The organism is Paenibacillus sp. DMB5, from assembly GCF_001517085.1.
Lineage (GTDB): Bacteria > Bacillota > Bacilli > Paenibacillales > Paenibacillaceae > Paenibacillus_AQ.
Genome location: NZ_LRAC01000120.1, coordinates 57,672 through 115,342, shown reverse-complemented (window position 1 = coordinate 115,342; position 57,671 = coordinate 57,672). Strand labels below are relative to the sequence as shown.

Sequence of the window (57,671 nt, the reverse complement as noted above, 5' to 3'; positions counted from 1 at the left end):
ATGCGATCGGCGGTAGAAGCAGCAAATCGTTTATGGTGGACGGCCGCCTGGATTCTATCCTGCAGCGGATCAAGCCGGGAGACTATTTCTTTATCTCCTTCGGCCATAACGATGCCAGCATTGGTATACCGGACCGGTATGCGTCGCCGGCGGATTACAAAACCTATCTGGCCCGTTACATCAATGGGGCAAGACAGCGGGGAGCCGAGCCTGTACTGCTTACTCCGGTAGGCCGCAGAGATTTTAACACTATCACTCAGGAATTTAATGTAAGCTTCCCGGAATATGTGAAGGCTGCCAAAGAGGTAGCGGAAGAGCTGAATGTGAAGCTGATTGATCTCAGTCAGTTAAGTATTGCTTATTACGATAAAATCGGCCTTACTGCTTCGGAAAAGGTCTTCCTGTATGCCAATCCTGGCGAATATCCGAAGTACCCTAACGGGGTAAACGATAACACCCATTTCAGCAGCTACGGCGCACAGGTCATTGCCGCATTGGTTGCAGGAGCGGTAAAAGAAATGGAAATAGGCATCTCTTCTTATGTGATTGACCCGGACATTACCGAACCTGAACCGGAACCGGAAATCCAAGTGTATGAGGAGAACTTTGATGGCGACCCTGCAGCCGTCCAGTATGCGATGGTCAATTCTACAGGAATTGCCGGTACAATGACGGGAACCGTTGTCGACCAGAACGGAAACAAAGTGCTGTCCATTACCGGATCAGGCTCGGGTAACCGTGCCAAGACCTTCCGGTTGTTCGATGCCGTGAACGGCGATATTGTCAACGTGAACTTTGACTGGCATTCCGGTAATGTCAGCGCTTCTCCGTCGGAAGGACATCTGTCCATCCTGGATGCGAACGAGAATATTATTCTCACACTGCTGACCAAGACCGGTACTGCAAGTCCGGGCAACAAAATCCATTATTTTGTAGGACCGTATACACCGGATTACGGAACAGGCACTACAGCGGTACCGGATGGCGGCATCGCCACCAATCTGCTGAAGAACCAGTGGGTCAATGTGGACGTAAACATCAATTTTGCCGAAAAGACAATGGCCATGACTTTGACGAGCAAGGCGGACCCGAGCCTTACGCAGACCATTGAGGATATCCCGATGAATCCAGGGGCCTATACCAATAATGTAAGGGCACTGCGTTTCCTTGGAACAAGAAAGGGCGGAGGCGGTACACTCAGCTGGACTACCCAGATTGATAACGTGAAGATTGAAGGCATGAAGCTGCCGCCGGTAGCCGGTGATCAGAAGGCGTTAATTGCCTTGCATAATGAAGTAAAAGCACTGGACCTGTCAGCTTACACCGAAGCTTCCAAAGCTGTGCTGAACAAAGCAATGGTGGCTGTTGAAGCAATCCTCGGTACGGAAGCGACACAGGCTCAGGTCGATCATGTGTTTAACATGCTGACGGTTGCCAAGGATTCATTATCTGCGGAACCGTCAGGTGTACTCAGCAGCTACTCCTTTGATTTCGGCTCCGGCACTGCCGCAGAAGGATTCATCGGTGTAAATTCCAAGAGAGCTTATATCGAAGGCAATGGCTACGGCTTTGCCGACACCGCTCTGGTTCAGAATGAAAACCGGCAGACCGGAGATCTCCTGAAGGAAGACTTCATCCGCATGAACGGCACCTCCTTCCTGGTGGAAATGGAGCCTGCCAATTACAGAGTAACCATGACCATCGGTGATGCTCAGGAATCGACCAATGCCGGCGTGGTTGTAGAGCAGATGCCGAAGCTTCCGGTTACGACTGTAGCCAAAGGCGAATTCAAAGAGGTCTCCTATGATATCGCCCTGATTGATGGTGTATTTAACTTTGAGTTCTCTGGCAGCACACCAAAGATTAATGCACTGACTATCGAACGCCTGCCTGACAACGGCGCAGGCACACAGCCGGTCATTTATCTGGCGAGCGATTCCACAGTGGCCAATTATGCAGAAAGCTATCGTCCGCAGGCCGGTTGGGGCGAACAGCTGGGCAGCTACTTTGATCTGGATAAGATCAGCATTGACAACCGGGCGGTTAGCGGTCTCAGCAGCAAAACCTTCCTGGTAGGCGGATATCTGAACAATATCCTGCTGAACATTCACGAAGGCGATTACCTGTTCATGCAGTGGTCCCACAACGATTCCACACCTTCGCGGCCGGAACGTTATCTGACACCGGAGCAGTTCAAGGTGTACCTGAAGGATTACATTAACGGCACAGTACAAAGAGGCGCAACTCCGGTTCTGGTTACACCGGTTAACCGCCGTGACTTTAGCGGAGCAGTCCTCAATAAGAGCTTCCCGGAATATGTGCAGGCCATGAAAGAAACCGCACAGGAAACCGGAACGCTGCTGATTGATCTGAACCAAGCAAGCTGGGAGTATTTCCAGGAGCTCGGTCCGGAAGGTACCAAATCCATCTTTATGTGGGTGGGGACAACCGAAGACAACACCCATCTGCAGATGAACGGTGCGATCAAGGTATCCGGCATGGTGGCTAAGCTGGTACAGGAGCTGAATATCCCTCTGTCTGAACTCGTCACACTGGAAGAGGAGCCGTCCGACCAGAAAGCGCCGCACACAACAGCGGTGGTGGAAGGAGAACAGCATAACGGCTGGTATACTTCAGCTGTAAAAGTTACTTTTACCGCAACAGATGAAGATTCGGAAGTGGAAGCAACCTACTTCAAGGTCGATGGCGGCGAGGCAGTCAGCGGAACGCAGCTGACCCTTAGTGAAGAGGGCAACCATACCGTTACTTACTGGAGCGTTGACGTTGACGGCAACAAAGAGGCGGAACAGACCCTTTCCGTGCCGGTCGATCTGGCTCCTCCGGTCATTGAAATTCAAGGACAGACCGAATACACCATTGACCAGCAGGTTGTCATTGGCTATTCCGCTGCCGATACCGTTTCTGGTGTCGAACAGCCGGCCGGAGAGGTAGTGAACACTCAGGCCTATACGCTGGAACCGGGATTGAATACAGTAACTGCAGTGGTCTATGACCGCGCAGGCCAAACAACCACTTTGGACTACAGCTTTGGTGTTACTGCTACTTTTACAAGTCTGTCAGAGCTTACCCGCACCTTCGCAGCAGGATCGGAGGACCCTGGTGCAGGAACAGTTTCCGGTCAGCTTACGGATAAGCTGCAGCAGGCAGAACAGGCAGCTGCCGCACATAATGGTGCAAAGGCCCGCCAGCTCCTTAATGCTTACAGCAATGATGTCAACGCAGCCAGAAACACAGTATTTACCGCTGAACAGGCAGATGCGCTGGTGAAGTGGTCAGCATGGCTGAGCCAGGCGACCCCGCTGGCGAGCAGTGCCCCAGGCACGCCGGTGTTGTCCGATAATAACGGTCATGACACTGGCCTGAGAGACGGAGACTATACGATTACAATGAATCTCTGGTGGGGCAATAACGGCACCAAGTTCAGACTGTATGAGGACGGCAAGCTGGTCAAAGAAGTATCACTGCCCGACCAGTCCCCGTCTGCCCAATCTGTGAAGATTGACATTACCGGCAAGCAGAACGGAACTTACGTTTATACCGGTGAACTGATCAACTCTCTGGGGACCACGAAGAGTGCACCACTGACTGTGACTGTTACCGATGCAGCTCCCGGTCAAGCGGTATTGTCTAACGACAACTGGGATGGAGACGGCAGCTTTAACGTCACGATGAACCTGTGGTGGGGTACCAACGCTACCGAATACAAGCTTTATGAGAACGGAAAGCTGGTAGACACGCAATCGCTTCAGGCCCGTACACCTGGTGCCCAATCGGCAGTAACAGCAATATCCGGCAAAGCGGCGGGCACTTACGAATACGAAGCGGTGCTGAGCAACGCCGCGGGTGAGACCCGGACCGTGAAGATGACTGTAAAGGTACGGAAATAAGTACGGAAGACAGCATGGCGGAGCTAAACTGAATTTACGTTGAACAGCCCGAGGAGACGGTTTAACCGTTTCATCGGGCTATTTTTACAGGTGCAGGTGTTAAAACAGAATTACGGGCCGTATACGTTCAGTCTACATTGAATGCTTTTTAACACTTCGGCGGGCATTTCCCTAATCTTGATATCTTCTCCCAAGAAAAGCAGCCAGTTCGTAATCCCGCTCACTTCATCAGGATTATCAGCATGGATAAAAGTCTCGTAGATCGCTGTTGTCTGATAGGGATTGGTATAGGAGAGCGATGCTTTTACAGGATGGTATTTTCTGAATTGGGCAATTGCATCCGGACCCAGTTCAAGGACGACATTGACTGCTTCTTTCTGCTTATTTAGTTTTTCTAATATCTTTTTTCGGCTTAGTCTGTGTTTTACCGGATAGGGCATGACATCTGTAAGCTGGTCGACAGGATAAATCCGCAACTTCTCTTCCTGCAGATCAAAGCCTTCAATTAACCAGACACTTTTTTCGCGGTAGAGGTGCAATAGATAAACGGGATAAGTTTCTCCATTGATAGAAATGTATAAGTAGCAGTCTGTAAGCAGAAGCTGAATCAGCTTTTCCAACATGGGGTGGGGGAGGTCAGCCAGATCGAGCAAATCCGGATTGCTCGGGTTGGTACCTTCAAACAGCAGAATCTGATTCAAAAGAAACAGGTCATCCTGCTGGTTCTCGGAGATAAGCCCGAGTAATTTTTCGGATAAAGACTGGCGGCTCTTAAGGTAAGGAAGCTGCTGATTCCGGGTGGCCATGAAAGCAATAAATAGGGCTTTGACTTCACTATCAGTAAAGCGGACAACCGGAAGGACAGAGTTACGCATGACAAAATAGCCCCCATCCCGTCCAACCTCAGCCACAAGCGGCATCCCGAACGCCTCAATTTCCCGTATATCTCTGATTGCAGTGGACCGGGAGATCTGGAACTCCCGCATAATTTCTGAAATGGTAAAGTGGGCACGGTTGTTAATATAACGCATGATGATATTGATGCGTTCAACTTTTTTCATAGGGCTCCTAAACAGTATCATATTTTGACATGATTAAAGGTTACCATAAACCTATCAGATGAAGAAGACAAATCATTTGACCAAATCCATAGAAGAGGAGTTTTTCAAACATGGCACAATTTACACTGGAACAAAAAGAAGGCTTCACCGTTATTGGTCTGGGAACTGAGCTCAAGAGCCATTATACAGACTATGCTGGCATCAATCAGGAAAAAGCGGACTTTTGGCAGCAGGTCAGCCAGGATGGAAGACTTGATTATTTAAAAGAAATTGCCTCAAATGACTACATTTTTGCCGTCAACGAAGCGGTGAACAACAAAATGATGCATTATGCCGGTGTTATTTCGGATCAGGCAGCCCCGGAAGAAGCCAGAGTAATCGAGTTCCCCGCAGGAGATTATGTAGTCATTAAAGGGGAAGCGGAGACGGCAGAGGAACTGAATCATACGCTTTCCGGTATTGCGTTTGGCCAAGCTTTGCCCGAGGCGGCAGATTACGCTTATGTCGGCGGACCCAACACTACTGTAGAGATGGGGCGGACAAACGGCCTGATTTATGGTGAAATGTGGATTCCCGTGGTGAAAAAATAAAGCTCTTGATCGCTCGCGCAGGGTATATCACGAAACAGCCTAATGGAACGGCTCAGCCGGTCTATTAGGCTGTTTTTATGTAGCCGTGAATTTGCTTGAAACCAAATAACGAACCCGGCGTTATAGTTAGAGTCAGGCTATATAAGATGGTTATGGAATGGAGATGAACATGGGAGAAATACGGAGCAATTCAGGAGCACCGGGCAAAAGAGGCGGCGGGTCAATGATGGCGATGGTTTATGATACCTATGGGACACCAGAGGTCCTCCGGATTGAACAGGTGGAGATCCCTGAACCCAAGGACCAGGAAGTGTTGATCGAGGTGCATGCAGCTTCAGTTAATTCCTGGGACTGGGATCTCCTGCGGGGTAAGCCTTATATAAACAGGATTGGCGCATTCCGTTCTCCCCGTTACCGGATACTTGGTGCAGATATCGCCGGCAAGGTAGTTAAGGTCGGGGCAGCTGCCACAAAATTCAAGCTCGGAGACGAGGTGTTCGGTGATCTGTCCGGCTGCGGCTGGGGAGGTTTTGCCGAGTATGTATGCGCGGCCGAGACTTCCCTGACCCCCAAACCCGCAACACTCAGCTTTGTGGAGGCGGCGGCTATCCCCCAGGCGGCTGTTCTGGCCTTGCAGGGCCTGCGTGACAATGGGCATTTACAGCAGGGTCAGCAGGTTCTGATCAATGGCGCCGGGGGAGGAGTCGGAACATTCGCTATCCAATATGCCAAGCTGCACGGGGCTGAAGTGACTGGAGTCGATAACGCCGGAAAGCTGGAGATGTTGCAGGCTGTCGGGGCAGATTATGTACTTGATTATACACAAGATGATTTCACCAAAACCGGGAAGAAATACGATCTGATCCTCGACGTTGTGGGGAGCCGCTCCATATTCGCCCTGAAGCGTGCGCTCAGGAATAACGGCACCTATGTGATGATCGGCGGACCGACCCCGCGCATCCTCCTGAATCTGCTATGTTCACCGCTTATTTCTCTGTTTGAAAAGAAAAAAATTGCCGTTCTGATCCATAAGCCGAACCATAACGACCAACTGCTCTGGAAGGAGTATGCTGAGGCTGGTAAGATACTCCCGGTGATAGACCGGCAGTACCCGTTAAGGGAAGCTGCCCAGGCAGTCCGTGATATTGGAGAAGGTTCGGTGAAGGGCAAAACAGTCGTCAACATGAAGCTCTAAACTTATTTATAGAAGGAAAACAAGAAAAAACCTGACCAAAGGGCCAGGTTTTTTCTTGTTGCATATGTACAGGAGCGGTGATATAATCAGCCTACCTCTATTTTTAACCACAAAGTTAGTCAAAGAAATCTCATCTTATACTCTAAATTTACCACGCTGGAATGCTCTTGTCAAATGTTTTTTTCTCAAATCAAATGTTAGGGGAGATATGGAATGCCTTCTTTGGTTCTCGGCTTTGCGGAAATGGATGTTACACAGCTTAGTCTCGTTGGCGGAAAAGCATTGAATCTGGCCCGATTATCCAGAGTTGAAGGGATACAGGTGCCCGATGGCTTCTGCGTGACTACAAACGTTTACCGCCAGGTTGTAGCAAGCAGCGGGACGTATCAGGCTTTACTTGAACAGTTAAAAACACTGTCAGCTGAAGACCGGCAACAGATCGCTGAGATCAGCGGAAAAATCCGCCGGCACATTCTGGCCGTGAACATCCCTGTGGACATTACCTCGGCTGTCACTCAAAATATCTCCATGCTGGGGGAGGAGCATACCTATGCCGTCCGCTCCAGTGCAACCGCTGAAGACCTGCCGCATGCCTCCTTTGCCGGACAGCAGGACACTTATCTGAATATTAGCGGGACGAAATCCATTCTGGAGCACATCAGCAAATGCTGGGCTTCGCTCTTTACAGAACGAGCGGTAATCTACCGGATGCAAAATGGCTTTGACCAAACTCAGGTGCTTCTGTCCGTTATCATCCAACGCATGGTTATCCCGCGGGCTTCCGGAATCATGTTCACTGCAGATCCGGTTACCGGCAGCCGGAAGGTGGTATCCATCGATGCCGGCTTTGGCCTGGGCGAAGCGCTGGTCTCCGGTCTGGTAACTCCCGACAGCTATAAAGTCCAGGACGGGGTAATCATCAGTAAGCAAATAGCCGCTAAACAGCTGGCTATGTATGGCCGCCAGGAAGGCGGGACGTTTACACGCGAGCTTGACCCGGAACAGCAGACCACACAGACGCTTGGCGATGCCCAGATTATAGCTTTGTCCTCTCTCGGAAGACAGATCGAAGCTTATTTCGGCTACCCTCAGGACATTGAATGGTGTCTGGCTGACGGCGTCTTTTATATTGTCCAGAGCCGTCCAATCACTACCTTATTTCCGGCCCCTGAAGCGGGAGACCAGGTGAACCGTGTCTATTTATCCGTCGGCCACCAGCAGATGATGACGGATGCCATGAAGCCGCTCGGCTTGTCCTTTTACCTGCTGACGACACCTGCACCTATGCGTACCGCCGGCGGAAGACTGTTTGTCGATGTGACGCCCCTTCTGGCATCACCGGACACCGGAGCAGCAGTCATTAACGCCCTCGGAAAATCGGATCCGCTAATTAAAAACGCTCTTATGTCCCTTGTAGAACGCGGAGATTTCATCCAGCCTTCACTAGAGAACCCGAAAGTTCCCTATTCGCTTAAAAACAATGAAAATGCCGATCCCGGAGTGTTCAACGCACGGATCGAATTCGACCCGGCAATTGTACCTGCATTAATCAAGCGTAATCAGGCATCCGTTGAAGAACTAAAACTGCGTATCCGTACGCAATCCGGACCAGCTCTGTTTGATTTTATTATCGAGGATATGCAGGAATTGAAGAAGCTGCTCTTTGATCCGCAGAGCTCGGCTGTCATTATGTCTGCTATGGATGCATCCTCCTGGATCAATGACCGAATGAATGAATGGTTAGGTGATAAAAATGCTGCAGATGTGCTTTCACAATCGGTAGCGGACAACATTACTTCTGAAATGGGTCTGGCGCTGCTTGATGTTGCAGATGTTATCCGGCCTTATCCTAAAGTTATCCGGTATTTGCAGCATGTCACACAGGATGACTTTCTGGATGAGCTAACGAAAATGGAAGGGGGACAGGAAGCCAGTGACGCTATCCGTTCCTATCTGGAGCAGTACGGAATGCGCTGCAGCGGAGAAATTGATCTGACCAGAACCCGCTGGAGCGAAAATCCACAAATCCTTGTCCCGATGATTCTGAACAATATCAAGCATTTCAGCCGGGGCGCCAGCAGACAGAAATTCGAGCAGGGCCGGCAGGAAGCCATAAATAAGGAGCGGGAGCTCCTGGACCGCCTGAAGCAGCTTCCTGATGGCGTGCAGAAAGCCGCAGAAACGAAACGGGTCATCGGCCTGCTCCGCGGCTTCATCGGTTACCGGGAGTATCCGAAATACGGTATGATCAGCCGCTACTATATTTATAAGCAGGCCCTGCTTCGGGAAGCCGTACTGCTCGTTGATGCAGGCATTATTGAGCATCCCGGAGACATCTACTACCTTACCTTTGAAGAGCTCCGCGAAGCTGTCAGCACATGCCGGCTGGATTACGGGATAATTGAGAAACGGAGGGAAGACTACAGGCTGTATGAAAAGCTTACTCCGCCGCGTGTTATTACCTCTGACGGTGAACGGATTAACGGTGACTACAAGCGCGATGATCTTCCGGCCGATTCCCTTGTCGGCCTCCCTGTTTCCTCCGGGGTAATTGAAGGCCGGGCACGCGTTATCTTCAATATGGAGCAGGCGGCGCTCGAAGAGGGGGATATTCTGGTCACGCTGTTCACGGACCCCAGCTGGACACCCTTATTTGTATCCATTAAAGGCCTTGTTACCGAAGTCGGCGGACTGATGACTCATGGAGCCGTAATTGCCCGTGAATACGGCTTGCCCGCCGTTGTCGGTGTAGATCAGGCTACCAAGCGGATTATAGACGGGCAGATGATCCGTATTAACGGAACAGATGGATATATTGAGTTATTGTAGTTTTTTCTTTTTGTGAATATCCTCTGTACCGCACTCAAGGGCTGTCTTATAGTAGTGGCACTTATGCTCAATAACTTCCATGGTTTTCTTCAATTCTTCCATCTGCGCTTCTACAGAAGCTTTACGTTCCAGGAACATATCATATCTTAGCTGCAGTGTTGTATCACCTTCTGAGCACCACTCTATGAAATGTTTGATTTCCTTGATCGGCATTCCGGATGCCTTCAGGCATTCAATGACCTTCATCGCCTCGAGATCGGAATCTTTAAAAATTCGTTTGCCGCCGGCAGTGCGCTCTAAATGTGGCATAAGACCTTCTTTATCATAATACCGCAGGGTATGCGGGGTCAGATTGAAATGTTTCGCTGCTTCGTTAATGGTATAGGTCTTCATATTCTGTCTCCTATGTTCAAATTACTTCTTGACTTAGAGTTAACTTTAAGTAATAACATTGGTTTTGTAAAGGCCGCACAAGCCGGAAGCTTTTTACAAACGATTATAGCCAAGGATCACAACCTAAACATTTCAGGAGGTTCACACTTATGATTCAAGTAAATGCACGCGCCACATTTAATCCGGAGGGCCCGTTCAAGCTGACAGCGATCGAGCGCCGCGAGCTTCAGCCGCATGATGTGCTGATTGAAATCAAATATGCCGGGATCTGCCACTCTGACATTCACACTGCCCGCGGGGAGTGGGGACCAGTCAAATATCCGCTCGTACCAGGTCATGAAATTGCCGGGATTGTAAGCCAGGTTGGAGCAGAAGTAACCAAATATGCAGTTGGTGACCGTGTAGGCGTAGGCTGTATGGTTGACTCCTGCGGAGAATGCAGCAGCTGCCATAAAGGGGAAGAGCAATATTGCCTGCACGGAAATACAGGCACTTATGGAGCTACTGACCGTTATGGACACTATACCCAAGGCGGATATTCCACGCATATCGTCGTAACAGAAAACTTTGTAGTCCGCATTCCGGACAGCATTCCGCTGGATGCTGCAGCACCGCTGCTGTGTGCCGGGATCACCACCTACTCCCCGCTGCGCCACTGGGAAGCAGGCCCGGACAAAAAAGTAGCCGTAGTCGGACTAGGCGGGCTTGGCCATATGGCAGTAAAGATTGCCCACGCTATGGGCGCTGAGGTTACCGTACTTTCACAATCCTTGAAGAAAAAAGAGGACGGCCTGCAGCTGGGAGCGGATCACTATTACGCTACAAGCGATGAGGAAACCTTCAAGCAGCTCGCCGGATCGTTCGACCTGATCATCAATACCGTAAGTGCACAGATTAACATTGATGCTTATCTTTCGCTTTTGGCGCTGGACGGTACACTGGTCAATGTCGGTGCGCCTGCAGATCCATTGGCTGTTAACGCATTCTCGCTGATCGGCCAACGCCGTTCGTTCGCCGGATCTATGATCGGCGGTATCCGTGAAACGCAGGAAATGCTCGATTTCTGTGCAGAACACAACATTGCCTCCGAGATTGAGGTTATTTCCGCCAGCCAGATCGATGAAGCCTGGGAGCGTGTGCTTGCTTCTGATGTCCGCTACCGTTTCGTAATTGACATCAGCACAATGAACCAGGAATAAATAATCAGCTTATCCCATAACACCTTCAATTGAAGAGGCCTTGCCGCAGAGCAGGCACCTTCTCTCTTGAAGGTGTTTTTTATTATTGACCGATTCGGTTTACAGGAATATACTGGTGGCATAAACCGATTCGGTTGACGCGAAAGGATGGAGGTGATGGTTTGGAAAAGTTCACGGGCCTGCCGGAGGAGAAGCAGAGCAAGATTATTGATGGTGCATTGGCATCCTTCAGCCTGAACGGTTATAAGAAAACATCGGTTAGTGACATTGCAGTCTCGGCCGGCATTTCTAAAGCGATGGTATTTCATTATTTTGGCACCAAAAAGGAATTGTATGTTTATCTTATCGGTTACTGCACCAGTCTGATTATGAACCAAATCGAGGAGAAATTCGACCGCAGTATCACTGACTTTTTTGACCGGATCACCATGACTGCCGGCATCAAAATATCAGCGATGGAGAAGCATCCGGCAAGCCTGTCTTTTTTGAGCGGCGTATATTTTGAACAGGACCCTGAGGTGAAGCAGGAAATCAAAGCTGCTCTGGCAACAGGAGAAAGCTTCAGAAGCAGTCTGGCTTATGACGGAATAGACTTGTATAAGTTCAAGGAGGGCGTTGATCCGAAGCTGGTCATGAAGCTGCTGCAGAGGTATACGGAAGGACATATCAATGAGCTGCCGAATCATGCTGCGGTAGACGTGGAAGCAATTAACAATGAGTTTCAAGCGTGTATCCGTCTGCTCAAAAATAATCTTTATAAAGAGGAATATCTCTGATTTGCTACCTTGGGGAGGGTGCCACTATGAGTGTCATTGAAATGAATAATCTGACTAAACAGTACGGCAATTCACGCGGCATTAAGAACATTAACTTGAGTGTGGAGGAGGGGGAGATCTTCGGGTTCATCGGACCTAACGGTGCCGGGAAATCAACAGCCATCCGCACACTGCTTGGACTGATCTATCCGACAAGCGGAAGTGCCGCTATTTTTGGCCGGAACTGCACGGAGCATCCCGAAATCCGCAAGGAGCTTGGCTATCTGCCGTCGGAGGTATTCTATTACGACAATATGAAGGTGATTGACCTGCTCAAATATTCAGCCAGCTTCTACAAAAAGGACTGTACAAAGCGGATCCGGGAGCTGGCCGAGATCATGGACCTTGACCTGAAGAAGAAAATCGACGATCTGTCCTTCGGTAACAAAAAGAAGGTGGGAATTGTGCAGGGGCTGCTCCATGAACCGAAGCTGATCATCCTGGATGAGCCTACCAGCGGGCTTGACCCGCTGATGCAGCAGAAGTTCTTTGATCTGTTGAGGGAAGAGAACCGTAAAGGCGCCACCGTCTTCTTCTCCTCACACATCCTCAGCGAGGTTCAGAAAATGTGCAGCCGGGTAGCCTTCATCAAAGAAGGTGAAATCATCAAGCTGGAAAAAATGAGCACACTGCAGGAGAATAATTACAAACGGATCAGCATCGAAGGGGTCTCAACCATCAGCAAGGAGGCTTTCGACATCAGCGGTGTGAGCAAGCTGGATGTTAATGGAACTTCGGCATCCTTCATTTTCAAAGGAAACATTAACACAATCCTGCAGAGGCTATCAGAAACAGAGCTGCGTAACATCTCCATTGAGGAACCTGATCTGGAGGAAATCTTCATGCACTATTATGTGAAGGAGGATTAGCGGCATGAATATGTATCTGCATGAGCTAAAAGCCCTCCGCAAATCAGGCGGAAGCTGGGCCTGTGCCATGATTGCACTCGCCGCGCTGTTTCTGTCCCTTTATCCCAGTATGATGAGCGAGTCGGCCGATTTCACCAGCCTGCTGGAGGGCTATCCCGCCTCCGTAAGAGCTATGCTTGGCATTAATCTGGAGTATATTTCATCCATTCTGGGCTTCTATTCAATGGTGTTCGTTTATATTGCACTATGCGGAGGTATTCAGGCCATGCATCTTGGAGCTTCTATACTTTCCAAGGAAGCTCGGGAGCGTACTGCAGATTTTCTCCTCGTCAAGCCTGTCTCACGGACAAGGATCGTCAGCGCCAAGCTGCTCGCAGCCTCAACGGCGATACTTGTCACCGATCTTGTATTCTTCTTAGTAACAGCGATTATAGCCGGTGCCGTGGCGACTGCGAATTACAGTCTTTCTCTGTTCCTCATGCTCAACCTGCCCTTGCTGTTTATTCAGCTTATTTTTCTGGCGGTGGGCCTGGTTGCTTCCGTGTTTTTCAGCAGGCTAAAAAATGTGCTGCCTCTTACGCTAGGCGTCGTTTTCGGACTATACATGACAGGTGCCCTGCTTGCTGCGGGACCAGAGGGGGATATAGTACGTTATCTCTCACCGTTTCAGTATTTTGACAGCATCTATATTATTGAGCATCACACATTTGAAGTGCAGTACCTGATTGCCGGTGCGCTTATTGTTGCAGCTGCGGTATCCGTAAGCTACCGGGTGTATATCAAAAAAGATGTCCATGCAGTGTAGTTGGGCGAAAAACGGATTCAAAGCCAAGGAGGCCAGTATATGAATATGTTCTGGAGAGAGCTTACAGCGGGCCGTAAAGCATTAATCATTTGGAGTATATGTATGCTTTTGCTGGTCGTCAGCGGTATGGGCAAATACACCGCCTATTCCTCAGGGGGAGCAGGCAGTGACATCTTTAACCAGATGCCGTCTTCCGTAAAGGCACTGCTGGGAATCGGCACACTGGATGTTACGGTCATGAGCGGATTTTATGCCATGCTGTTTCTGTATATCGAGCTGACTGCCGCTATACACGCCGTTCTGCTGGGTAGCAGCATCATCGCCAAGGAGGAGAAGGAGAAGACCGCCGAGTTCCTGATTGCCAAGCCGGTCTCCCGGTCAGCCATTGTGACAACCAAGCTTCTTGCGGCCCTGGTTCAGATTGTAGTCCTTAATCTTGTAACTTTGATATCCTCAATCGTAATGGTTTCTGCGTATAACAAGGGCAAGGACATATCAGGTGAAATTGTCCTGTTCCTGATCAGCATGTTTATCGTGCAGCTGCTCTTTCTCATGCTTGGCGCTTTGCTTGCAGCCGGAATAAGCAATCCGAAATCCTCGGGTGCTGCCGCTGCGGGTATATTGGTCGGCTCCTTTGTCATATCCAAAATAACTGATCTGGCGGAGCAGCTGTCTGTGCTGAATGTACTGTCACCCTTCAAATATTTCAGCTATAACCGGATTGTGGAGGGGGACGGGCTTAACGCCGTGATTCTGCTCCTGTCAGTCCTGCTGGCCGCAGCATTGGCGGCATCGGCTTATTTCTTGTACGGTAGGCGCGAGCTTAAGCTTTAAGATTGGTGAAGCCTTTTGGCATAAATGCTTTAATCGAACGGAAGGTGCAGTCCGGGCATGTCAGCCTGAACTGCACTTTTTTTATGTAAATCAGAGTATTAATGTTAGTATTATTGACACATAAATCCGCTTCTACTAGGATAAATATAAGTTAATTCCGGCAATATTTCAGCAAGATACAGTAAGTTTTTACAAGATTCACACAGCTTATATAAGAGGGGGCCAGCTTATGCAGCCGCGCGTTCAGAACAGTCTCAGGGAAAAGGTTGTATTTTCCCGGCAATATCCCGTCATCCTGGGCGATACGGTCGGAGTCACGTCGACTTATCAAAGACTGCACGCCCATGATGCGCTTGAGATCAATATGATTAAATCAGGGACCGGGTATTACATGATTAACGGGGAGCGGTATGATTTCCGGGAGGGGGACATTCTGCTAATTAACTCCAATGATCTGCATTGTGCTTTTGAAACCGACAATCTGATTATGCAGGTCATTACATTCGATGCCGCCTGGTTCATGGGCATGGTGCGCTGTGATCCGGATGTGCTGGCCCCCTTTAAGGACATGGGCTTACATTTCAGCAATCTGCTTGACCGGGAGAACGAGCAGATCGGCTCGCTCCGCGCGCTGCTGCTGCAGATGCAGGAGGAGCATGAGACAGAAAGCAGGTCTTACACGTCGGTTGTATATGCCCTTCTGCTGCAATTTTTTGTTTATGTGAACCGCTACTTCCGCATGGACTCCCTGCAGCCGGGCAAATCCACAGTAACTACCACCCAGCTCGAAAAAATCTGGCAGGTTACCCGCATCATGGAGGAGCATCCCGCTTACCCATGGACGCTTGAAGAGCTCGCGGCCCTGGTCTATTTGAGCCCTTCACGCTTCAGTGATATCTTCCGCCGCACAGCCGGCATGTCCCCGCTGCTGTATTTAATCCAGTTACGCCTGGAGAATGCCTATACCCTGTTACAAACTACGGACCGTAAAATCCTCGATATCGCCATGGAGTGCGGTTTCCGCACCCTGTCCAATTTCAACCGGCTGTTCAAACGGCATATTGGAACAGAGCCGCGGAACGTCCGCACACAGAAAACTCTATTGGACAGTAAGATAGTATCAGTATTTGAGCGATTAGGCGGAGTGCCTGAAACAGAATAGGGTTATGATCAAGTCAGTAAATATAACAACATTAGTTATTAGGATTAACAAGAAGTATATGGAAAAGGAGGTTAAAATGCAGAAGATCGCCTATCACATTGAGACAAAAGAGGAGACCCGGAAGCCAAATGCCTTCAAACGCTTTGCCCGGCAGTGGGATCTTCAGCTGATGGTGCTGCCGGCCTTATTCTTTATTCTTGTATTCAGTTACATTCCGATGTACGGTGTGCTGATGGCATTTCAGGATTACAACCTGTTCAAGGGGTTTACAGGCAGTCCCTGGGTGGGGCTCAAGCATTTCGAGATGTTTTTTGCCACACCTGAATTCTGGACGGTCATGCGCAATACGATTGTAATCAGTCTGCTTAAGCTGCTGGTCGGCTTTCCGGCACCGATTCTGCTGGCGCTGATGCTGAATGAGGTTCGCAGCAGAGTGTTCAAAAGAACCGTGCAGACCATCAGCTATCTGCCGCATTTTCTGTCCTGGGTCATTGTCTCCGGCTTCGTAATGTCCATGCTCTCCACAGAGAACGGAAGCGTGAATATGCTGCTTCAGCAGCTCAACCTGATCAAAGACCCGATTAACTTCCTGTCGCTGCCGGAATATTTCTGGACCATCCTTGTCACAACCGGAGTGTGGAAGGAAATTGGCTTTTCCTCCATCGTCTACCTTGCAGCGATTGCCGGAATTGACCCGCATATGCACGAGGCGGCTTCAATAGACGGTGCAGGCAAGCTGAGACAGATGTTTTCCATTACACTGCCGTCCATATTACCGGTTATTATTGTCTTTCTGATTCTTGCAATCGGCAATCTGCTCAGCGCAGGCTTTGAGGACATCCTGCTCCTCGGCTCTAACCCCGTGCTGCGCGACGTGGGTGATGTCCTCGACACCTATGTATACCGGATCGGTATCCAGAATAACCGTTACTCTTACGCTACTGCAGCCGGCCTGTTCAAATCGCTGATCGGCGTGTTCCTCCTGGTCGGGGCGAACTATGCTGCACGCAAATCCGGAAACAGCCTATGGTGAAGCATGAAAGGGGGCAGATATAGATGAAGCTGTCAGCCGGGGACCGGGTACTCGTAACGGTGATATACATTTTACTAGCAATACTAGCCTTTCTGTCCTTTTATCCTTTCTGGAACGCTGCTGTTATTTCATTTAACAACGGTACAGATACGATGCGCGGCGGAGTCACTTTTTGGCCGAGAAAGTTCTCTCTTGAGAATTATTCGGTGGTATTCCAGGATAGCCGTCTGATTAACGGCTTCGTGATCTCAGTATTACGGACCGTAATCGGCACCTTCGCCTCGATTGCCGCCACGGCAATTTTTGCTTACGGCATGAGTAAATCGGAGCTGATGGGGCGCAGGTTTTATATGGTTTTCTGTATCATCACGATGTATTTCAGCGGCGGACTGATTCCGAGCTTTCTTCTGATCCGCGAGCTGGGCATGTTCAACTCCTTCTGGGTTATGGTCATCCCGGGTCTGATCAGTGTGTGGAACATGATTATTTTCCGGACCTTCTTCAAAGGAATACCGGCAGGGCTGGAGGAATCCGCGAGAATCGACGGCTGCTCCAACTGGGGAGTACTGATTCGTATTGTGCTTCCGCTGTCAGGGCCGGTACTGGCTACCTTGTCGCTGTTTACCGCTGTCTATCACTGGAATGACTGGTTCACACCCAGCATCTACCTCAGCAATGTCGATTTAATGCCGATTCAGACCAAGCTGCAGCAGATCCTCAATTCTAACATCATGTCCGAACAGATGGCCCAGCTGGACGCGGCTGCACAGGGACGAATGAACAAAATGCGCGCCGTCACAACCAAATCCCTGTCCATGGCTACCATGATGGTCGCTACGATTCCGATTTTATGCGTGTATCCTTTCCTGCAAAAGTACTTCGTTAAGGGCGTTATGGTCGGTTCACTAAAAGAATAAAGGAACTCAAGGGGGAATTAACCAATGATCTCAGGCAAAACAAAGGTGTCCGCTGTGGCGGCTGTTCTTAGTCTTATGATTGGTTTAACGGGCTGTACAGGCGGCAACAATGCTCCTTCCAATTCTGCAAATTCCGCAAACAACGCTAATGCAGCAGGAAATAACAGTCCGGATGCTGCCGGAGGCGGGGGATATGTGCTTGGTGAGCAGCCGCTGGAATTCTCCTTCTACGGCCATTATGACTGGTATACAATGCCTAACTGGGGCGAGGATCTCTCCTCCAAATGGATTAAAGATAATAAAAAGGTAAATGTCTTGCCTGTCAGCTCTGGAGGCAATGCCAAGCAAAAGCTCAGCACGATGATTGTCTCAGGTGAGCTTCCCGATGTGATCTGGATGGAACGCGGTGCGGATGTCGAGCAGCTGCGGGCTGCCGGAGCATTGGTGCCGTTTGATGATTATCTCGACAAATACCCGAACCTGAAGAAATGGGCAGGCGAAGAGACCCTCGATATGCTGCGCTCCTCCGACGGCAAGCTCTATCAGTTCCCGAACTGGTATACGACTCAGCCGAACGGCAACTCCGGATATCTGGTTAACAAAAAGATCTATAACGAGCTGGGCACGCCGCCGCTGGAGACGACCGACGACCTGTATGCTTACCTGAAGCTGGTCAAGGAAAAGTATCCGGACGTGGTTCCGTTTGAGGTCGGACAGGGCGCGGAAGGCATTGATGTCCTGTCGTCCGCTTTTGCCGAGAACCGCCCTTATGTGTACAGCGCCCTCAGTATGATGGCGATTCCAAACGGCAATGAAATGACCTCCGTCTTTAAAGACGATGCGTTCCGTTCCTCGCTGGTGTATGCGAATCAGCTGTACCGGGATAAGCTGATCAGCCAGGATGCATTCACCCAGAATCTTGAACAGGTGGAGCAGAAGATCATTACCGGTAACATTGCGGTATACGCCGCTTCCAGTCCGACTGAATACGGTGCAATCGGCAATTCTCTGCTGAAGGAGCAGGATCCGGAAGCCGGCTACATTATGGTCTGGCCGATTCATAAGGCAGGCCTGGATAAGAACAAGATCTTCCCGGGTGCCTATAATCAGCTTGGCTGGAACGTGAGTGTCATTACCACCGCCGCCAAGGATCCGGAAGCTGTCTTTGCTTTCCTCGACTGGTTCACCGGACCGGAAGGCCAGCGGATTATTATGTGGGGACCTGAAGGCAAGTACTGGGAAGGAACAGATGAAGAAGGGGCTCCGCTGTTCACTGAGGCTTTCACAACGGATACAAAAGGCCGTGATGAGCTGATGAACGCTACTGTCAATCTGCAATGGAACGGCAACACGGTGTATGTGGACAAATCCAAGATGAAATTTGAATCTACGCTGCCGGAAGACAAGAAGAGCTGGGAGACTAAATGGCAGTCCGAGATTACTTGGAAAACGCAATATGATACAACCGAATTCGTAAACCTGGCTCCGGCAGGCGACTCCCAGGAAGGGATCATCTCGCAAAGCGTGGGCGAAATTTACGAAAAAGCCAGAGCGCAGGCTGTGCTCAATGCCAAAAATGAGGCTGAGGTGCTGGCCATTCTGGATAAGGCTGAAGCGGATGCCCAGCAGGTCGGATACAGTGAGCTGCTCAAATACAAGACGGAAAAATGGCAGGAGAACCGCAGCAAATTAGGAAGATAAACTGATCTACGGGAGCGGGAGACTGTGAACTATTACTTGGGCGTTGACGGCGGAGGCAGCAAAACACTGGCCGTCATATCCGATGCCGCGGGCAGGATTGCCGGACGCGGCGCAAGCGGATGCGGTAACCATCAGACAGGAGCCGCAAGGGCCGAGATCAACATCCGGGAGGCGGTGGAGGAAGCTCTCCTCCACGCGGGCCTCCGCAAAGAGCAGGTCACCTATTCAGTATTCGGACTGGCTGGTGCTGACCGGGAAGCTGACTTTAAGATTCTGCGTCCGATGATAGCGGGAATGGGCATGGAACCCCATTCTATTGTATGTGATACCGTTATCGGCCTTCGGGCCGGGACGCGGCAGTCCTACGGCGCCGTGGTGATCTGCGGGACCGGAACCAACTGCTACGGTATCAACCGCAACGGACAGGAGCTGCAGGTTGGCGGCTTCGGGTATACCTTCGGCGATTTCGGCGGAGGTTCTGATCTGGCAGTGGAAGCCTTCCGCAGCGTGATCCGCGCCTGGGAGGGACGCGGCCGGCCTACCCGGCTGGCCCAGGCGGTCTTGGGCAAGCTCGGCTACACTTCTGAAGAAGCGATGTTTCATTATTATCTCGATCACGGGCTGCGGGTACCGCATGAGGTCGCCAAGCTGATCTTCGAGGTCGCTGCAGAGGATGAAACCGCGCGTAATATTCTGCAAAAGCAAGGAGAGGAGCTGGGCCTTGCGGCCAGTGCGGTGATCCGCAGGCTCGGCATGCAGCAGGACACCTTCGATCTTGTGCTGGCCGGCAGCATTTTGACCCGCGGGGAGAGCAGGTATGTAGTCCCTTATATTGCCGAGACAGTATCCCTTATTGCTCCCGGCTGTACCCTGCAAATGCTGACACAAGAGCCGGTAGCAGGAGCGCTGCTAATGGCGATGGAGAAGACGGGGATCCAGGTGGAGGAAGCAGTCTATGAGCAGTTACAACATACCTTATCCGTAAAGGCGGCGAATGCAGTATGGCAGAACGACTGAAAGTGGCGGTAATCGGGGGAGGCTCCTCCTATACTCCGGAATTAATTGAGGGCTTCATCCTGAACTACGCTACTTTTCCGGTAACAGAAATTGTTCTCGTTGATATACAGGAGGGCTTCCACAAGCTGTCCATCGTCGGGGAGCTAGCCCGGCGGATGATTGCCAGATCCGGGCTGCCGATTGAGCTCAGTCTCACACTTGACCGGCGCTCGGCACTTACGGATGCCAGCTTTGTCACTACACAGATGCGTGTGGGCAGGCTGGAAGCCCGCGGCTGGGATGAGACCATTCCGCTGAAATACGGGATGATCGGTCAGGAAACGACCGGCCCGGGAGGGATGATGAAGGCGCTGCGCACCATTCCGGTTCTGCTGGAGGTCGCCAGGGATATGGAGGAGCTTTGCCCGGACGCGTGGCTGCTGAACTTTACAAATCCTGCAGGCATGGTGACCGAGGCTATTCACAAGCATTCCCGCATCAAATCCATCGGCCTGTGCAATTCTCCGATAGCCGCCTATAAGTGGCTGTCGGAGCTGTACCAGGTGCCGATTGAGCGGATTTACTGTGAATTTGCCGGCCTGAACCATTTGCACTGGATCAGCACGATTACTATTGACGGTGAATCCAAGCTGCCTGAGCTGCTGGCGAACCGGGACGGCTATTCTGCCCGCAATGTTCCGCAGTATGACTGGAATGCGACGCTGCTGTCAGCACTCGGAGCGATACCTTCCTATTATCTGAAGTATTTCTATCTGCACCGTGAGATTCTGGCGGAGCAGCAGGACGCAGCAGCCCGGGGAGAGACACGGGCAGAAACAGTGCAGCGCCTGGAGGATGAGCTGTTCGAGCTGTATAAGGACGTGGAACTGGCTGAAAAGCCCAAGCAGCTGGAGCTTCGCGGAGGCGCTTATTACTCTGAGGCTGCAGTAAGGCTAATGAATTCGCTTTATAATGATTCAGGTGATATTCAGACACTTAATGTTCCAAACCGGGGCATTCTTGATTTTCTGCCGGATGATGCCTGTATTGAGGTCAATTGCAAAGTGCACAAGGATGGACCTGTCGCCATGCCGGTTACTGTTGTACCGGAAGCGGCCAAAGGCCTGATTCATGCGGTCAAAACCTATGAAGGCTTGGCAATAGAAGCTGCTGTCAGCGGAAGCCGGGCCACTGCCTTGCTGGCGCTTGCCCATCATCCGCTCGTTCCTTCAGTCAATGCTGCCGAGGCGATGCTGGATGAGATGCTGGAGCAGAACAAGGCTTATCTTCCAGGGTTCAATTTATGAAGGCTGCCGGAACAGCTGCGCTGACCCTGGAACAAAAAATTGCCCGGATGTGTGTCACCGGTCTGCCTGCACGGCAAGCAGACCCGCAGTTCGAGGCAAGGCTTAAAGCCTTCCCTGCGGGCGGATTGGGGTTATTTCCGCACAACATAGAGCACGAAGACCAGCTGCGCGGTCTTATCCGGGGTGTGAAAGACACTGCCGGCAGGCTGGGGCTTAGTTCCCCCTATTATCTCTCCATAGATGAAGAGGGGGGAAGCCTGGCCAACCTCAAGGCATTTTATCCGCATGTGCCGGGCAACCGGGCAATCGGCTTGAGCGGTGATCCCGAAGCAGCCTTCCTGCAGGGCAAGCTCATCGGCAGCCAGCTGGCTGCGCTAGGCCTCCCGATGAACTGGGCGCCGGTGCTGGATGTGAATACCAACATCGCGAATCCCGTGGTCGGCGTCCGCTCCTACGGGGAAGAGCCTGCGGCTGTAGCGGAGCTGGGTGCTTCATATATCAGGGGGATGCATGAATCGGGAATCGCCGTTACCGCCAAGCATTTTCCCGGCCATGGACAGGTCGATGGCGATTCGCATATTGAGCTGCCCGTATGCGGACTGACCCTTGAGGAGCTGAGGGACGGTCCGATGCAACCGTTCACTGCCGCCATTACCGCAGGATGCGATGCCATTATGATGGCGCATATTGTCTTCCCGGATATTCCTCAGGCAGAGGGGTTGCCTGCTTCTCTTAGCCGCTATTTCGTCACACAGCTGCTGCGTAATGAGCTTGGGTTTCAGGGCGTAATCTGCACCGATGATGTTGAAATGGGAGCCATCCGGGACACATTTGAGCCGGAAATGATTGGTGAGCTTGCAGTCGCTGCCGGGAATGACCTGATTCTGATGGAGTTCCAGGACCGCGTGATCCGCGGGATTGCTGACGCGGTGCATGCAGGCCGGATAACCGAAGATAGAATAGATGAATCCCTGCAGCGGATTGCCCGGCTTGAGCAGCGCATGCTCCACTACAGCCGCCATGCTTCACCTTTGCCGCGGGGAGAGTGGGAGGACAGGACAGCAGAGCTAACCCGCAGAACCGTGAAGCTGCAGCGCGATCCCCGGCAGCTGCTGCCGCTGACAGCGGGCCTCCGTTATCTGCTGCTGCTGCCCCGGCCGGAGAAGCTGACTTTGGCGGACAACACCGACAGCGGCAGACTGGGGCTGGATGTACTTCTAAGCGGGCGGGGGATAGAGCTTACAGCCAAAACCATCCCGAACAACCCTGATTCCGGAGCCATCCAGGAAGTCACAGCCGGGCTTGAGGAATATGATGCGGTTATCATGGGCACGTGGAACGCCCACATCTTCTGCGGGCAGCTGAATCTGGCGGAAGTCATTACCAGGACCAAGCCGCTTATTGCCGCCGTACTGCGTAATCCTTATGATGCCGGACAGCTGCCGGACGCAGCGTCGGTCATACTGGTATGCGGAACCTCAGCCTATTCGCTGGAGGCACTGGCTGATATCCTGGTTACCGGAGTAACAGAGTCATAACTCAAGATCAAGGGGGTTGAAGATCACATGGAAGCAGCAACAGACCGGGGAATCCGCCTACGTCAAAAGGTCGGACAGATGTTCATGTGCGGCTTTATGGACACGGCACCCAATCACGATATTCTGACGCTGATTCAGGAATATCACATTGGCGGCATTATCTATTTCCGGCGCAATATAGGAACTGTTGAGCAGGTTTATGACTGTTCGGCCGCGCTCCAGCGGGCTGCCGCAGAGCCGCTGCTGATTGCAATTGACCAGGAAGGAGGCATGGTCGCCAGAATTGAGGAAGGCATCACCCTGATGCCGGGCAATATGGCACTCGGGGCTACCCGCAATCCTGAAGGCGTGCGGCAGGCTGCTTCAATTGCAGGGGCAGAGCTGCGTCATTTGGGCATTAACATGAATTTTGCACCGTGCGTAGATGTGAATAATAACCCGGCTAACCCCGTCATTGGAGTGCGCTCCTATGGGGAATCGCCGTTATTAGTCAGTGAGCTGGGGAGTGCGGCTGCAGCCGGTTATCAGGAAGCGGGCGTGGCGGCGACAATTAAGCATTTTCCGGGACACGGGGATACGGATACGGATTCCCATCTGGCGCTTCCTGCAATCAGCCACAACCGTGAACGCCTGGCAGCGATCGAATTGCTTCCCTTTCAGCAGATCATTGAAGCAGGTGTCGATGCAGTCATGACTGCGCATGTCGTGTTCAAGGCTTATGAAGATGAGGCTATACCAGCCACGCTTTCAGAGAATATTCTAACAGGACTCCTGCGCGGGGAGCTTAACTTCGATGGCGTTATTGTAACCGACTGTCTGGAAATGAACGCTATTTCACAGACAGTCGGAGTGGGTCCGGGAGCGGTTCAGGCGGTTAAAGCCGGAGCCGATCTGATCCTGGTCAGTCATACCTTCAACTGGCAGGTAGAAGCTATCGAAGCTGTAATTCAGGCGGTTATGCGGGGAGAGATTTCCGAGGAGAGAATCGATGCCTCAGTGCAACGGCTGGCCCGGCTCAAAGCAAAGCGGGGTATTACCAAGGCTGAGCCGAAAGCCTTTGCAGAGATACAGCCGCTTCTGGCTTCCGAAGAATCTCTGAAGACAGCGCGTTTACTCAGCGAGCAGAGCATTACCTTATTATGTGACGACGGGCAGCTTCCACTTGTTAAACATGAAGGCATCTACGTGATCTGGCCGGAGGTTCGAATCAATCATGAAGTGATCGAAGCACTGCAGGAGGAGATGACCCTCGGCAACGCGCTTAAGCCCTATTTTGGCAATGATGTCAGTGAGCGGATCATTGACGTTGACCCTTCGGCTGAGGAGATCGCGTTGGTGCTGGAGGAGACCCGCACTTTTACTCAAATTGTGGCAGCGACCTATAACGCCGATTTTTCGCCCGGTCAACGCCAGATTCTGCAGGAGCTTACTGCGCGGACAGGATGCAGGCTTATCGTTGTGGCAGTGCGTAATCCGTATGATTTAACCGCTGTACCCGGTATACGTACCTATATTGCTTCATATGAGAACAAACCACTGGCGATGCAGTCTGTAGCCAAGGTTCTGGCTGGACAAAGCTTCACCCGCGGTGCACTTCCGGTAACGGTTGGAGCTTTTGCCTATGGATCGGGTATTTTAAGCTAATTAAAATTTAATTGTATTAATTAAATATCAGTATCCCAAAAACGGATGTCTTCCTTACTCAAGGGCAGATAATCCGTTTTTTCATTTGATTAAATGAAACAGCAGGTAAAAAGATGTCTGCTGCGCCCGCAGAGTGATTCTATAATTATTTTAAAAGACCCGTATTCATTACGAGTCTTTCTGTTTAGGCACAACTGCTGGTTATGCCCAGGTTGTAATGGTATCAACCGGCAAACGGTAGGACGGATAGCCTGCTTTGGCTGCTTTACCTATTGAGATCAGCATTACCGGCTGAAAGCGGGCCTTGTCCAGGCCAAATGCTTCGGCAATCTGATCCTTGGCATAACCAGCCATTGCGTTCGTATCATAACCGTGCGCACGGGCAACAAGCATTAGCTGCATTGAGATAAGGCCAGTGTCAATGAGGTTCACATCACGCAGCTCGGCTGCAGACATATTAGCATAATAAGGCTTCACTTGCTGCAGCTGCATATCCATAACTTCCTGAGGCATATATCCAAGCTCTACGGATTTGCTGAAAATTTCTTCCATGTATTCGGTATTGTTAGCATCGTAAAATACTGCAATTACAGCTGAGGAAGTCAGTGCTTGCGTCTGGTTGAATGAGGCCAGCGGTGCAAGCTTCTCTTTACCTTCAGGTGTGTCAATGACAAGAAAACGCCATGGCTGCATGTTTATTGCGGAAGGAGCACGGGATGCTTCTGCCAGTATTTCGGTCATTTCCTCCCGGCTGATTTTCACTTCAGGATCATAGACTTTAACGGACTTGCGCTCCAGGACGATTTCATTAAAATCATTTGTCTCACGGTATTTCCCGGTAATTGTACTCATATAAACAGGCTCCTTCAGGATAGTATTTGTGAGGTGTGTAAATGTTGCTTATGCTCACTAGAAGGATTGTAAACTATGAAGTATACTTTATAGCAAGAGTTTAGTGTGAGGTGATTTTGATGAAAATCAGTGAAGTGGCAAAAAGGATGGATCTGCCTATATCCACTATCCGTTATTATGAGAAGATGGGTATTATCACGGATGAGTACATATTGCGGGAACAGAACAATTACCGAAATTATACCTCCGACATTATTGACTATCTGCAGGTTGTGAAAAATTGTTTAGCGGTCGGATTTACTATCAGTGACATTAAATCTATGATCTCTTTAAACGGAATAACAAAGGAAGAGCAAGCACGCATTATCAAAGAAAAAATAGAAGAGATAGAAGCAGCCCAGCTGAATCTGGAGAATGCCAAACAAACGCTCTACGGACTCCTTCAAACAGATATCACCTGTGAGAGCGGGTTCGGAAAGCATGATAGGACCGTGAGCTGATTCAACATGCAAAAGGAGTGCACCCATGATCTATCTGAGGAGCTTCAAGCTATCTGATCATATCAGCCGAAATCCTAACATCTACCCCGATCATGTCTTTAAGCATAAGGCCGGGGAGGTCTTATTGTTTGACCGGATAACAGTACTGTACGGTAATAACGGCAGCGGTAAATCCACTCTGCTTAACATCATTGCCAACAAGCTGGGAATTTCGGGGGCTGAGCCGATGACAGGCTACGGCTTCAGCCTGTTTGTTAAGCAGTTCCTTGATTTGAGCAGCTGTCAGCTTGGCTATGACAAGCAGGAGCGGGAATTGCAGCAGCTTCCGGAAGGAAGCCGGTATATGAAATCCGAGGATATTCTATATGAGATTAAGAAGATTCAGCAAGCCTCCGTGCTGCGCGAAGGATTAATGCATGAGCAGAAAAAGAACGGGATGAGCAAGAAGGAGGCAGAGCAATATGAAGATTCTTATGCGTTCCGGCAGAAGGTGAAGAATATCCAATTCTCCCAGGAAAAATACTCCAACGGCGAAACCTCCATGCAGTTTTTTGAGGAATATCTGCTGCCCGGCCAATTGTATCTGCTGGACGAGCCGGAAACATCCCTTTCTCCCGCCAATCAGATCAAGCTGGCCGAACAGATTAATGAGCTGGCCCGTTATTTGGACAGCCAATTTATTATTGCTACACATTCTCCTTTTGTATTGGGCACGCTGCAGGCCAAAATCTATAACCTGGATGCCAATCCGCTGCAAACGGCCGAATGGTATGAGCTGGATAATGTACGGTTTTTCCAGCAGTTTTTTAAAAAACATAATCATTTGTTTGATAACGGATAGTTGGTGAATGCCTAGAATAGCCCTGCTAGACGCTATTTGGCTTAGCACTTATTGCAAATTAATTATATTCCATTTATAATTTCATCGTATAACCTCGTAGATATGGTATGAGGGTCTCTACCAGGAACCGTAAAATCCTGATTACAAGCGGGTGTACATCGTACATTTTATTTGTAATCAGGATTTTTTGCCAATCCGGTAAACAATAATGATCGAAGGAGCTGTGTATAAATGAGTTCATCCCAATTTAAAGAAACCCCGCACATCAAGCCAAACGGAGCTGAAATTGCCGAGACGATTCTGCTGCCGGGAGATCCGCTGCGTGCAAAGTTTATTGCCGAAACTTATCTGGAGAATCCGGTACAATTCAACGAAGTACGGGGAATGCTCGGATATACCGGAACCTATAAAGGCAAGAAAATCTCTGTCATGGGTACAGGGATGGGCGTTCCGAGTATCGGTATTTATTCATGGGAGTTAATCAATGTATTCGGCGTAAAGAACCTGATCCGTATCGGCTCGGCTGGTGCGTTACAGGACAACCTGAATCTGTATGATATCGTCTTTGGCATGGGAGCATCGACCAACTCGAATTACGCTTCCCAATTCAATCTGCCGGGACAATATGCCGTTACTGCTTCCTATGAACTGCTGGAAAAGGCCAAGAAAACGGCTGATGCACAAGGGCAGAAGGTTCATATCGGCAATATTCTGACCAGTGACACTTTCTATAATGCGGACAAGTCTGCCGCAGCAAAATGGAAGGAGATGGGGGTCCTGTGTATCGAGATGGAAGCAGCAGCGCTGTATTTAAATGCTGCTCAAGCCGGCGTTAACGCCCTGTGCATCCTAACGATCAGTGACCACATTTTCCGCGCAGAGGAAACAACCTCTGAAGAACGCCAGACTTCCTTCACCAAAATGATGGAAATCGCATTAGAGCTGGCGTAAGTCCATATCCAGTCTGAAAACTGGGAGGACTTCCCGTTTGTCGTCGGCACGATTAATGGCAGCCTTGGTGCAGCATTCGCCAGATTCCTGCGGCGACGGTCTTGAAATGGTCTGTAACCAGTCAATAGCTACTGAATAGCAGACGGACAGCTTAAAGAGGCTATGCTCCCCGCCAAGGGTAAGAGCATAGCCTTATTTTAACTACAGCTTTCTTGCCTTTACCACAAACGTTACAGGCAGCACCCTAGCTTTTTTGGCAAAATCGCTGTTATCCCCCTGAGCCTCGAGCAAATGATCATCCGACTCCTCAATCATCTGCTCAATGATAAAACCTGCTTTGGCCAGCGCATTTACATAGGTGGACATTTTGCGGTCGGATAAGGCCAAAGTGTTGCCGCCTAGCTCTACGGAATACCAGGATTCGTCGAAATAATTCTTTTTGAAGATAAGCATGTCCTTCTCTGGAGCAACACATTTGTGTATCGGGTGGGACCAGCTGAAGATGAATACGCCGTCTTTATTCAGGTAAGAAGCGATCCGGGCAAAAGTTCCTTCAAGATCAGTAGTCCAGCCAATAGCATAAACCGAATATATGATGTCAAAATAATCCTCGGGCAAGCCACATTTGGCCTCCATGGGCGCACAGATCAATTCTACTGATAGACCGTGTGCTGCCAGCAGTTGCCGGGTCTTATCAATCTGGTTCTCAGAAATATCCGTACCCCACAGCTCTGCTGCCTGGCGTTCACCCAAGTATTGCAGGGATTGTCCGCTTCCGCAGCCGATCTCCAGAATTTTCTTGCCGCGGACTTTGCCAAACAGCTGATGATTCTCTTCAGAGACAAAGGCTCCATAAAAGGGAAGTGCTGTTGCTCCTAAAACCTCGTTTCCTTTTGAATCCCAGAATAAGCTGTTCGTTTGATGTATAGCTTCCTTATCCATCTCGACCGTAACCGCGACACCAGCTTCGCCGCCGCCTATAACATTGGTCCTGTAATTAGCTTGCTTGTCCATAAAAACAGCCTCCTCACAACAATTTCCTTTTACAGTATATAGATTTCTGCGCAATAAAGGCTGTGATATTATGACTCACTTCTCAGCGTATGGATGTTCCTTTCACCCCAGGCCACGATTGACTGAATAAGAGGAACTAACTCCTTGCCGGAGGAAGTAAGGGAGTATTCTACCCGGGGAGGGATTTCATTGTATTGCTGACGGTTCACAATTCCGTGATCTATAAGATCTTTGAGACAGTTGGTCAGCGTCGTGCCAGTAATCCCGTTAAGCCTTCTTTTCAGTTCGTTGTACCGGATACTTTCTTCCTCACTTAAACAAGCGAGAATGGGCAGATTCCATTTGCCGCCGATTACCTGAAAAGCAAAGGTTGCCGGACAGAGCTGGTCCATACTCATCTCATATTTCATAGGATTTCCTCCATTAGTATATATTTTATACTAGGTATTATTAATAATAGTACTTGTTAAAATATTTATACAAAATATAATCATACTATGGAAACGATAGTAAACGAAATCCTCTAAAATGTAAATGAAGGGTGTGGATGCAGGAATGACTGATTCCAATATGATGTGTGACCTGGAGACAGGAGTTTGCGGCGTTGCCGGTGAAGATCCGATGCAAGTCATTGATCTAAATAAAGTTGAGACAAAAGTGACGCTCTACTATGTGACCGATCCGATTTGTTCCCATTGCTGGGCTTTGGAGCCTGTACTCAACCGCTTTATTCAGGAATACGGCCAATATTTTGATCTGAAAATCGTAATGGGCGGCTTACTGCCGAGCTGGAAAGGTTTTTCCGATGGAGGTAACGGTATTCAGAAGCCGGCAGATGTTGCCGGGCACTGGAGAGAAGTAGGGGAGCATTCACGTATGCCTATCGACGGGTCGCTGTGGCATACCAATCCTGTTCTTTCGTCTTACCCGCCGTCAAGAGTGTTCAAGGTGATACAAAGCAAGCATGAAGGCAGGGAAGGTGATTTTCTCAGAATCGCCCGGGAGGCAGTATTCGTATCCAACCTGAACATTGGTGAAGAGCAGGTGCTGATAACCCTAGTTGACCAGTTGGGGCTGGACGGACAGCAAATCGTTGATGAAGCTGCGCTTGATTCCGCCCAAGATCTGCTGGATGAGGACTTCCGGCTGTCAGCGCGTTTAGGGGTACGGGGATTTCCAAGCATTGTTGTAGTTAATGAAGAGAATAAAGGCGTAAAAGTTGTCGGAGCCAGGCCTTTGGATACTTACGTACAGGCGCTTCAGCAAATTACACCTCATCCGGTTACACCAAGGACGACACCACGCTTGTCTCAGCTTCTAGAGGGCGGACACAAGCTTTTCTCAAAAGAGATAGAAGTGATGTATGGACTTGCCGAGGATAAAGTGGCGGCATTTATTGAGTCGGAGTTACCCGCCGGTGCATACCGTGTCCAGCACATCATGAATGAAATGTATGTAGAAAAGTTGGGTTAATAAAAAAGGATCAGTAACATACAAGGCAGCAGGGCTTATGACCTGTTGTCTTTTTTGTGCAGGGAAAAGGTGAGTTAAACGAAGGAACTTGGTGTAATTACAAAGACATCGTATAAACAGGATTGGAGAGATGAACCATGGCAGTCCGCACTCATAACAAAAGACGCTCAGTCCGCAGCTTTATCATCGAAAAGTACATTCGTCTGCTGGGTGTGAAAAAAATGTTCTCCAGTGTGGAGAATACCCGGAAGTTTGTTAAGCGGGAGGCTTCGGAAAATACCAAGCCCTATGAGATCGGGAAGATTACCGTGACCAGCGATATAAAAGAGCAGCGGTTTGAGGGAATGCAGGTGTTCACCATCAATGACCGGAATTCTGCAGCGCAAAAAGTAATTCTGTATTTACATGGCGGGGCCTGGACGAAACAGCCTTTGCCTTTCCACTGGAGGTTCATGGATAAGCTTGCCCGGTCTATGGATGCCAAAATCATTGCTCCGCTATATCCAAAAGTACCTCATTACAGCTACAAAGATGCTTATCCGAAATTATTGAACCTGTATAAAGAAATACTGGGAACTATGGATGGTCCGGAACAACTGACCCTTATGGGCGATTCATCCGGAGGAAACATTTCCCTTGCTCTGGCGCAGCTTCTAAAGCAGGAACAATTGCCCCAGCCGAAAGATATCATTTTATTATCTGCCGCGGTTGACCTGGTTTTTGATAATCCGCTGATCCCGGAGTATGAACAGGCTGACCCTATGCTGTCCTCAGGAGGGATAGGCGTAATTATAAACAGCTGGGCAGGAGATCAGCAATTATCCGCCCCCATTATCAGTCCAATTAACAGTGACTTTAGAGGACTTGCGAGAATCACGCATTTTGTCGGTACACATGAAGGCTTATATCCCGATGCAATAAAGCTTGACGAGAAACTGACCAGCCAGGGGTTTGCGATCGATACCTATGTTTATCCCAAAATGAACCACGTGTTCGTGATTATGCCGCTCCCGGAAGCAGCGGATGCATTGCAGAAGATTGCTGATATTATTGGTAATAAAAGGCCATAGCATCCTGAGCCTGTGTCCACAGGATTCGGGCTCAAATGCTGCTTACAACTGGTTCAGTAGTCATAGATTGTTTCAAAAACATCTTATAATGTTACATATTTATAGCGGTAAGCTTTGCATCCATACATAAGTTGAGAATGGAAACAAGATAAATAAGGAGGAACAGTCAATATGGATATTGCTGAAAAGAATTGTACCAGCTGCGGAGGAAGTTCATTTGTACAAGCCACGGATTACATAAATCTTCGGCCGCTGGACAAAAAAATGGCGGTAGGATCAGAGAAGGTTTATACGATTTGTTTAAACTGCGGAGAGGTTGTTTCAATTAAAGTAAAAGACCCTGAAAAGTTACTAAAATGATAGTCTAAATAAGAGTCTAATAAGTAATCAGCTCATTCTGAAATGGGTTGATTTTTTTATGGCGATTCCTTTTGCTGGAATCATTGGGGCCGGGGCGGGGCTGGCCACAGCACAAGTAATATTACTCCGGCTAATCCTGCTTCCTTCTCCAGTAGAGTCAATCTGGGAATCCACAACTATGAACTGGTCATTCAAAATGACAGCATCCTGCTATAAGTCTGTTTGGACCTATATCATTCACAGCAGCTGCTATTGGAGGAGGCGTAATTTAAGCCGTGAATGCATTGCCTAAAGTTCCATTGGGAAAAGACGCTTCCATCCGCAGATCATTGCGGGGACGTGAGCGTCTTTTTAGAGTTAGGAGATCAAGTTGCCCTTGCTCCCTGAAGAAAGAGGGCTACCAGCTTTTGACCGAAGATGAGAGGAGATTCATACCTCTGGGAGGCATTATCGCGATTACCCATCAGCATCAAGGTTGAAAAGGTCTCCGCCAGAAACAATGGGTCCTCCTCACGAAGCTGCTGCTGATTCATGCCAAGCCTGAAATAGTCTGCCAGCAAATCATGAATATCCTGCTCAGCTTCGCGGATAGCCAGAATTTGCTCCTCTTCAAGAAACTTCTCAGCTTCTCTCATCATCGTTACAATCTCGGCATGGGGATTAGCCAATCTGGCTTCTGCCAATCGCAACAAACCTTGTTCAAGATGATCAGCTTCATCCAGCAACCGGGCAGTGACTGTCCGGATATTATGAAGCATGGTTGTCATGGCAACCTTGAATAATTCGGGTTTACTCGCAAAATGATAATAGATGGTTTGTTTCGACACGCCGCATTGATTTCCGATTTGCTGCAGCGAGACCGATTCATAGCCATATTCCTTGAATAATGCGGCAGCAGCCGAAATAATTGTCTGATGAATCGTTGTATCCGTGTCCGCCTGTCTGGGTCTCCCAGGCAAGCGTTTTGCTGATTTCTCTGGCATTGCACACGCTCCTTCATGAATATATTATGACAAACACCCGCCATTAAGCAAAACCTGCTTGTAATTATACTTACCGGTAAATATAATTAATTTTATATTTAAAATGATTATGAGTAAAGGTGGTTAACTATTGAAAACGGTGAAACGCAAGAGCAGATGGAAAAAGATACTGATATGGACAAGCGTAATCGCCGTTGCCCTAGTGGCAGGAGTGCTGATCTATCTCTCATCAGTTACATACAGCCCGTCCAAACTCGCTGAAGCGGCCATGCAAAGCGACAGTCAAGTCCGTGTTACCGAAGTCAAAGAGGGGTACCGGTTTGAGCCGGAGTCGGCAGAGGCTGTGGAGCCTAATATCATATTCTATCCCGGGGGGCTGGTAGAACCTGCAAGCTACTCGCCTCTCGCCAGAGCAATGGCAGAGCGCGGCCACCGGGTATACATTGCCAAGATGCCCCTGAATTTGGCTATCTTTGGCCAGAACAGGGCTGATACCTTCATTGCAGAACATCCTGATGAAGCTTATGTGATTGGCGGCCACTCACTGGGCGGCGCTTTTGCATCCCGTTATGCATCAGAGCATACAGGGAAGCTTGAAGGAATTTTCTACTTGGCTTCTTACGCCGATGATGGGGGAAGCTTAGACGCAGCCGGCTTATCCGCATTACAAATTACTGGAACCGATGACGGCGTATTAAACTGGAAGGAATGGGAGAAGACTAAAGCCAATCTCCCGGAGGATACAACATTTGTCAATATTGAAGGAGGCAATCACGGGCAGTTCGGATCATACGGCATGCAAAAAGGCGATCATACGCCCGGGATTAGCGAAGAGGAACAGCTGCAGAGTGTCGTTCAAGCGTTGGATGACTGGTTAATGCAGTAAATAAGTTTTCTTTACTTTCTCTCATGAGGACTATATAATAAAGCCAATTGTATATCGTTTAAACCGGAGGAGCCTGCCAACAGCGGGCTCTTTTTGCGTTGTTTTCTGGAAATAATTTACTTATGGAGGGTTTCGAATGGAGATGATCAAGGAGAGTATTATGGTCTGTGTGCATTATGGCCCGCATGGACAACGTTTAATTCAGAGAGGGAGCGAACTGGCCAGGAAGCTTCAGGCTCCACTTGTTGTCCTTACTGTTGACTCCACCGGTGATAATGAATACAACCCGGAAAACCAGCTGTATCTTTCAGGCTGGGAGAAGCAGACGAAGGATGCCGGGGGACTATTCCTGTACCGCAAATGCCACGGTAAAAAGACAGCACAGGTTATCGTAGAAACCGCCCGGGAGAACAAGGTGACCCAAATTGTGCTGGGACAGTCAAGCCAAACACGGTGGCAGGAGATTACGCGCGGCAGCTTCATCAATGATTTGATGGAGCTGGTCGGCACAATTGATCTGCATATTGTTGCAGTACAGCGATATCCGGAGTTGCTCGAGCAAACGCACGAGCGTGGCTTTACTGCGTATCTGGTCAAGAATGGCGACCGTTATATTCTCATGGAAGAGCCTTCCGGCCAGGAAGCAACGAAGGGCACCTTTTTCCGCGAATTTGATACGGACTTTAATACGGGTCTTTTTAAAGTTGTGAACAACGGTGATGCTCAATACCTAAAAATCGTACAAAATGAATGGGTTAAGCCCCAGTGAGAACAATAGATGAGTAATAGAAAGGGGTACTAAGCCGTGCTGCATATTGTAATTCTGCTTCCATTTTTGCTGTCAGTATTAATGCTATTCATTAGACAAAATAGGCGGTTCCATCCGGGATGGATTGTGCTGCCTCTTCCAGTGGTCCTGTTCACGTATTTCCTGTTGAGGATTTCGGCGGTTCGTGCGGGAGAGCCAATGATAGAGACGATCGCCTGGATGCCGTCCTTTGGAGTCGATATTACCCTGATCCTGGATGGCCTCAGCCTGATATTTGTCCTGCTGATTACCGGGATGGGGGCCCTTGTGGTGCTGTACTCCATTTATTATCTGGATAAACAGACCGAGGGAATCGGGCGATTTTATGTGTACCTGCTCATGTTTATGGGTGCAATGCTGGGGGTTGTGCTCTCAGATAATCTGATCATCCTCTACGGGTTCTGGGAACTCACTAGCATATCATCATTTTTACTCATTGCCTTCTGGTACGGCCGGGAACGCTCCGGTTATGGTGCAGTGAAGTCTATGCTGATCACGGTATTCGGCGGGCTGGCCATGTTTGCCGGGTTTAATCTGCTGTATGTAATGACTGGCACTTACAGTATCCGGGAGATTATCGCACTTGCAGGGACCTTGACGGATAACGCTATGTTTATTCCTGCTATGCTGCTTATTCTGCTGGGAGCCTTTACGAAATCCGCCCAGTTTCCTTTTCATATCTGGCTGCCGGATGCGATGGAGGCTCCAACTCCGGTAAGTGCATATCTTCACTCGGCGACGATGGTTAAAGCAGGGATTTACCTGGTGGCCCGGCTTACTCCTGTCTTTGCGGGACAGTCGGAGTGGTTCTGGCTGGTGTCTGCAACAGGATTGCTTACCCTCATCTACGGGTCATTTAAAGCTATACGGCAGACCGATCTTAAAGCCTTGCTTGCATACTCCACGATCAGCCAGCTGGGGTTGATCATGTCATTGCTCGGGCTCGGCTCTGCAGCCGGCTTTTTTGCCGGGAAGCAGGATGCACTTTTTTACACAATGGCGACTACAGCCGCCCTTTTTCATCTCATCAATCATGCCGTGTTCAAAGGCAGCCTGTTTATGGTGGTAGGCATCATTGACCATGAGACGGGGACCCGCGATCTCCGCAAGCTGGGCGGACTCATGTCTCTCATGCCGGTTACCTTCTCAGTTGCCCTGATGGGGGCATTCTCGATGGCAGGATTGCCGCCGTTCAGCGGATTTCTCAGTAAAGAAATGTTCTTTACTTCCGTACTGAATATCCGTGAATTTGATATTCTGGATGCCGGGTTCTGGTTGCAGCTATTTCCCGTAATGGCCTGGATCGCCAGTGTGTTCACCTTTGTGTACAGTATGATTCTCGTATTCAAAACCTTTGGCGGGAAGCTTCATAAAGACAAGCTGGACAAAGTTCCGCATGAAGCACCGCTTGGTCTTTTACTGTCTCCGGTGATCCTTGTTTCTCTTACGCTGGTATTTGCCTTTTTCCCGGAACTGGTCTCTGTCACGCTTATTGAACCGGCAATGGCATCCATTCACACCGGGCTTCTCGCTCCTGAGGAAGCATATGGGGTCTCCATTCATTTCTGGCATGGCTGGACACCGGAGATCTTCATGACTCTTGGTGTGATAGCTGCCGGCTTGCTGCTGTACAAAGGCTACTCCCGGTTGCGGGTGCTGGACCGCGAAGCCAGAGGACGTAATACCCTTAACAGAGTGTATGATGCTTCACTCAAGCTATTGGAACGGGGATCAAGACGCATTACTGATGCATATATGACCGGCTCGAACCGCCATTATCTGCTGTATATCTTCAGTTTTATTATTGTCTCTCTGCTTGCTGTCCTCCTGCGGGAACCGGGAATCAGCTTTGGCATGGAGCATTATGCGGAATTGTCCTTTTACGAAATGGCCGTTATAGCAGTAATGCTTATGGCTGCCTTTGCCGTTCCTTTTGCCAAGTCACGGGTTAATGCCATCCTGTTTACCGGTGGGGTCGGTTACATGGTGACGCTGCTGTTCGTTCTTTTCCGGGCACCGGATCTTGCACTCACCCAAATGATTATTGAAACCGTGTCGGTGATCCTGTTCCTGTTATGTTTCCGGTATCTGCCTAAGCTGAAACAGCAGAAGGAAAGAGTAAGCTTTAAACTGCCAAATCTGATTATTGCATTAGGTGTCGGTGTCACCGTAACGCTGGTTGCTCTGGCGGCAATGGGCAGCAGTCCGTTCGAACCCATCTCTGAGTTTTTCTTAAAGGAAAGCTATAACCTCGCAGGAGGGAAAAATGTTGTCAATGTCATCCTTGTAGATTTCCGCGGATTTGATACTTTGTTTGAAATCATGGTTCTCGGCATCGCTTCGCTGGGCATCTACGGTTTGATCAATCTGAGAATGGAAGAGGATCAGACGCAGCCGCGGCAGGGAGAAGCGCGTCTGGCTGTTCCTTTAAGGAGTAACGATGTCATCCTGAAGACCATGTCCAAGGGGATTATCATTATTATTCTGGTTTTCTCTTTTTACCTGTTTTTTGCGGGACATAACCATCCTGGAGGAGGCTTCATCGGGGCACTTATGACTTCGGCTGCGCTTGTTCTGATGATGATTGCTTTTGGCATGGATCAGGTACGTAAGGCATTTCCTGTGAATTACCGGATTCTTACTGGAGTTGGACTTCTGCTGGCTATTCTGACGGCCTCAGGGTCATTCCTATTTGGCGCTCCTTTTTTAAGTCATGCCTTCGGCCACTTCCATCTGCCCATTCTTGGGGATGTCGAGCTGGCGACGGCAGTGCTATTTGACCTCGGCGTCTATCTGGCAGTGGTAGGCGTGGCGATGAACATTATCTTAACGATCGGAGGGGATAAACGATGGAACTCGTAATGGCACTGGCCATAGGAATTCTCTTTACTATAGGTGTCTATTTGATTTTGTCAAAAACGCTGCTGCGAATCGTACTGGGAACTTCCCTGCTGACACATGGTGTACATCTGCTGCTTCTCACCATGGCCGGACTCAAAAAGGGGGCAGCTCCCGTACTGGGAAAAGAGGATACTTATGTTGATCCTCTGCCTCAGGCTCTGATTCTGACTTCTATTGTAATCAGCTTTGGGGTAACCGCTTTTTATTTCGTACTTGCTTACCGTTCTTATCAGTCCCTGGGTACTGATGATATTGACAGTATCAAGGAGGCAAAGGAATGAACAATATACTGGTGCTGCCAATCCTTATTCCCTTGAGTACGGCGGTTATACTGATTTTCTTCAAAGATAAGTTACGCCATCAGCGGGGGATTAGTGTGGTTAGCGGTCTGCTTACTATGCTTGTTATAATTCTTCTGGTTACTCGTGTACATGCTGACGGCATTCTGACCTTACAGATGGGAGGCTGGGCGCCTCCTTACGGCATTATATTCGTAGGGGATATGTTCGCTTTATTACTTGTGATGACGGCTTCGCTTGTCAGCTTTGCCATATTGCTCTATTCCTTCAGCAGCATTGGAGAGAAGCGGGAAAAGTATTATTACTATACGTTTTTTCATTTCCTACTAGTGGGGGTTTACGGTTCTTTCCTCACAGGAGATATTTTCAACTTGTTCGTCTTCTTTGAGGTCATGCTGATTTCCTCATATGCGCTGATTTCACTGGGAGGGACCAAGCTTCAGCTAAGAGAAACGGCCAAATATCTGCTTATCAATATAGTATCCTCAACCTTGTTTGTAGCGGCAGTAGCCTATCTCTATGCTGCTGTAGGCACGCTCAACATGGCGCATTTGTCCCAGCGTATTACCGAAGCGGGCCAAGGCGGCGTAATTAATGTTATCGCCGTATTATTTTTAATTGTGTTTTCCCTGAAAGCCGGTCTGTTTCTGTTTTTTTGGCTTCCGGGATCGTACAGCGCACCTCCGCCGGCAATCAGAGCATTATTTGGAGCACTGCTGACTAAAGTGGGATTGTATGCGATCATCCGCACTTTTACGCTGCTGTTTGTAAACGATACGGAACTTACTCATAACCTGATAGCCTGGATGGCTGCAGCTACCATGATTCTGGGCAGTTTGGGGGCAGTCGCCTACAAGGACATCCCGCGTATTTTTAATTATAACGTCATTATCAGTGTAGGTTTTGTGGCCTTTGGGCTTGCTGCCGGAACGCAGGATGCACTGGACGGTGCTGTCTTTTATCTGCTGCACGACATGCTGGCTAAAGCGCTCATGTTCATCCTTGGCGGGCTGATTATAACCGCAGCGGGAACAGACCAGTTAAGCGCTATGGGCGGCATGATTAAGAAATATCCGCTCCTTGGCTGGATGTTCTTTATACTAGCTCTTGCCCTGGTCGGTATTCCGCCGCTAAGCGGTTTTGCCGGCAAGCTGTTAATTATCCGCGGGGCTTTGGATGCCGGTATGCTTACGCTGGCACTTGTAGGCCTCGGATCAAGCTTTATGGTGCTGTATTCCTTAATCAAGGTCTTCAGGCTGGCATTCTGGGGAAATGAACCGGGGAACAAACGGCCCGCAGTCAGCTTAAAAGGGGCTACGGCTGTCGCCGCCGGACTGCTGGTGCTTGTCATTGCGATGGGAATCGGCGCAGATCCTCTATATGCCTTTGTATCGCAGGCCGGTGATGTTCTGGCTTCACCTGCAGAGTACATTCAAGCCGTAATGATGAAGGAGTAGATGAGATGGCCTTACAATTCTTGTTTAACCTGTTAATTGCTTTTCTCTGGATGGCGATAAATAACAATAACACCGGCTCCAGTTTCATTATTGGTTATTTGATCGGTATAGTCCTGTTGCTGTTATTCAGAAAATCCAGGCCCCAGACCCGGCCGTTCTATATCCGTCGCCTCTGGTCCATAACGAAGCTGCTGCTGATCTTTATCCGTGAATTGACCATTTCTAATTTTGTAGTGATTGGTCATATTCTTCGTCCGAAGCTGGCCATTCGTCCCGGTATATTTGCTTATGAGACTGCCTTAACCTCGGAATGGGAAGTCACGCTGCTGTCCTGCCTGATTTGCCTGACCCCGGGAACGCTGACCCTTGATGTATCGGGGGATGGGAAGACCTTATACATTCATGCCATTGATGTTAAAGATGCAGAGGTGATGGTCAAACAGATAAGAGACAATTTTGAACAAGTGATTATGGAGGTGACCCGCTGATGGTATCCGCACTGTTAACTGCGTCATTGGCCATTCTGGGCTTGGCGATGCTGGCCTGCCTGTTCCGTCTTCTGAAAGGGCCTACCCGTTCTGACAGGGTTGCTGCACTGGATACAATCGGGATTGATGTACTGGCCATGATAACCGTCCTTTGTATGCTGCTGAATACTCAGGATTTTCTGGAGGTAATACTGGTTATCGGTATTCTGACGTTTATTGGAACAACTGCTCTCGCCAGATATATTGAACGGGGTGTTGTTGTAGAGGAAGGGGAGAGAGCACATGACAGGTGAATTATTCAGCTCGATTCTGGTGGTGATTGGTGCTGTTTTCTGCGCCATCAGCGCTTTCGGATTAGTCCGGCTGCCCGATGTTTATCTGCGCTCGCATGCTGCTACCAAAAGTGCAACCTTCGGCGTATTGTGTCTGCTTGGCGGGGGCTTTCTGTACTTTTGGTTTAAAGACGGAACGGTCAGCATAAAGCTGCTGCTCGCCATCTTATTCGTATTCATTACTTCGCCCGTGGCAGGACATTTAAATGGCCGCGCTGCCTATCGTTCGGGCGTTCCATTATGGAAGGACAGTGTTCAAAATGAGTTGCTTCCCAAAGTCGAAACGATCCAGGATAAGTCTGCAAAATAATGTTATGCCCCTGAATTTCTTTTGAATTAGCTGCGGGGGCAGCTAGGAGGGAGATCCTTGATTATTGCCAGCCAGCCTTATTATAAAGTAGAACGGATCGTCACTGCAGACAATCTCGAGACCATCACCCACAGGCGCTCGTTATGTCTTTATTCAAACCGGATTGTTTCGGCTTACCGCGAGTTTCCAATTGACGAGATTTTTGATATATCATTCAAGGACCTCGGACAAGGCCATGGCGTACTCTATTTGCATACAAAGCACGGGGTCTATGCGTATACAATAGAATCAGATGCTGAATTCTTTATATCTGAGGTAAAAAAACGGCTACAGTCCTTTTAAGGAACTGTAGCCGTTTTTTGACATGAAGCTTTACTGCGTTCAATCTTAAGCACCCGGCTTCTTGGAGTTCATGACATTTCCGCGTACCATATCTCCCCACTGATGCTGTTTGCCGCGCACTGCTTGAAAGAGTCCTTTACAACGCCAGGCTGTCATCAGCGGACGGAACCAAAAGGCCTCCGAGAGCGCATAAAAGAACAGCCGGAATAAATCGGCGACCTTATTATAGCGTCCAACGCACCACTGCTCGAACAATACAGCCCCGACGGACAACAGCGAACCGTAGATCACCATCACCAGAAACAAAGCCAGACTGAGCTGCGTGTTGACCACTTGAAGTGATAACCCCAGCACCACGGTAAGTATTCCGAGCACCTCCACTACAGGGCCTAACAGTTCTACAAATACAAAGTAGGGCATGGCGATCATCCCGATTCTTCCGTAGCGCGGATTTAAAAGCATCACTTTGTGCTTCCACAGGCTTTCAAATAGGCCCCGGTGCCAGCGTGTACGCTGCCGGTGAAGGACCTTCACAGTCTCAGGCGCTTCCGTCCAGCAGACGGGATCCGGTACATATACGATTCTCGCCTTACTTTTTTTCTCCCTGATCCGCCGGTGCAGCCTGACAATCAGCTCCATGTCCTCACCAATCGTTCCCGGCTCATAGCCGCCGGCTTCAATGACCCAGTCTTTCTTGAATACGCCAAAAGCTCCTGAAACAATAAGCAGAATATTGAACCGGCTTAAACCTACACGCCCCATTAAAAAAGCCCGCAAATATTCGATAACCTGCATGATAACCAGCGGTTTTCTGGAGAGCAGGACATTCTCGCTGCTGAGGTGGCCGCTGTCTACATAGCTACCGTTAGCAATGCCGACGCTGCCTCCGGTGGCCACAATCTCTTCACCGGGGAGCGCATCCATCACAGGCTTCATCACCTTGATAAAGGCATCCGTATCGAGCACCGTATCTCCATCCAGCGAAGCGAAGTACGGGTACTGGCATACATTAATCCCTACGTTGAGGGCATCCGCTTTTCCGCCGTTTTCCTTGTCGACGAGTACCAGATTATGATGCTGGAGGGAACGGTAGATGCCGCGAATAGGTTTGGTTTCCCGTCCGAGGCCTGACCATTGTACCTTGCTTTTGACTTCCACCATTTGAAATTCCGTTATTAAGCTTTGCGCCGTTGAATCCTTGGACCCATCGTTAATGACAACAATTTCAAATTGCTTGTAATTGATCCCCAGGAGGGAGCGTACACTCCAGACTATATTTAATTCTTCGTTATAAGCAGGAACCAGAATGGATAGGGGAGGGGCCAGCTCACTGCTTAGAATCTTGTCATACTGGATCGGCTTGACATCCTTCTCCCGGAACAGCTTAACAGCGGCTATAATAAACAGTGAGATGTAGACCAGCGTTATAAAGGCAACATAGAACACCAGCACGTAAGATAAACTATTCAGCACATTATATATAACTTCAATGGAAGACACCTTCATATCGTTTCCTTTCCAGCGTTTCTTCCGCCATTTCTCTGGCAAAGCGGTCCGGGTGATGCAGAGCGGCGCTTTGCAGCTGTTCTTCTCCTGATTTGTAACGGGAAAGTGAATCACTGGCGGTCTGCCGGACAGGATACGATTCATCGCCCAGGAATTCCAGCAGGACCGGAAGAAAATGCTCCTCGCGAATGCTTCCCATCAGCCGGGCCAGTGCCTGCCGTTCATCCCAGCTAATTCCGGTCTGTGTCTGAAGGAGCGTTAGCAGCTTGCCTTCACCATCAGGACTGAGGTATCCGAAGTTAGCTATCGCATTGACTGCTCGTAGCCGAAGGTCAGGCTCCTCACTGCCAAGCAGTGACTCCAGATGGGACAGTACCAGAGCAGAGCGTTCATTGCGCAGCCGAAGGGCATCCACCACAGCGCACTGTACTCTTAAGGGATAAACATGAAATTCATTCAGAATGACCTCCTGCAAAGCGGATTGAAGCGGCAATATCAGCTGAAGCAGCTGAGAATCGGACAAGAAAGACGCTTCCTCTTTTAGATAGGGCAGAACCTCCTTCATCTGAAGGCTGGCAAAAATCCGCAGGATCAGAAATCTTTCAGTATCTGAGGGCTTCGTTTTGCCCAGCAGTTCTGATAGTTCCTTCCGCATGGTATCCATCCGAAAGAGCTCCAGCTCCAGGAGTGCATTGACACGCGTACTCCAGCGGCGATTCTTCAGCTGTCTTGCATAGTAATCATGAAAATGATTCCGAGCGTATTCGTAAATCAGGGCTCTTTCATGTTCTGTTCTGCTTATGGACAGGCGTATACGCAGCGCTTCAAAAACAGGTGAACGGCGGTCTTTGCGGACATTAAGGATACGGGATGCTTCACCCGTCTCCAGAAAGACCTGTAGTGCTGAGTCCGTAGCCAGTAACCGCTGGAGACGGCGGTTATAACGGTCAGTATGCTTGTTATGAATAGCTTTGCGTGCGGATAAATACATCAAGAGACTAACAAGCAGGACTAACAGCACAAGGCCTGTTATTTGTACAACCTGGAGTATAAATACGAAACGGCCGTTCATCCGTTCATCCCCCGCACAAGCCTGACAACACGGGCTTCAAGCTCTACAAGACTGAAGGGTTTGGTCAGGTAATCATCTGTACCGGCCTGAATTGCTTCTGCAATCTCGCGTTCCTCATTGACCCCGGTCAGCATCAGAATTGTATATTCGCCGCGTCCAGCCCCGCTTCGTAACTTGCGCAGAACCTCCATACCGTTCATCCGCGGCATCATCCGGTCCAGAACCAGAAGATACCGCCCTCCCATGGAATGCCACGGATCACTGAAAAATTCTTCTCCGTCCTTGAACTTGCGAATCTCCATATTGTAGTTCCCGGAAAGATCGGAGAGCTGTTTGGCAAGCAGGTTGCGGATCAGATCATCATCATCGATCACGGCAAGACGCAAAGGCTGCTCCTGCACGAGGCCTGATTGATTTTCAGAATACCGGGTGCAGATTCCTCCGCCGGCTGCCTTGGAGGCAGCAACAGCCATATCGGCCTGTTCAAGAATTCTTTCGCCGGGCACCTCGCTGCTGACAGCCGTTACACCGGCTGAGTATGTCGCTGCAAGCGGCAATTGCGGATTCATTTGATATTGGTATGAGGCAAACTGCTGGATCAGACGCTGAGCCTCATCCTCGGCCTCTTCAACGGTTAAGCCAGGCTGCAGCAGCAGAAAATGGTCTGCGCGTTCTCTTGCCCAAATGTCCTGGTCCCGCAGACGGGAGCGAATAAAAGAAGAGAAGGAACGGAGCAGCTTATCGCCTTCATCATAGTTCCCCCCCTCATTCCATTTACGGAACTGATCTATATCCAGAACGGTCAGGCTAAGGGGTGAACCTGCAGCTGAAGAAGCACTGCGCCAGCGCTCCAGCTCTTGTCTGAAGAAACGGCTGTTATAGGCACCTGTCAGCTCATCAAACATCAGCATGGAAGTCAGCCTTAGGCGTCTGGAGAGCTGCCTGCCGATACGTGCAGCGAACTCATCAAGCTCAAACGGCTTGGCTATGAAATCATCCGCTCCCGAGGCATAGCTCCGCATCCGTGTTTCTTTGTCGTTCCCGGCACTCATAAGCACGGTAGGAATCAACCGTTCCTCGCAGCGGCTGCGGATGTTGTCCAGCAGTTCAAAGCCGCTGCTGTTCTCCAGAACGATATCCAGAATGACACAATCCGGCTCCAGATCATAACACCATTCCAGTGCTTTGGAGGGCAGGGAGGTGGCCATAACCATCCAGCCATACGTTTCCAGCGTTTCTTTTAGAACTCTAAGCATATCCGGATCGTCGTCTATAATCACAATCAGGCTTTTCTTCAAGGGTTCGCCGGAGACTGCAGTATGAAGTATAGGCTCCGGCTGCTCTTCATCTGTTCCTGTTTCCAGGACACCGTCAGTCCCTTCAAGGGGAATAAGATTATATAGCGGCTTAAGCAGCACTTTCAATTCATCAGCTGGCCATTCATGTTCTGATCCATCCCGCAGCTGTCCGGTCAGGCTCTCTGCGGCAGCGGACCATTCAGAGAGCCCGATTGTTCCGGCGGTACCTTTAATGGAATGAATCAGACGAAAAATTTCACTCTCAGGTACAGAGGGAGCGGTAGCTAAAACGCCAAGTTTTTCTTGCATTTTCTTGAGAAACAATTGTTGAAACTTGTCCATGCGCAGGTTCGTTCTCCTCTCTTGTTTACTCTTTTTTGAAGAGCTCCTGTATGACATCATATGATTTCTTCAGTCTTTCCGTGGACTGCGGGAGATCCCAGGATTCCCACTTGTAACGGGACATGCTGCCGAGCGTGCCGTCATTGCCGGTCTCCGGAAAAGAGTCTGCTACCCGCAAGGTGCCGGAGGTACCCAGAGGCGCAGCATTACCGTCAGCACCGGGTTTATATGTCATCACCGCGATATCGATGCCATCAATAATGCTGCTGCTCTGCAAGCCTCCGTTCCATACGTCTCCTTGAATCTCAAGCGTACTGGGGTCCTTCACATTAAGGAGGGACCAGGGCAGCCGCAGCTCGATCATAGCCTTATCCGGGTTCACGTAGAAATCAGCCAGCGAGTTATAATTCTCCGACTCAGGGTTCCCGTTGCCGTGCATGAGCTTCCCGGTCTCGTAGAAAGTAAAAGGCAACTCTTCCCCTGTAGAGGGAATAGTCATTTTTTTATTCAGTGCGAGCCGGATAGGGTGGAAACGGCCGCTGTTTTTTTCGATTGGGTAGGATAGCGCTTCTTCAAGCTGGTCCCCGTACTGAAACTGGAACAAATCATAGTAGCTGTCTACGATGACCCGTGAGGAATCCTCCCCTTGAAGCTGAACCACAAAGTCTATACCTTCCTGAGCCTTGACTCCGGTCTGGTTCGGCAGATCCCTATTGCCTTGCCCTTGAAGGGTATTGAATGCAATTAATGTATTCATCGCCTTAAAGGGATTACTTGTATCCATGCTCTTGTAGTCCAGCCGCAAATAAAGATAACGCTCATCATGTGTAGCATATACCCTGTTTAATGTCCGCAGTTCATCCTGGTCGTCAGCGTCTGACTGTAGCGGTCCTGATTCCTTCTCGTAAAGAGGAGGAGTTTCACTTTCTTCCCAATCCTCTGTGCTGCCGTCCACACGGATTTTAAGCCTGTCGAAGCTCAGCAGGCCGAACTGCTGCTCGTTAGTCTGGGCATTGGACCAATAGGGCCGTCTGTCCGGGTTGTCCAAATCCATCGTGTTCCAGGTGCGCTTGAACCATTCATCCTGCCAAGTGAACACCAGTCCGCCCATCATGCCTGCGTAGACAATATCTTCATATAAGCCGGCATTGATCTTGCCCTGGTCTTCTTCGGAATGGAAGCCCTGGTTCATACCAAAGGGGTTCTCATGCGTTAACCCTCTGGAGCTGGGCACACCAAACTCGGCAATGAGCACGGGCAGGTTATTGGCGTTCTTGAGATCGTTCAGGTAAGCGGCATAATTATTCGGCTGCCCGCGCTGATCCTTGTATTCCAGATAAGCAGGCTCATAATTCATAAATTCCGGATAATAGGGATACACGTGATAGGAAGCGAACTGGCCGGTATATATGTCTTCTTTTAGATGAATCACATTCGGGTTGACTGACACCAGATCCTCTGTTTCGGAGGGCTCAGCCGGATGATCCAGGGGATCGGTCGTCACCCAGTTGGTGAAGCTGATAGGACGCTGCCATTGATATTGTGCCATTTCATAATCCAGAGTATGGTCGAACATAGAGGCCAGCCAGTTTTCAAAAGGGGCTGCACTCTCCGTAAAAACATATTTTCCCGCATAATCACCGGTTCCTGCATTCACAAGATTCGTCTGGGTTACCATGGCAGGGTCCCACTCGATTCCCAGTATCCAGGCGGCTACATATGGAGAAATATCAGCCTTGTAGCTGCCGCTGGCGTGACCGGGCCGGGCCGGGATTTCCGCATTTCCATGAATCACATTAATAACGGTCTCGATATCCTGCATAAAAGGCTCGCGGTTGTCCGGTTGAAAGGCGTCCATTGTCGAACTCAGCGTTTCTTCTTCAATCCATACACCCTGCATCACATATAGCTTCGACTCATGCGTGTCATTAAACCGTTTCAAGGCGTTATAAAAACCGGGAGGATGCAGTGTATAGACCCGTATCACGTTGGCGTTCATAGCTGAGATCATTTCCAGCCAGCGGTAATATTCCTCTTCCGTAATTCCGCCTTCTCCGGGCCACGTTCCGGGCTTGGCCATCCCGATATTGACCCCTTTAATCTGCATATCCTTCCAGGCATTATTCTCGTAAACCTGGAGGCGGTTACCCGTAATTTGGGCTGTGTAGAAGGCACCTTCACGCTCATAAGGTGTAATTATATTTGTAATATCCCCGCTGCCCTCCCTATCAGTTGTTTTCCAGTCACGCAAAATCATAAAGGTAGCAACGGCAATAAGCAGAAGGAGTGAACCTGTCACTGCTAGTTTCTTCAAATCATAAAACCTCCAAATTTTACTCAATTAATATAAACCTAACATGTTAATACTTGTCCAGCAACATAAACACAATGAAAAAGCACCATAAATCTGCATGTTTTGACCCCGGATCGCGCAAACTTTGATCATATCTTAAATCATGTGAGGGGAAGTATACGATGAGAGAAGCGTTGATTATGGAAGCCATACACCGGCTGGCTGCACCCTTTGGAACCAAAGAAACCATGGACCAGCTGATCGGGCATATGGATGATGCCCGGTACGTGCTTTTGGGGGAAGCCTCGCATGGAACATCGGATTTCTATACCGTCCGGACCGAGCTTTCAAAACGCCTGATTGCGGAGCATGGATTCAGGTTCATTGCAGTAGAAGGGGATTGGCCTGCCTGTTACACCCTGAACCGTTACATTAAAGGTTATCCCGATGCCGCAGCCGATGCTGCAGCCGCAATGAACGATTTCAACCGCTGGCCAACCTGGATGTGGGCCAACAAGGAAATTCAGGAGCTTGCCGAGTGGCTCAGGGAATTCAATAAGGACAAGCCTGATTCCGAGAAGGTTGGTTTCTACGGGATTGATGTATACAGCCTGTGGGAATCCATGGATGAAATTCTGAAGTATCTGGCTACACAGGACAAGGCTGATCTTCAGGCAGCCCGCAGGGCTTTTGAATGCTTCGAGCCTTTCAGCAGAGATGAGCAGTCCTACGGAATTTCAGCTTCGTTGTATGGAGAGGGCTGCGAGGATCATGTGATTGCCCTTCTGGGCAGGCTGCAGGATAAATGGAAGGCGGCTCATCCAAAGGATCAGGAGCGTGCGCTCAGTGCCGAGTTAAATGCGATGGCTGTAAAAGGGGTGGAGGCATACTACCGTACAATGATCCGCCACGACTCGGATTCCTGGAATATCCGTGACCGGCACATGGTGTCTGCACTGGAGAAGCTGATGGAATTTCACGGCGGGAATGCACGTGTACTGGTGTGGGAGCACAATACGCATATCGGTGATGCACGGGCAACGGACATGGCGGATGACGGGATGGTTAACGTCGGGCAGCTCCTGCGGGAAAAGCATGGCCGCCAGGTATACGCTATCGGTTTCGGGACTTATGAGGGCACTGTCATAGCCGGCCGGAGCTGGGGAGCACCAATGGAGGAGATGAAGGTTCCGCCTGCTATCAAGAACAGCTGGGAGGAGCTGCTGCACCGAAACGGGAATAAGGACCAGCTGCTATTATTAGACCCGGAAGACCCTGTACTTGGAGAGATAACAATTGGCCACCGGGCCATCGGTGTGGTTTATCATCCTGAACGTGAGCGGGGCAACTACGTGCCGACAGTGATCTCCAGGCGTTACAACGCGTTTATCCACCTTGATAACACTAAGGCACTGAGACCTCTTGCCTTCCTGCCTTCAGGTGTAGCAGGGAGGGAGTGAAGTCATTACTGGACGGCAAAAGATTACCAAAAAGCACCGGGTAGCTGTACAGGCTCCCGGCGCTTTTTTATAAATCAACTATTCTTCCAATTTCCAGATATTCCTGTCAGCCCGAAACGGAAGGCAGGATAGCGCACCAAAAATTCCGATTACAAGAAACAGCAGGGCTGCTCCCGAGCCTTTTCCGGCTCCGACCAGTGCTATATACACGCTGTTCATGGATTGTACAGCCATAAACGGTTCAAACACTTTGTCTACCATAAATCCGCCGCACAGGTACCCCAAAGGAATAGTGAAAAACTGCAAGGTATTCCTGGCAGAATAGACGCGCCCCTGCATCTCAATAGGGATTTTTGTTCGAAATAGCACATCCATATTAGCGCTCATAACCGGGATAAAAACCCAGCCAAGAATAGCACCCAGACACCATACAGGTGTACTCCTGCCGAATGCAAGCATAAAATTCTCGGTACTCATGGAAAATAGCAGGCAATTGCATATGACCCGGACCCGGCTCTTTGGCGGCGGCAGGATGGCAACGAGGATACTTCCTGCCATCATGGCTAACCCGGTAACCATATTGATCATTCCTAGTGCGAACTCCCCACCGCCGGCACGTGAAAGGATCATTGCGGGCAGGGCAGCATTGAAGATGGAGGCAGTAAAATTGATCACGGCCAAAAAAAGGATCAGATCCAGAATTCCGCGGTTATCCATAAGATACTGCAGACCGCTTTTTGCAGACTGTAATATTCCCATACTTCCGGTAGTGCTCCGGTTCGTAACTTGAGGGATTTTTACGAAGCATAACAACGCAACGAATGCCGTGGCAAAGGTAATGAAATCAAACAGGATAACAACTCTGATACTTGTAATAGAAAGCAGTGAAGTGGCGAGTACAGGCGTCGATATAGTGACCAGCGAATTGGATAAGGAACGCATCCCGCTAACCTTCTGATAGTGCTTTTCCGGAGCTAACAGGCTGATGGATACATCCGAGGCTGGCTGCTGTACAGTGTTCATTAGTCCATTGAAGGTGTTGATCAAATAAAGATGCCAAATCTGGAGCTTATCCGTGCTGAGCAAAATAAATACCGAAATGGTACAAAGTGCCGCAAAGCTGTCACTGAGCAGAATAACGGTCTTCTTATCCCATCTGTCGCTGAGCGCACCTGCGAAGATACTCAGAAGGACATAGGGGGCATAGGAACAGATGGCCAAAAGCGACGTGACAAGCGCTGAGCCCTGCTCCTGATAAGACCAGATCACCAGTGCGAAGGCAGTCATTGCACTGCCCAGTGACGAAAATGACTGTGTCAGCCATAAAATCAGGAAGGTACGAAGCTCCCGGAAGGTGGTTGTGAAATTTGTTATCATAACTTTGCTCCTCTTTCAATTGAATTCTTAATGATTCAATGAAAGTGCAAAGCCGAACGGACGAACTATAGATCCGCTCCGTGCAGTTTCGTCCGTATCAGACTTTGCACGGAGCTATACCTCTGCATAGCCGCATAATGTTACCCCTTCTTTTCCGTTAGAAGTAAATTCACTTAAAAGTAAATTCTACTTCATTTTACCATGCGGGAGCTTATTTACGTGTTATTATTTTGCAGCAAGCGGTCTGGTCTGCAGGTAGAGGTTTAAATCAGGGCTTGCGCCCGTCAGAATCTGATCTGCAACAATCTTGGCTAACACGCCGTTATATACAGTTCCGTTATCCCCATAAGCCATAATCATATAACAATGCGGATAAGCTTCGTACTGGCCGATGATTGGCATCCCGTCATGCGTTCCTCCGTAAAAGGCCCCCAAATAGTATTCCGGTATAGCCTGAATTTCCGGGAAAAGCTCGTTAAATGCTTGAATTAGTTTGTCCTTGCTGGCAAGGATTTTGGAATCTCTAGTTTCGGCGTAGGATGTATCCTTATCCATGCCCCCAATAATAATCCGGTTGTCTGGAGTCGTACGCATATAGACATACGGGCGTGCTGTTTCCCAAATTAAGGTTCGTTTATGCCAGCTTGAGAAATCCGCTATCGGCTTTGTAATGACAGCATACGAGCTTGCCAGCGTTGCATTTTTATCGGTTTTAAAGTCGCTGTCTTCATAACCGGCTGCTATAATAACGTGTCTGGCCCGGATTTCGCGGTGTTCTCTGGTATAAAACAGGGCATAATCCTCTTCGAAGCGTCTGCCGGTTATTTCTGTATTCTCAAAAATCAGTCCTCCGCGTGACTTCACTTTCTCAAGCAGCCCGTAAACAAATTTAAGCGGGTTCATCTCGGCGTCATCATAATAGTAGAGTGCAGCGTCTTTCTGAAAAGGATAAAGTCCGGATATCTGCCGGGCATCCCACAAATCCACTTTGAACCCATATTTCTTAAGGAGTGCATGTTCCTCAGTCAAGTCTGGAATATCTGCCTTATCGCTTGCGTAATACAGGCTGTCCCGTCTGATAAAATCCGGATCGATGGGAATCTGACGGCTTACCCGCTCAATATCATTAATGGCTTGCTCACATAGTTTTAGATGACGCGCAGCAGCTTCTTCACCAAAAGAGTGGGCAAGGGATACAAAACTTTTCTCTCCGGCATATTGAATCAGAGCTGTATTGGAGCTGGTGCTGCCTTCTCCGGCTTTTCTTTTGTCGACTATAACGACGGACATTCCTTGTTCGCAAAGAATGTTGGCACATTGGGCACCGGAGCTGCCGGCCCCAATAATCAGTACATCACAGGTAATGTCCTCTTCGAGCTTAGGATAAGAAGGGGGGTTCTCCACCGTTGCAGGCCAGTACAATTTGCCGCTTTGCAGATCCATATCAAGTCTCTCCCTTAATAATATTAGGCACTTAGTATGGACATTTTATTGCGACTCAATGCACAACAAATGCAGGCCATCATTCAGCGGTTACCGCTATTCCTTTGTTTACGTATAATCATCACTATCAGAAGTACAACAGGCAGCAATATCTGAAAAATGGGCCACCAATACTTTACTGCAACTTCTCTGCCCACTTTAATGAATTCTGTATACGTTGACGACTGGAAAGCCAAAAAATAGATTATGGCACCAATCAGCGCCGAAGCTTTTTGATGTGTTATTCCAATCATTCTATTGGTGCCGATTGCTGCGGCATTCAAGAAGGTAGCCATTTTTATCCCGAGACTCAGAAACAGGATCAGTGTAAATAAAGGATCAATTCGTTCAAGCACCTCCGACATCTGGATCAGCTGAACGGCTTGAAGCAAAGGAAGTGCACTGTTTGTGGCCAGAACGGGACCAAGAACCAGAATATTGATTTGGTTGAAAAGGATCAGGAACAGGCTGATTCCACAATAAGTCAACAGAATCATTCTGTTCATCCGGCGTCTTGTAGCCGCTAACGGGTAAAACACCAGGAAGACCACAACCTGACCAAAGGGAAAAGAAAGAATCCCCGGGATTGCCGCTTTGAAAACGGGCTTCCATCCATGTTCAAGTATGGGCAGCATAAAATGGAAATGGAGCAGGCCCGTTGCCGCCAGAAGAATGGCAATGATGATATAGCCTATGCAAATGACCGGAAATAATACAATGCACATCAGGAACAGCGTTTCTGAACCGTAACGAATTGAGTTGCTTACGACCAGAATAATAATCAGCATTACCGACCAGAGCGGGGTACCCGGCAGCAATGTTAATATGGTTACTTCAGCGATATCCCGCAGATTTCTTGACGCCTCCAAAGAGAAATACCCGATAAAACCGAGGCTAATGAGACTGCCGATGACTTTGCCGGTATAACGCTGGATAATCTGAAACAAATCCAGATGAGGCTCGATCCGGTGTATAGTTAAGTGTAATAGAAGGAGCAGAAGACCCGCCAAAGCACCAATCAGCATGGCCAGCCATGCGTCTTGTTTGACATCACCGCCGATAAGAAATAAGCTGGTGCTTCCGATCTCAAACAAAGCAAACGTAACCGCAATCTCGGAGGAACGTGTGTGGGATTTGTTATTCATCTCCGGCTCCCTTCTAACCCAATAGCGTGGGACTATTGCTCAGTCTTCTTTAACAAACTTCTGAAGGAGTCCAGGAACATGCGTGTCCGGACTACCCTCATTTTGACCTCCGCCTGCATATCCATCCGAGCCAATTCATCCTCCCAATTGGGCTTTAGCCTGTTCCATTCTTGCGGGTTCCGTTCATGTATCATGTTGCCGATCCCCAAAACGTCAACCTTCATTGCTCTGGCTGCTTCCCAGCCCATTTGCATCTGCTCCAATATAACCTCTTCTATGGAACGTTTGATTTTATTGATGCCGGTTGTATCGGTCAGGTCCTCCTGAGATGTGGTTTCGACGAGTTCCCCGCTGACTTCAGCTTTCACTTTGATGGTATAGTGTAAGGGGCCTTTCACGGGTGTGACTTTGACTTTGGCCTTGAAGATTCTCACGGCGGATTGGTCTGCCTCTTCAGGCGATTCGGGGTTCGGGAAGGAAAGCACGGTACCCTTAACACGATTGTTTAACCAGGAAAGGCCCAGGCTTTCCTTCAAATTCATTCTTCCGGCAAGCCGGTCGCCCTTAAAAATGACAAGTCCTGTCATTCTAACCTTGGCATCCTGAGACGTTTTGTTGATAGCCTCGGCCGATTCCAGCGATTTCGGGTTTCGCCGGCTATCCCGATTTCCGGTACGCTTGCTGCTCGTGATTCCGAAGTGACCCCCAGAGCAAGCTCAAATATCGTCGTGGCCGGATAAAAGGAGACTAATATCTGTTCTTTTTCAACGATTTCGGCGATGGCGCGGCCGGGCAGCTTCTCAGGAGGGATGTTCTTTGTTAAAATGTCGCGGGCTTTCCCTTTTGTCACCATCACATTTACCATCTCCCGGGATTCCGGATTACGAAAGTAGGAGTCCAGGATTGGACTAATTCCGGACTCAGCCGTTTCATTGCTGATAATCAGTACATTATTATGTGCAAAATAGAGCTTTCGCGGATGCTCCACCGCACTCATAAATACGGTATCCCGTATCGTTTTTCCTTTTGTCGAAAAGACATGGACCCCGCTTTGTGCCCCGCCTGACGCTCCTCCGGCTGCCGATGCGCTCGCCGCTGCGACACTCACCTGATAAGTGACCGTAAAATTCCCGTCCGTACCGTCTACACCCGTTCCCGTTACGATACTAAGATCGTTCAACTCGTTAGCCTTACCGCAGGCATTCAACAGCAGCATGACGGCAAGAAGCATACAGCTTATACGAAGTGTTCGTGACATGATTAATTCCCCTTGTTTTGAGGCTTGTCCTCCGCTTGATAAACCCCGGCCTCGTCCGAGCTTGTCGGGTATTGATTTGGAGCCTGCCTGAATTTATTGGGGCCTGCCGTGCGGTTCGGACGGGTCTTCATTGCCCACCAAGGTACACGCAGAAGCAAATCTTTCATATTGGATTTGAAAAAAGGAGCATACGGCATAAAATAATGAACTCCAAATGACCGTAAAGAGACAAGATGAGCCATCAAAGGCACGAGGCCTGCCAGAATGCCGAACAGACCGAAGGTGCCTGCTAGAAGCATCAACACAAAACGCATCAGCCGTACAGCAGAGGCCATGTTGATGCTTGGAATAACAAAGTTCGCTATTGCCGTAAAAGAAACCACAATGACCATAGCGCTGGATACCAGGCCAGCCTGAACGGCAGCCTGACCAAGCACCAGTGCGCCGACAATTGAAATCGCCGGCCCGATCACCCGGGGCATCCGAACCCCTGCTTCGCGGATAACTTCAAAAATCAGCTCCATTGCCAGGGCCTCAAATAAAGCGGGAAGAGGCGTACCTTCCCTTTGCCCGGCCAGCGTAATCAGCAGGGTTGTGGGTATCATTTCCTGCTGGAAAGTCGTTATCGCTATAAAAAGCGAGGGGAGGAGCAGAGCGACAAAAAAAGACACGAATCGGATGGTTCGCAGGAAAGTGGAAATATCATAGCGCTCATAATAATCTTCACTGGACTGAAAAAAGTTAAAGAAGGTGACAGGTGCTATTAGTACAAACGGTGTACCATCTACCAGAATACCTACCATACCGTCCAGCAGGCTGCCGGCCAATGTGTCAGGGCGTTCTGTATTGAGTATTGTCGGGAAGGGTGTTATAGCGGCATCCTGTATAAACTCTTCAATATAACCACTCTCCAGAATGCTATCTGTATCAATTGCCTTCAAGCGCGTATTAACTTCCTGGATTACTTCCGGCTTAGCTATCCCATCCAAATACGCAACAACAACCCGTGTCTGCGTATAGGTTCCGATAATATGCTGTTCAAACTTCAAGGCAGGAGTTTTCAGCTTGCGTCTAAGCAGAGAAAGATTAATGGACAACTCTTCTGTGAAGCCTTCCTTCGGTCCGCGAATAACCGTTTGCGAGGTCGGTTCTTCAACAGAACGGCGGGCACCTCCGGAAATCGCAACGCCAAGCATCCAATCATTATTTTTCAGCAGGATCAGTACGTTTCCAGCAAGGATCGCCCGCATACTCTCCTCTTTGGTACACAGCGATTGAACATTGCCCATGGGTATCATGGATCTGAATTCGGAAGCGCTTTGTACAGCATCATGAATACTATCTTCTTTATCCAATACATGAATTACAGCACTGATCAAATCAGGAAGCAAGACAGTATCAACCAAACCCTCAATATAGCAGACAGCAGCCGACAGGGCCAAACCATTAGTGCTCTCTAATTCATTAAGGACAAAATCCGGACTATTTCCGAACATGGACTTTAACATTCTGATATTTTGCTCAAAAGATGAGGGCAATGAGTGGGAATTATTATTCCCTTGGGCCTGCCCGGGATGCTCCTTTTGCTTTTTTGGCGCAGTTCTAGCCGGCTTCATAAGCTGATTAATCCATTTGAACATGAGCCACACCTTCTTAAACATGTTACTGTTATTCGTTAATCTTTGTTGCAAATGGTTTTTTTATGCATTCATCATCATTTCTCACCACACAAATTCCACATAAATTTGAAGTAAAGTACAAAGCAATAAAACTAAACATAACCTTTGGAGGATACTTTATGAGAAAAGGTATAGTGATTGTCAGCTTAACAGTAGCGCTGAGTTCAATCCTTGCAGGCTGCCAGATTGGCAATAAAGAGGCTAACCAGGGAGCAGAGAATACTGCTGTGACTGCCGCGGTTTCTACACCCTGGATAGGTACAAAGAACACCACACGTATTAACACCTCTGACCCCATTGAAGCGGCCGTGCTCGTTTCCCGTACCCTTTGGACAGCCGTAACTGGCAGTAACCGGCCTGCAAGTGTCGTGCTTACAGACGTCAGCAATTGGCAAATTGCTGCGGTTAGTGCAGACCTTATCCATCACCCGAGTAACGGACCTGTCCTTTTCTTTGAGAAGGATAGAGTTCCTGAAGCAACGCTCGAGGAATTACAACGTTTGAAGCCTGCAGGTGCAGAAGGAAATGATGGGATTCAGATCATTATCGTGGGCCCGGCTTCCGATGCAGTAGTGAAACAATTGGATGACCTTAATATGAAGCTGGATAAAATTGAAGGGGACGAGCCGGCTGCAGTTGCCGGGGCCATTGATGCTTACTATGCCAAGGTTGCAGGTGAACTCCCGCAAGCCGTAGTGATTGGATCGTTGGATAGTCCGGAGTACACGCTTCCTGCTGTAAACTGGATTGCTCACATGCCGGAACCCCTTCTGTACGTAACCAAGGATGAAGTTCCTGAGCCGACCGTTCAGGCATTGAACGAACGCGGAGGGAAAGCAGTGATGTACCTTCTTGGACCGGAGTCAGCGGTTTCATCCGGAGTCGAAGAGCAGCTTAAATCTTATGGAACGGTTACCCGAATCTCGGGAAATGATCCGGCTACTAATGCTATAGCTTTTTCAAAGTTCAAAGATGAAGTTACCGGATTCGGATGGGGAATAACTTCACCAGGACATAACCTGTCTTTCCTCCCTGCAGACTCTACACTGTTAGCGATTGCAGCGGCCCCGTTCTCACATCTTGGCAAACATGCTCCTCTGATTTTCACGAGCAAGGATCATATGCCTGAAGCGGTAATGAGATACACAGCTGAAATTCAGCCGAAGTTTCAGGATTCTCCAGCAGAAGGTCCGTATAACCACGCATGGATCACAGGGGATAACAACGCAATTACGGCTGAAGCACAAAGTGAAATTGATGATATGCTTGAGATTTCTCCCGCATCCGGAGATAACCCGCATTCAGGTCATTAATTTAAGAATTTATATAAGGAGGATTTCAAATGGATTGGTCTACACTTCTTGTACTGGTTTGTCCGATAATGATGATTGTAATGATGTTTACGATGAAAGGGGGGCATTCTCACGGTTCCTCCGGCAAGCCGCTTGCTGCTGACAGTATTCAGGAACAGCTGCTTGATCTGAAAGCTGAAAATGAACGAATCCGTAAGGAATTACAAGGTTTAAAAAAATAGATCCTGGGAAATGCCGTAAGCGATATCCGCTTGCGGCATTATAACGATAAGAAGGGGAGGGGATATCCTGTGTCTAAACTTAAGGTCTTAATTGTAGATGATGAATGGAATATGAGAAACCTGCTTCGGATCTACTTAATGAAAGAGGGCTTTGAAATTAAGGAAGCATCCACCGGGAACGAAGCACTCGCTCTGGTCCATGCCCATTTGTTTGACGTTATTATTCTCGATGTGATGATGCCCGACATGGATGGCTGGCAGATTTGCAAGCAAATCAGAGAACAAGTGAATACGCCCATTTTATTTTTATCGGCTCGTACAGAAACCAGGGATAAGATCAAAGGTCTGGATATAGGAGCAGACGATTACTTAACCAAGCCCTTTGATTCTGAAGAATTACTTGCCAGGTTATTCTCTTTGATCCGCAGATCGGTCATGAACCAAACAACGCCTGCTCAACCTGCGCGTGGACTCCATTTTCCTGATTTGATCATCTCACCTGAGGCCAGAGAAGTCCGGATTTGTGATCATCCAATCGAATTTACGCAGAAGGAGTTCGATC

The 57,671-nt window shown here is 49.2% G+C and carries 52 protein-coding genes and 1 riboswitch (2 of these 53 cut by a window edge); of the genes, 36 read left to right on the top strand and 16 right to left on the bottom strand.

Annotated features, from left to right (window positions below; genetic code table 11):
- Positions 1-3,908 carry the 3' portion of an SGNH/GDSL hydrolase family protein gene (locus AWJ19_RS12855; protein WP_082707865.1) on the top strand. It extends 2,491 nt beyond the left edge of the window, so only the last 3,908 of its 6,399 coding nucleotides appear in the window; its start codon lies beyond the left edge, outside the window; its stop codon occupies positions 3,906-3,908.
- 110 nt (positions 3,909-4,018) lie between these two features.
- Here the strand turns inward: AWJ19_RS12855 and AWJ19_RS12850 are convergent, their stop codons facing one another.
- The gene (locus AWJ19_RS12850; RefSeq protein WP_068724232.1) at positions 4,019-4,969 is read right to left on the bottom strand and encodes an HTH domain-containing protein; all 951 of its coding nucleotides are present in this window, start codon (positions 4,967-4,969) and stop codon (positions 4,019-4,021) included.
- 110 nt (positions 4,970-5,079) lie between these two features.
- Here AWJ19_RS12850 and AWJ19_RS12845 point away from each other — a divergent pair, with 110 nt between their 5' ends.
- From AWJ19_RS12845 to ppsA, 3 genes are all read left to right on the top strand, one after another.
- The gene (locus AWJ19_RS12845; RefSeq protein WP_068724230.1) at positions 5,080-5,559 is read left to right on the top strand and encodes a GyrI-like domain-containing protein; all 480 of its coding nucleotides are present in this window, start codon (positions 5,080-5,082) and stop codon (positions 5,557-5,559) included.
- Between the two features lie 169 nt (positions 5,560-5,728).
- Positions 5,729-6,754 carry an NAD(P)-dependent alcohol dehydrogenase gene (locus AWJ19_RS12840; protein WP_241781721.1) on the top strand — a complete coding sequence of 342 codons (1,026 nt, stop codon included), beginning with the start codon at positions 5,729-5,731 and terminating at the stop codon, positions 6,752-6,754.
- Between the two features lie 213 nt (positions 6,755-6,967).
- A complete protein-coding gene (gene ppsA / locus AWJ19_RS12835; RefSeq protein WP_068724229.1) occupies positions 6,968-9,583 on the top strand; it encodes a phosphoenolpyruvate synthase in 2,616 nt (871 codons plus the stop codon).
- Here ppsA and AWJ19_RS12830 read toward each other — a convergent pair.
- Positions 9,575-9,976: a MerR family transcriptional regulator gene (locus tag AWJ19_RS12830; RefSeq protein WP_068724227.1), complete on the bottom strand. Its 402-nt coding sequence runs from the start codon at positions 9,974-9,976 to the stop codon at positions 9,575-9,577. The genes ppsA and AWJ19_RS12830 overlap by 9 nt on opposite strands.
- A gap of 149 nt (positions 9,977-10,125) precedes the next feature.
- On the opposite strand from AWJ19_RS12830, the gene AWJ19_RS12825 reads away from it, so the two are divergent.
- The 13 genes from AWJ19_RS12825 (at position 10,126) to nagZ (ending at position 24,796) form a co-directional block, all read left to right on the top strand.
- Positions 10,126-11,175: an NAD(P)-dependent alcohol dehydrogenase gene (locus AWJ19_RS12825; protein WP_068724225.1), complete on the top strand. Its 1,050-nt coding sequence runs from the start codon at positions 10,126-10,128 to the stop codon at positions 11,173-11,175.
- A gap of 161 nt (positions 11,176-11,336) precedes the next feature.
- Positions 11,337-11,951, top strand: coding sequence for a TetR/AcrR family transcriptional regulator (locus tag AWJ19_RS12820; RefSeq protein ID WP_068724223.1), 615 nt, complete (start codon positions 11,337-11,339; stop codon positions 11,949-11,951).
- Between the two features lie 26 nt (positions 11,952-11,977).
- The gene (locus AWJ19_RS12815; RefSeq protein ID WP_068724221.1) at positions 11,978-12,859 is read left to right on the top strand and encodes an ABC transporter ATP-binding protein; all 882 of its coding nucleotides are present in this window, start codon (positions 11,978-11,980) and stop codon (positions 12,857-12,859) included.
- Positions 12,860-12,863: 4 nt separating this feature from the next.
- Positions 12,864-13,664, top strand: a complete 801-nt coding sequence (locus AWJ19_RS12810) for an ABC transporter permease subunit (protein ID WP_068724220.1) — start codon at positions 12,864-12,866, stop codon at positions 13,662-13,664.
- A gap of 39 nt (positions 13,665-13,703) precedes the next feature.
- A complete protein-coding gene (locus AWJ19_RS12805) occupies positions 13,704-14,498 on the top strand; it encodes an ABC transporter permease subunit (RefSeq protein ID WP_068724218.1) in 795 nt (264 codons plus the stop codon).
- A 229-nt stretch (positions 14,499-14,727) separates the two neighbouring features.
- A complete protein-coding gene (locus AWJ19_RS12800; protein ID WP_068724216.1) occupies positions 14,728-15,660 on the top strand; it encodes an AraC family transcriptional regulator in 933 nt (310 codons plus the stop codon).
- 76 nt (positions 15,661-15,736) lie between these two features.
- Positions 15,737-16,693 carry an ABC transporter permease subunit gene (locus tag AWJ19_RS12795; protein ID WP_068724215.1) on the top strand — a complete coding sequence of 319 codons (957 nt, stop codon included), beginning with the start codon at positions 15,737-15,739 and terminating at the stop codon, positions 16,691-16,693.
- 23 nt (positions 16,694-16,716) lie between these two features.
- On the top strand, positions 16,717-17,610 hold the full coding sequence (locus tag AWJ19_RS12790; RefSeq protein ID WP_068724213.1) for a carbohydrate ABC transporter permease: 894 nt from the start codon (positions 16,717-16,719) through the stop codon (positions 17,608-17,610).
- Positions 17,611-17,634: 24 nt separating this feature from the next.
- Complete coding sequence (locus AWJ19_RS12785; RefSeq protein WP_068724211.1) at positions 17,635-19,311, top strand: extracellular solute-binding protein; 1,677 nt, start codon at positions 17,635-17,637, stop codon at positions 19,309-19,311.
- 24 nt (positions 19,312-19,335) lie between these two features.
- On the top strand, positions 19,336-20,328 hold the full coding sequence (locus tag AWJ19_RS12780; RefSeq protein ID WP_068724210.1) for a BadF/BadG/BcrA/BcrD ATPase family protein: 993 nt from the start codon (positions 19,336-19,338) through the stop codon (positions 20,326-20,328).
- Positions 20,313-21,614 (top strand): 6-phospho-beta-glucosidase, encoded by a 1,302-nt coding sequence (locus AWJ19_RS12775; RefSeq protein ID WP_068724208.1) that lies wholly within the window; start codon positions 20,313-20,315, stop codon positions 21,612-21,614. Before AWJ19_RS12780 ends, AWJ19_RS12775 begins: the two co-directional genes overlap by 16 nt.
- Positions 21,611-23,152 carry a glycoside hydrolase family 3 protein gene (locus AWJ19_RS12770; RefSeq protein ID WP_068724206.1) on the top strand — a complete coding sequence of 514 codons (1,542 nt, stop codon included), beginning with the start codon at positions 21,611-21,613 and terminating at the stop codon, positions 23,150-23,152. The genes AWJ19_RS12775 and AWJ19_RS12770 overlap by 4 nt, the downstream gene beginning before the upstream one ends.
- Before the next feature lie 27 nt (positions 23,153-23,179).
- A complete protein-coding gene (nagZ, locus tag AWJ19_RS12765; protein ID WP_068724205.1) occupies positions 23,180-24,796 on the top strand; it encodes a beta-N-acetylhexosaminidase in 1,617 nt (538 codons plus the stop codon).
- Positions 24,797-24,997: 201 nt separating this feature from the next.
- On the opposite strand, the gene AWJ19_RS12760 is transcribed toward nagZ, so the two are convergent.
- The gene (locus AWJ19_RS12760) at positions 24,998-25,648 is read right to left on the bottom strand and encodes a nitroreductase family protein (RefSeq protein WP_068724203.1); all 651 of its coding nucleotides are present in this window, start codon (positions 25,646-25,648) and stop codon (positions 24,998-25,000) included.
- Positions 25,649-25,767: 119 nt separating this feature from the next.
- On the opposite strand from AWJ19_RS12760, the gene AWJ19_RS12755 reads away from it, so the two are divergent.
- From AWJ19_RS12755 to deoD, 3 genes are all read left to right on the top strand, one after another.
- Positions 25,768-26,148 carry a MerR family transcriptional regulator gene (locus AWJ19_RS12755; RefSeq protein WP_068724201.1) on the top strand — a complete coding sequence of 127 codons (381 nt, stop codon included), beginning with the start codon at positions 25,768-25,770 and terminating at the stop codon, positions 26,146-26,148.
- 25 nt (positions 26,149-26,173) lie between these two features.
- Positions 26,174-26,989, top strand: coding sequence for an AAA family ATPase (locus AWJ19_RS12750; protein ID WP_068724199.1), 816 nt, complete (start codon positions 26,174-26,176; stop codon positions 26,987-26,989).
- 64 nt (positions 26,990-27,053) lie between these two features.
- Positions 27,054-27,153, top strand: a riboswitch (purine riboswitch).
- A 67-nt stretch (positions 27,154-27,220) separates the two neighbouring features.
- Positions 27,221-27,940, top strand: coding sequence for a purine-nucleoside phosphorylase (deoD, locus tag AWJ19_RS12745; protein WP_068724197.1), 720 nt, complete (start codon positions 27,221-27,223; stop codon positions 27,938-27,940).
- A gap of 201 nt (positions 27,941-28,141) precedes the next feature.
- On the opposite strand, the gene AWJ19_RS12740 is transcribed toward deoD, so the two are convergent.
- Both AWJ19_RS12740 and AWJ19_RS12735 read right to left on the bottom strand, forming a co-directional pair.
- Positions 28,142-28,954: a class I SAM-dependent methyltransferase gene (locus AWJ19_RS12740; protein WP_068724195.1), complete on the bottom strand. Its 813-nt coding sequence runs from the start codon at positions 28,952-28,954 to the stop codon at positions 28,142-28,144.
- Between the two features lie 68 nt (positions 28,955-29,022).
- Entirely contained in the window at positions 29,023-29,364 is a 342-nt protein-coding gene (locus AWJ19_RS12735) for a helix-turn-helix domain-containing protein (protein ID WP_068724193.1), read from the bottom strand.
- 145 nt (positions 29,365-29,509) lie between these two features.
- Here AWJ19_RS12735 and AWJ19_RS12730 point away from each other — a divergent pair, with 145 nt between their 5' ends.
- The 3 genes from AWJ19_RS12730 to AWJ19_RS12720 all read left to right on the top strand — a co-directional run bounded on the left by AWJ19_RS12730 (position 29,510) and on the right by AWJ19_RS12720 (position 31,857).
- A complete protein-coding gene (locus AWJ19_RS12730) occupies positions 29,510-30,427 on the top strand; it encodes a DsbA family protein (protein ID WP_068724191.1) in 918 nt (305 codons plus the stop codon).
- 137 nt (positions 30,428-30,564) lie between these two features.
- Positions 30,565-31,497 carry an alpha/beta hydrolase gene (locus AWJ19_RS12725; RefSeq protein WP_068724190.1) on the top strand — a complete coding sequence of 311 codons (933 nt, stop codon included), beginning with the start codon at positions 30,565-30,567 and terminating at the stop codon, positions 31,495-31,497.
- 171 nt (positions 31,498-31,668) lie between these two features.
- Positions 31,669-31,857 carry a hypothetical protein gene (locus AWJ19_RS12720; RefSeq protein ID WP_068724188.1) on the top strand — a complete coding sequence of 63 codons (189 nt, stop codon included), beginning with the start codon at positions 31,669-31,671 and terminating at the stop codon, positions 31,855-31,857.
- Positions 31,858-32,222: 365 nt separating this feature from the next.
- Here the strand turns inward: AWJ19_RS12720 and AWJ19_RS12715 are convergent, their stop codons facing one another.
- Positions 32,223-32,840 carry a TetR/AcrR family transcriptional regulator gene (locus AWJ19_RS12715; protein ID WP_068724186.1) on the bottom strand — a complete coding sequence of 206 codons (618 nt, stop codon included), beginning with the start codon at positions 32,838-32,840 and terminating at the stop codon, positions 32,223-32,225.
- Between the two features lie 139 nt (positions 32,841-32,979).
- Between AWJ19_RS12715 and AWJ19_RS12710 the strand changes: the two genes are divergently transcribed.
- The 9 genes from AWJ19_RS12710 (at position 32,980) to AWJ19_RS12670 (ending at position 40,663) form a co-directional block, all read left to right on the top strand.
- Positions 32,980-33,726, top strand: a complete 747-nt coding sequence (locus AWJ19_RS12710) for an alpha/beta hydrolase (RefSeq protein WP_347231116.1) — start codon at positions 32,980-32,982, stop codon at positions 33,724-33,726.
- 136 nt (positions 33,727-33,862) lie between these two features.
- Positions 33,863-34,495 (top strand): universal stress protein, encoded by a 633-nt coding sequence (locus AWJ19_RS12705; RefSeq protein ID WP_082707864.1) that lies wholly within the window; start codon positions 33,863-33,865, stop codon positions 34,493-34,495.
- A gap of 36 nt (positions 34,496-34,531) precedes the next feature.
- Complete coding sequence (locus AWJ19_RS12700; protein ID WP_277815803.1) at positions 34,532-37,396, top strand: Na+/H+ antiporter subunit A; 2,865 nt, start codon at positions 34,532-34,534, stop codon at positions 37,394-37,396.
- Positions 37,384-37,716 (top strand): Na(+)/H(+) antiporter subunit C, encoded by a 333-nt coding sequence (locus AWJ19_RS12695; protein WP_068724183.1) that lies wholly within the window; start codon positions 37,384-37,386, stop codon positions 37,714-37,716. The genes AWJ19_RS12700 and AWJ19_RS12695 overlap by 13 nt, the downstream gene beginning before the upstream one ends.
- Complete coding sequence (locus AWJ19_RS12690; protein WP_068724181.1) at positions 37,713-39,191, top strand: Na+/H+ antiporter subunit D; 1,479 nt, start codon at positions 37,713-37,715, stop codon at positions 39,189-39,191. Before AWJ19_RS12695 ends, AWJ19_RS12690 begins: the two co-directional genes overlap by 4 nt.
- A gap of 5 nt (positions 39,192-39,196) precedes the next feature.
- Positions 39,197-39,679, top strand: a complete 483-nt coding sequence (locus tag AWJ19_RS12685; RefSeq protein ID WP_068724179.1) for a Na+/H+ antiporter subunit E — start codon at positions 39,197-39,199, stop codon at positions 39,677-39,679.
- Entirely contained in the window at positions 39,679-39,972 is a 294-nt protein-coding gene (locus AWJ19_RS12680; protein ID WP_068724178.1) for a Na(+)/H(+) antiporter subunit F1, read from the top strand. The genes AWJ19_RS12685 and AWJ19_RS12680 overlap by 1 nt, the downstream gene beginning before the upstream one ends.
- Positions 39,962-40,321, top strand: coding sequence for a monovalent cation/H(+) antiporter subunit G (gene mnhG, locus AWJ19_RS12675; RefSeq protein ID WP_068724177.1), 360 nt, complete (start codon positions 39,962-39,964; stop codon positions 40,319-40,321). The genes AWJ19_RS12680 and mnhG overlap by 11 nt, the downstream gene beginning before the upstream one ends.
- 57 nt (positions 40,322-40,378) lie before the next feature.
- Entirely contained in the window at positions 40,379-40,663 is a 285-nt protein-coding gene (locus AWJ19_RS12670; RefSeq protein ID WP_068724176.1) for a hypothetical protein, read from the top strand.
- A 45-nt stretch (positions 40,664-40,708) separates the two neighbouring features.
- Here the strand turns inward: AWJ19_RS12670 and AWJ19_RS12665 are convergent, their stop codons facing one another.
- The 4 genes from AWJ19_RS12665 to AWJ19_RS12650 are packed head-to-tail and all read right to left on the bottom strand — an operon-like array spanning position 40,709 to position 47,195.
- Positions 40,709-42,163, bottom strand: a complete 1,455-nt coding sequence (locus tag AWJ19_RS12665) for a glycosyltransferase family 2 protein (protein ID WP_241781720.1) — start codon at positions 42,161-42,163, stop codon at positions 40,709-40,711.
- Positions 42,150-43,241 carry a HEAT repeat domain-containing protein gene (locus AWJ19_RS12660; protein ID WP_068724172.1) on the bottom strand — a complete coding sequence of 364 codons (1,092 nt, stop codon included), beginning with the start codon at positions 43,239-43,241 and terminating at the stop codon, positions 42,150-42,152. Before AWJ19_RS12660 ends, AWJ19_RS12665 begins: the two co-directional genes overlap by 14 nt.
- Entirely contained in the window at positions 43,238-44,881 is a 1,644-nt protein-coding gene (locus tag AWJ19_RS12655; RefSeq protein WP_068724171.1) for a response regulator, read from the bottom strand. The genes AWJ19_RS12660 and AWJ19_RS12655 overlap by 4 nt, the downstream gene beginning before the upstream one ends.
- A gap of 25 nt (positions 44,882-44,906) precedes the next feature.
- Complete coding sequence (locus AWJ19_RS12650; RefSeq protein ID WP_068724169.1) at positions 44,907-47,195, bottom strand: hypothetical protein; 2,289 nt, start codon at positions 47,193-47,195, stop codon at positions 44,907-44,909.
- Positions 47,196-47,356: 161 nt separating this feature from the next.
- On the opposite strand from AWJ19_RS12650, the gene AWJ19_RS12645 reads away from it, so the two are divergent.
- Positions 47,357-48,634, top strand: a complete 1,278-nt coding sequence (locus tag AWJ19_RS12645) for an erythromycin esterase family protein (protein ID WP_068724168.1) — start codon at positions 47,357-47,359, stop codon at positions 48,632-48,634.
- 78 nt (positions 48,635-48,712) lie between these two features.
- Here the strand turns inward: AWJ19_RS12645 and AWJ19_RS12640 are convergent, their stop codons facing one another.
- The 6 genes from AWJ19_RS12640 to AWJ19_RS12620 form a co-directional block, all read right to left on the bottom strand.
- Complete coding sequence (locus tag AWJ19_RS12640) at positions 48,713-50,011, bottom strand: MFS transporter (RefSeq protein WP_068724166.1); 1,299 nt, start codon at positions 50,009-50,011, stop codon at positions 48,713-48,715.
- A gap of 225 nt (positions 50,012-50,236) precedes the next feature.
- Positions 50,237-51,454 carry an FAD-dependent oxidoreductase gene (locus tag AWJ19_RS12635; RefSeq protein WP_068724164.1) on the bottom strand — a complete coding sequence of 406 codons (1,218 nt, stop codon included), beginning with the start codon at positions 51,452-51,454 and terminating at the stop codon, positions 50,237-50,239.
- 83 nt (positions 51,455-51,537) lie between these two features.
- Complete coding sequence (locus AWJ19_RS12630; RefSeq protein ID WP_068724162.1) at positions 51,538-52,638, bottom strand: endospore germination permease; 1,101 nt, start codon at positions 52,636-52,638, stop codon at positions 51,538-51,540.
- Positions 52,639-52,670: 32 nt separating this feature from the next.
- Positions 52,671-53,225 (bottom strand): Ger(x)C family spore germination C-terminal domain-containing protein, encoded by a 555-nt coding sequence (locus AWJ19_RS34080; protein ID WP_082707862.1) that lies wholly within the window; start codon positions 53,223-53,225, stop codon positions 52,671-52,673.
- The gene (locus AWJ19_RS34075) at positions 53,222-53,896 is read right to left on the bottom strand and encodes a hypothetical protein (RefSeq protein ID WP_082707861.1); all 675 of its coding nucleotides are present in this window, start codon (positions 53,894-53,896) and stop codon (positions 53,222-53,224) included. Before AWJ19_RS34075 ends, AWJ19_RS34080 begins: the two co-directional genes overlap by 4 nt.
- Positions 53,897-53,898: 2 nt before the next feature.
- Positions 53,899-55,536 carry a spore germination protein gene (locus tag AWJ19_RS12620; protein WP_241781719.1) on the bottom strand — a complete coding sequence of 546 codons (1,638 nt, stop codon included), beginning with the start codon at positions 55,534-55,536 and terminating at the stop codon, positions 53,899-53,901.
- 62 nt (positions 55,537-55,598) lie between these two features.
- On the opposite strand from AWJ19_RS12620, the gene AWJ19_RS12615 reads away from it, so the two are divergent.
- From AWJ19_RS12615 to AWJ19_RS12605, 3 genes are all read left to right on the top strand, one after another.
- A complete protein-coding gene (locus tag AWJ19_RS12615) occupies positions 55,599-56,888 on the top strand; it encodes a cell wall-binding repeat-containing protein (RefSeq protein ID WP_241781718.1) in 1,290 nt (429 codons plus the stop codon).
- Positions 56,889-56,917: 29 nt separating this feature from the next.
- Complete coding sequence (locus AWJ19_RS12610; protein WP_068724158.1) at positions 56,918-57,109, top strand: DUF2933 domain-containing protein; 192 nt, start codon at positions 56,918-56,920, stop codon at positions 57,107-57,109.
- Positions 57,110-57,178: 69 nt separating this feature from the next.
- Positions 57,179-57,671, top strand: partial view of a response regulator transcription factor gene (locus tag AWJ19_RS12605; protein WP_082707860.1) — the 5' portion only. The gene runs 224 nt beyond the window's last position; 493 of the gene's 717 nt are visible here — the first part of the coding sequence; it begins with the start codon at positions 57,179-57,181; its stop codon lies off the right edge, out of view.

Excerpts from the sequence above, each read along its gene's own strand:
- AWJ19_RS12720 (WP_068724188.1), top strand. The coding sequence starts at position 31,669 with ATGGATATTGCTGAAAAGAATTGTACCAGCTGCGGAGGAAGTTCATTT.
- AWJ19_RS12610 (WP_068724158.1), top strand. The coding sequence starts at position 56,918 with ATGGATTGGTCTACACTTCTTGTACTGGTTTGTCCGATAATGATGATT.
- AWJ19_RS12690 (WP_068724181.1), top strand. The coding sequence starts at position 37,713 with ATGAACAATATACTGGTGCTGCCAATCCTTATTCCCTTGAGTACGGCG.
- AWJ19_RS12760 (WP_068724203.1), bottom strand. The coding sequence starts at position 25,648 with ATGAGTACAATTACCGGGAAATACCGTGAGACAAATGATTTTAATGAA.
- deoD (WP_068724197.1), top strand. The coding sequence starts at position 27,221 with ATGAGTTCATCCCAATTTAAAGAAACCCCGCACATCAAGCCAAACGGA.
- AWJ19_RS12785 (WP_068724211.1), top strand. The coding sequence starts at position 17,635 with ATGATCTCAGGCAAAACAAAGGTGTCCGCTGTGGCGGCTGTTCTTAGT.
- AWJ19_RS12660 (WP_068724172.1), bottom strand. The coding sequence starts at position 43,241 with ATGAACGGCCGTTTCGTATTTATACTCCAGGTTGTACAAATAACAGGC.
- AWJ19_RS12730 (WP_068724191.1), top strand. The coding sequence starts at position 29,510 with ATGACTGATTCCAATATGATGTGTGACCTGGAGACAGGAGTTTGCGGC.
- AWJ19_RS34075 (WP_082707861.1), bottom strand. The coding sequence starts at position 53,896 with ATGTCACGAACACTTCGTATAAGCTGTATGCTTCTTGCCGTCATGCTG.
- AWJ19_RS12715 (WP_068724186.1), bottom strand. The coding sequence starts at position 32,840 with ATGCCAGAGAAATCAGCAAAACGCTTGCCTGGGAGACCCAGACAGGCG.
- AWJ19_RS34080 (WP_082707862.1), bottom strand. The coding sequence starts at position 53,225 with ATGACAGGACTTGTCATTTTTAAGGGCGACCGGCTTGCCGGAAGAATG.
- AWJ19_RS12805 (WP_068724218.1), top strand. The coding sequence starts at position 13,704 with ATGAATATGTTCTGGAGAGAGCTTACAGCGGGCCGTAAAGCATTAATC.
- AWJ19_RS12615 (WP_241781718.1), top strand. The coding sequence starts at position 55,599 with ATGCATTCATCATCATTTCTCACCACACAAATTCCACATAAATTTGAA.
- AWJ19_RS12775 (WP_068724208.1), top strand. The coding sequence starts at position 20,313 with ATGGCAGAACGACTGAAAGTGGCGGTAATCGGGGGAGGCTCCTCCTAT.
- AWJ19_RS12645 (WP_068724168.1), top strand. The coding sequence starts at position 47,357 with ATGAGAGAAGCGTTGATTATGGAAGCCATACACCGGCTGGCTGCACCC.
- AWJ19_RS12770 (WP_068724206.1), top strand. The coding sequence starts at position 21,611 with ATGAAGGCTGCCGGAACAGCTGCGCTGACCCTGGAACAAAAAATTGCC.
- AWJ19_RS12795 (WP_068724215.1), top strand. The coding sequence starts at position 15,737 with ATGCAGAAGATCGCCTATCACATTGAGACAAAAGAGGAGACCCGGAAG.
- AWJ19_RS12680 (WP_068724178.1), top strand. The coding sequence starts at position 39,679 with ATGGTATCCGCACTGTTAACTGCGTCATTGGCCATTCTGGGCTTGGCG.
- AWJ19_RS12815 (WP_068724221.1), top strand. The coding sequence starts at position 11,978 with ATGAGTGTCATTGAAATGAATAATCTGACTAAACAGTACGGCAATTCA.
- AWJ19_RS12840 (WP_241781721.1), top strand. The coding sequence starts at position 5,729 with ATGGGAGAAATACGGAGCAATTCAGGAGCACCGGGCAAAAGAGGCGGC.
- AWJ19_RS12705 (WP_082707864.1), top strand. The coding sequence starts at position 33,863 with ATGGAGATGATCAAGGAGAGTATTATGGTCTGTGTGCATTATGGCCCG.
- AWJ19_RS12655 (WP_068724171.1), bottom strand. The coding sequence starts at position 44,881 with ATGGACAAGTTTCAACAATTGTTTCTCAAGAAAATGCAAGAAAAACTT.
- AWJ19_RS12740 (WP_068724195.1), bottom strand. The coding sequence starts at position 28,954 with ATGGACAAGCAAGCTAATTACAGGACCAATGTTATAGGCGGCGGCGAA.
- AWJ19_RS12695 (WP_068724183.1), top strand. The coding sequence starts at position 37,384 with ATGGAACTCGTAATGGCACTGGCCATAGGAATTCTCTTTACTATAGGT.
- AWJ19_RS12735 (WP_068724193.1), bottom strand. The coding sequence starts at position 29,364 with ATGAAATATGAGATGAGTATGGACCAGCTCTGTCCGGCAACCTTTGCT.
- AWJ19_RS12725 (WP_068724190.1), top strand. The coding sequence starts at position 30,565 with ATGGCAGTCCGCACTCATAACAAAAGACGCTCAGTCCGCAGCTTTATC.
- AWJ19_RS12755 (WP_068724201.1), top strand. The coding sequence starts at position 25,768 with ATGAAAATCAGTGAAGTGGCAAAAAGGATGGATCTGCCTATATCCACT.
- AWJ19_RS12750 (WP_068724199.1), top strand. The coding sequence starts at position 26,174 with ATGATCTATCTGAGGAGCTTCAAGCTATCTGATCATATCAGCCGAAAT.
- AWJ19_RS12830 (WP_068724227.1), bottom strand. The coding sequence starts at position 9,976 with ATGAAGACCTATACCATTAACGAAGCAGCGAAACATTTCAATCTGACC.
- nagZ (WP_068724205.1), top strand. The coding sequence starts at position 23,180 with ATGGAAGCAGCAACAGACCGGGGAATCCGCCTACGTCAAAAGGTCGGA.
- AWJ19_RS12810 (WP_068724220.1), top strand. The coding sequence starts at position 12,864 with ATGAATATGTATCTGCATGAGCTAAAAGCCCTCCGCAAATCAGGCGGA.
- AWJ19_RS12850 (WP_068724232.1), bottom strand. The coding sequence starts at position 4,969 with ATGAAAAAAGTTGAACGCATCAATATCATCATGCGTTATATTAACAAC.
- AWJ19_RS12845 (WP_068724230.1), top strand. The coding sequence starts at position 5,080 with ATGGCACAATTTACACTGGAACAAAAAGAAGGCTTCACCGTTATTGGT.
- AWJ19_RS12640 (WP_068724166.1), bottom strand. The coding sequence starts at position 50,011 with ATGATAACAAATTTCACAACCACCTTCCGGGAGCTTCGTACCTTCCTG.
- AWJ19_RS12685 (WP_068724179.1), top strand. The coding sequence starts at position 39,197 with ATGGCCTTACAATTCTTGTTTAACCTGTTAATTGCTTTTCTCTGGATG.
- AWJ19_RS12825 (WP_068724225.1), top strand. The coding sequence starts at position 10,126 with ATGATTCAAGTAAATGCACGCGCCACATTTAATCCGGAGGGCCCGTTC.
- AWJ19_RS12800 (WP_068724216.1), top strand. The coding sequence starts at position 14,728 with ATGCAGCCGCGCGTTCAGAACAGTCTCAGGGAAAAGGTTGTATTTTCC.
- ppsA (WP_068724229.1), top strand. The coding sequence starts at position 6,968 with ATGCCTTCTTTGGTTCTCGGCTTTGCGGAAATGGATGTTACACAGCTT.
- AWJ19_RS12620 (WP_241781719.1), bottom strand. The coding sequence starts at position 55,536 with ATGTTCAAATGGATTAATCAGCTTATGAAGCCGGCTAGAACTGCGCCA.
- mnhG (WP_068724177.1), top strand. The coding sequence starts at position 39,962 with ATGACAGGTGAATTATTCAGCTCGATTCTGGTGGTGATTGGTGCTGTT.
- AWJ19_RS12630 (WP_068724162.1), bottom strand. The coding sequence starts at position 52,638 with ATGAATAACAAATCCCACACACGTTCCTCCGAGATTGCGGTTACGTTT.
- AWJ19_RS12790 (WP_068724213.1), top strand. The coding sequence starts at position 16,717 with ATGAAGCTGTCAGCCGGGGACCGGGTACTCGTAACGGTGATATACATT.
- AWJ19_RS12635 (WP_068724164.1), bottom strand. The coding sequence starts at position 51,454 with ATGGATCTGCAAAGCGGCAAATTGTACTGGCCTGCAACGGTGGAGAAC.